This is a genomic window from Dokdonia sp. PRO95, from assembly GCF_000355805.1.
Classification (GTDB): Bacteria; Bacteroidota; Bacteroidia; order Flavobacteriales; family Flavobacteriaceae; genus Dokdonia.
In genome coordinates, this window is the sequence record NZ_CM001837.1 from 2,771,211 (window position 1) to 2,828,881 (window position 57,671).

At 35.2% G+C, this 57,671-nt stretch carries 50 protein-coding genes and 2 riboswitches (2 of these 52 cut by a window edge); of the genes, 33 read left to right on the plus strand and 17 right to left on the minus strand.

Going from position 1 to position 57,671, the window contains the following annotated elements; translation table 11 throughout:
* Nucleotides 1-631, minus strand: partial view of a hypothetical protein gene (locus D017_RS12545; RefSeq protein WP_035336885.1) — the 5' end (the start) only. The gene continues 650 nt to the left of window position 1, outside the view; only the first 631 of its 1,281 coding nucleotides appear in the window; the start codon lies at nucleotides 629-631; its stop codon lies off the left edge, out of view.
* Nucleotides 632-906: 275 nt separating this feature from the next.
* Here D017_RS12545 and D017_RS12550 point away from each other — a divergent pair, with 275 nt between their 5' ends.
* From D017_RS12550 to D017_RS12560, 4 genes are all read left to right on the plus strand, one after another.
* Nucleotides 907-1,626 (plus strand): DUF1223 domain-containing protein, encoded by a 720-nt coding sequence (locus D017_RS12550; protein WP_051583907.1) that lies wholly within the window; start codon nucleotides 907-909, stop codon nucleotides 1,624-1,626.
* Between the two features lie 72 nt (nucleotides 1,627-1,698).
* The gene (locus tag D017_RS15550) at nucleotides 1,699-1,833 is read left to right on the plus strand and encodes a hypothetical protein (RefSeq protein ID WP_262485445.1); all 135 of its coding nucleotides are present in this window, start codon (nucleotides 1,699-1,701) and stop codon (nucleotides 1,831-1,833) included.
* Nucleotides 1,834-2,040: 207 nt separating this feature from the next.
* A complete protein-coding gene (locus tag D017_RS12555) occupies nucleotides 2,041-3,438 on the plus strand; it encodes an NAD-dependent succinate-semialdehyde dehydrogenase (protein WP_035336886.1) in 1,398 nt (465 codons plus the stop codon).
* A 1-nt stretch (nucleotide 3,439) separates the two neighbouring features.
* Nucleotides 3,440-3,883, plus strand: coding sequence for a nucleoside deaminase (locus D017_RS12560; RefSeq protein ID WP_035336887.1), 444 nt, complete (start codon nucleotides 3,440-3,442; stop codon nucleotides 3,881-3,883).
* Between the two features lie 50 nt (nucleotides 3,884-3,933).
* Here the strand turns inward: D017_RS12560 and D017_RS12565 are convergent, their stop codons facing one another.
* Nucleotides 3,934-5,163: a multidrug effflux MFS transporter gene (locus D017_RS12565; RefSeq protein WP_225969305.1), complete on the minus strand. Its 1,230-nt coding sequence runs from the start codon at nucleotides 5,161-5,163 to the stop codon at nucleotides 3,934-3,936.
* A gap of 101 nt (nucleotides 5,164-5,264) precedes the next feature.
* On the opposite strand from D017_RS12565, the gene D017_RS12570 reads away from it, so the two are divergent.
* Nucleotides 5,265-5,813, plus strand: coding sequence for a DUF4251 domain-containing protein (locus D017_RS12570; RefSeq protein ID WP_035336889.1), 549 nt, complete (start codon nucleotides 5,265-5,267; stop codon nucleotides 5,811-5,813).
* Nucleotides 5,814-6,430: 617 nt separating this feature from the next.
* On the opposite strand, the gene D017_RS12575 is transcribed toward D017_RS12570, so the two are convergent.
* Together D017_RS12575 and D017_RS12580 are read right to left on the minus strand one after the other, a co-directional pair.
* Nucleotides 6,431-7,069 carry a hypothetical protein gene (locus D017_RS12575; RefSeq protein ID WP_152023897.1) on the minus strand — a complete coding sequence of 213 codons (639 nt, stop codon included), beginning with the start codon at nucleotides 7,067-7,069 and terminating at the stop codon, nucleotides 6,431-6,433.
* A 269-nt stretch (nucleotides 7,070-7,338) separates the two neighbouring features.
* A complete protein-coding gene (locus D017_RS12580) occupies nucleotides 7,339-10,272 on the minus strand; it encodes an ELWxxDGT repeat protein (protein WP_035336891.1) in 2,934 nt (977 codons plus the stop codon).
* Between the two features lie 395 nt (nucleotides 10,273-10,667).
* On the opposite strand from D017_RS12580, the gene D017_RS12585 reads away from it, so the two are divergent.
* Together D017_RS12585 and D017_RS12590 are read left to right on the plus strand one after the other, a co-directional pair.
* Nucleotides 10,668-12,392, plus strand: coding sequence for a membrane protein (locus D017_RS12585; protein ID WP_035336892.1), 1,725 nt, complete (start codon nucleotides 10,668-10,670; stop codon nucleotides 12,390-12,392).
* Nucleotides 12,392-13,876 carry a mannitol dehydrogenase family protein gene (locus D017_RS12590; RefSeq protein ID WP_035336893.1) on the plus strand — a complete coding sequence of 495 codons (1,485 nt, stop codon included), beginning with the start codon at nucleotides 12,392-12,394 and terminating at the stop codon, nucleotides 13,874-13,876. Before D017_RS12585 ends, D017_RS12590 begins: the two co-directional genes overlap by 1 nt.
* 125 nt (nucleotides 13,877-14,001) lie before the next feature.
* Here D017_RS12590 and D017_RS12595 read toward each other — a convergent pair whose 3' ends face one another.
* Nucleotides 14,002-16,104 carry a response regulator gene (locus D017_RS12595; RefSeq protein ID WP_035336894.1) on the minus strand — a complete coding sequence of 701 codons (2,103 nt, stop codon included), beginning with the start codon at nucleotides 16,102-16,104 and terminating at the stop codon, nucleotides 14,002-14,004.
* 487 nt (nucleotides 16,105-16,591) lie between these two features.
* On the opposite strand from D017_RS12595, the gene D017_RS12600 reads away from it, so the two are divergent.
* The 6 genes from D017_RS12600 to D017_RS12625 all read left to right on the plus strand — a co-directional run bounded on the left by D017_RS12600 (nucleotide 16,592) and on the right by D017_RS12625 (nucleotide 25,150).
* Nucleotides 16,592-16,846: a hypothetical protein gene (locus tag D017_RS12600; RefSeq protein WP_152023898.1), complete on the plus strand. Its 255-nt coding sequence runs from the start codon at nucleotides 16,592-16,594 to the stop codon at nucleotides 16,844-16,846.
* Nucleotides 16,847-17,097: 251 nt separating this feature from the next.
* Nucleotides 17,098-17,787 carry an ABC transporter ATP-binding protein gene (locus tag D017_RS12605; protein ID WP_035336896.1) on the plus strand — a complete coding sequence of 230 codons (690 nt, stop codon included), beginning with the start codon at nucleotides 17,098-17,100 and terminating at the stop codon, nucleotides 17,785-17,787.
* Between the two features lie 8 nt (nucleotides 17,788-17,795).
* A complete protein-coding gene (locus D017_RS12610; protein WP_035336898.1) occupies nucleotides 17,796-20,297 on the plus strand; it encodes a TonB-dependent receptor in 2,502 nt (833 codons plus the stop codon).
* Between the two features lie 2 nt (nucleotides 20,298-20,299).
* On the plus strand, nucleotides 20,300-21,739 hold the full coding sequence (locus D017_RS12615; protein ID WP_035336899.1) for a DUF3526 domain-containing protein: 1,440 nt from the start codon (nucleotides 20,300-20,302) through the stop codon (nucleotides 21,737-21,739).
* Nucleotides 21,740-23,080 (plus strand): DUF3526 domain-containing protein, encoded by a 1,341-nt coding sequence (locus D017_RS12620; RefSeq protein WP_035336901.1) that lies wholly within the window; start codon nucleotides 21,740-21,742, stop codon nucleotides 23,078-23,080.
* A gap of 612 nt (nucleotides 23,081-23,692) precedes the next feature.
* The gene (locus tag D017_RS12625; protein WP_035336902.1) at nucleotides 23,693-25,150 is read left to right on the plus strand and encodes a sensor histidine kinase; all 1,458 of its coding nucleotides are present in this window, start codon (nucleotides 23,693-23,695) and stop codon (nucleotides 25,148-25,150) included.
* A 223-nt stretch (nucleotides 25,151-25,373) separates the two neighbouring features.
* Here the strand turns inward: D017_RS12625 and D017_RS12630 are convergent, their stop codons facing one another.
* The 3 genes from D017_RS12630 to D017_RS12640 are packed head-to-tail and all read right to left on the minus strand — an operon-like array spanning nucleotide 25,374 to nucleotide 28,146.
* The gene (locus tag D017_RS12630) at nucleotides 25,374-25,760 is read right to left on the minus strand and encodes a response regulator (protein ID WP_035336903.1); all 387 of its coding nucleotides are present in this window, start codon (nucleotides 25,758-25,760) and stop codon (nucleotides 25,374-25,376) included.
* Nucleotides 25,761-25,763: 3 nt separating this feature from the next.
* Nucleotides 25,764-27,425 (minus strand): hypothetical protein, encoded by a 1,662-nt coding sequence (locus D017_RS12635; RefSeq protein ID WP_035336905.1) that lies wholly within the window; start codon nucleotides 27,423-27,425, stop codon nucleotides 25,764-25,766.
* Nucleotides 27,415-28,146, minus strand: a complete 732-nt coding sequence (locus D017_RS12640) for a hypothetical protein (protein ID WP_035336906.1) — start codon at nucleotides 28,144-28,146, stop codon at nucleotides 27,415-27,417. Before D017_RS12640 ends, D017_RS12635 begins: the two co-directional genes overlap by 11 nt.
* A gap of 274 nt (nucleotides 28,147-28,420) precedes the next feature.
* Nucleotides 28,421-28,515: riboswitch (TPP riboswitch) on the plus strand.
* A 93-nt stretch (nucleotides 28,516-28,608) separates the two neighbouring features.
* On the opposite strand from D017_RS12640, the gene thiS reads away from it, so the two are divergent.
* From thiS to D017_RS12680, 8 genes are all read left to right on the plus strand, one after another.
* On the plus strand, nucleotides 28,609-28,812 hold the full coding sequence (thiS, locus tag D017_RS12645) for a sulfur carrier protein ThiS (RefSeq protein ID WP_035336907.1): 204 nt from the start codon (nucleotides 28,609-28,611) through the stop codon (nucleotides 28,810-28,812).
* Between the two features lie 55 nt (nucleotides 28,813-28,867).
* Nucleotides 28,868-30,727 (plus strand): phosphomethylpyrimidine synthase ThiC, encoded by a 1,860-nt coding sequence (gene thiC, locus D017_RS12650; RefSeq protein WP_035336909.1) that lies wholly within the window; start codon nucleotides 28,868-28,870, stop codon nucleotides 30,725-30,727.
* 107 nt (nucleotides 30,728-30,834) lie between these two features.
* A complete protein-coding gene (locus tag D017_RS12655; RefSeq protein WP_035336910.1) occupies nucleotides 30,835-31,422 on the plus strand; it encodes a thiamine phosphate synthase in 588 nt (195 codons plus the stop codon).
* A gap of 140 nt (nucleotides 31,423-31,562) precedes the next feature.
* Nucleotides 31,563-32,336 carry a hydroxymethylpyrimidine/phosphomethylpyrimidine kinase gene (locus D017_RS12660; protein ID WP_035336911.1) on the plus strand — a complete coding sequence of 258 codons (774 nt, stop codon included), beginning with the start codon at nucleotides 31,563-31,565 and terminating at the stop codon, nucleotides 32,334-32,336.
* A complete protein-coding gene (gene thiE, locus D017_RS12665) occupies nucleotides 32,336-32,977 on the plus strand; it encodes a thiamine phosphate synthase (RefSeq protein ID WP_035336913.1) in 642 nt (213 codons plus the stop codon). Before D017_RS12660 ends, thiE (D017_RS12665) begins: the two co-directional genes overlap by 1 nt.
* Nucleotides 32,978-32,980: 3 nt before the next feature.
* Nucleotides 32,981-33,751 (plus strand): thiazole synthase, encoded by a 771-nt coding sequence (locus D017_RS12670; RefSeq protein ID WP_035336914.1) that lies wholly within the window; start codon nucleotides 32,981-32,983, stop codon nucleotides 33,749-33,751.
* Nucleotides 33,752-33,762: 11 nt separating this feature from the next.
* Nucleotides 33,763-34,881 (plus strand): 2-iminoacetate synthase ThiH, encoded by a 1,119-nt coding sequence (gene thiH / locus D017_RS12675; RefSeq protein ID WP_035336915.1) that lies wholly within the window; start codon nucleotides 33,763-33,765, stop codon nucleotides 34,879-34,881.
* A 1-nt stretch (nucleotide 34,882) separates the two neighbouring features.
* Nucleotides 34,883-35,938 carry a HesA/MoeB/ThiF family protein gene (locus D017_RS12680; protein WP_035336917.1) on the plus strand — a complete coding sequence of 352 codons (1,056 nt, stop codon included), beginning with the start codon at nucleotides 34,883-34,885 and terminating at the stop codon, nucleotides 35,936-35,938.
* Between the two features lie 86 nt (nucleotides 35,939-36,024).
* Here D017_RS12680 and D017_RS12685 read toward each other — a convergent pair whose 3' ends face one another.
* From D017_RS12685 to D017_RS12695, 3 genes are all read right to left on the minus strand, one after another.
* Nucleotides 36,025-36,453, minus strand: a complete 429-nt coding sequence (locus D017_RS12685) for a peptidylprolyl isomerase (protein ID WP_035336918.1) — start codon at nucleotides 36,451-36,453, stop codon at nucleotides 36,025-36,027.
* Between the two features lie 328 nt (nucleotides 36,454-36,781).
* Nucleotides 36,782-37,210: a hypothetical protein gene (locus D017_RS12690; RefSeq protein WP_035336919.1), complete on the minus strand. Its 429-nt coding sequence runs from the start codon at nucleotides 37,208-37,210 to the stop codon at nucleotides 36,782-36,784.
* Between the two features lie 231 nt (nucleotides 37,211-37,441).
* A complete protein-coding gene (locus D017_RS12695) occupies nucleotides 37,442-42,088 on the minus strand; it encodes a choice-of-anchor J domain-containing protein (protein WP_035336920.1) in 4,647 nt (1,548 codons plus the stop codon).
* A 427-nt stretch (nucleotides 42,089-42,515) separates the two neighbouring features.
* A riboswitch (SAM-I-IV-variant riboswitch) is annotated at nucleotides 42,516-42,612 on the plus strand.
* Nucleotides 42,613-42,647: 35 nt separating this feature from the next.
* Between D017_RS12695 and D017_RS12700 the strand changes: the two genes are divergently transcribed.
* Entirely contained in the window at nucleotides 42,648-43,982 is a 1,335-nt protein-coding gene (locus D017_RS12700) for a Na+/H+ antiporter NhaC family protein (RefSeq protein WP_152023899.1), read from the plus strand.
* Nucleotides 43,983-44,094: 112 nt separating this feature from the next.
* On the opposite strand, the gene D017_RS12705 is transcribed toward D017_RS12700, so the two are convergent.
* Genes D017_RS12705 through D017_RS12720 form a run of 4 tightly spaced genes read right to left on the minus strand, consistent with a single transcriptional unit; the run spans nucleotide 44,095 to nucleotide 46,787 of the window.
* Nucleotides 44,095-44,943 carry a YceI family protein gene (locus D017_RS12705; protein WP_035336922.1) on the minus strand — a complete coding sequence of 283 codons (849 nt, stop codon included), beginning with the start codon at nucleotides 44,941-44,943 and terminating at the stop codon, nucleotides 44,095-44,097.
* Nucleotides 44,925-45,323 carry a hypothetical protein gene (locus D017_RS12710; RefSeq protein ID WP_035336923.1) on the minus strand — a complete coding sequence of 133 codons (399 nt, stop codon included), beginning with the start codon at nucleotides 45,321-45,323 and terminating at the stop codon, nucleotides 44,925-44,927. Before D017_RS12710 ends, D017_RS12705 begins: the two co-directional genes overlap by 19 nt.
* A 1-nt stretch (nucleotide 45,324) precedes the next feature.
* On the minus strand, nucleotides 45,325-45,867 hold the full coding sequence (locus D017_RS12715) for a YceI family protein (protein WP_035336924.1): 543 nt from the start codon (nucleotides 45,865-45,867) through the stop codon (nucleotides 45,325-45,327).
* A 23-nt stretch (nucleotides 45,868-45,890) separates the two neighbouring features.
* The gene (locus D017_RS12720; protein ID WP_035336925.1) at nucleotides 45,891-46,787 is read right to left on the minus strand and encodes a DUF5777 family beta-barrel protein; all 897 of its coding nucleotides are present in this window, start codon (nucleotides 46,785-46,787) and stop codon (nucleotides 45,891-45,893) included.
* Nucleotides 46,788-47,308: 521 nt separating this feature from the next.
* On the opposite strand from D017_RS12720, the gene D017_RS12725 reads away from it, so the two are divergent.
* The 3 genes from D017_RS12725 to thiE (D017_RS12735) all read left to right on the plus strand — a co-directional run bounded on the left by D017_RS12725 (nucleotide 47,309) and on the right by thiE (D017_RS12735) (nucleotide 49,401).
* Nucleotides 47,309-47,839 (plus strand): fasciclin domain-containing protein, encoded by a 531-nt coding sequence (locus tag D017_RS12725; RefSeq protein ID WP_051583960.1) that lies wholly within the window; start codon nucleotides 47,309-47,311, stop codon nucleotides 47,837-47,839.
* Nucleotides 47,840-48,038: 199 nt separating this feature from the next.
* A complete protein-coding gene (locus tag D017_RS12730) occupies nucleotides 48,039-48,599 on the plus strand; it encodes a DUF4494 domain-containing protein (RefSeq protein WP_035336929.1) in 561 nt (186 codons plus the stop codon).
* Nucleotides 48,600-48,759: 160 nt separating this feature from the next.
* The gene (gene thiE / locus D017_RS12735; protein WP_035336930.1) at nucleotides 48,760-49,401 is read left to right on the plus strand and encodes a thiamine phosphate synthase; all 642 of its coding nucleotides are present in this window, start codon (nucleotides 48,760-48,762) and stop codon (nucleotides 49,399-49,401) included.
* Nucleotides 49,402-49,512: 111 nt separating this feature from the next.
* Here the strand turns inward: thiE (D017_RS12735) and D017_RS12740 are convergent, their stop codons facing one another.
* Both D017_RS12740 and D017_RS12745 read right to left on the minus strand, forming a co-directional pair.
* On the minus strand, nucleotides 49,513-49,704 hold the full coding sequence (locus D017_RS12740; RefSeq protein WP_013752123.1) for a cold-shock protein: 192 nt from the start codon (nucleotides 49,702-49,704) through the stop codon (nucleotides 49,513-49,515).
* Between the two features lie 60 nt (nucleotides 49,705-49,764).
* Nucleotides 49,765-51,327 (minus strand): SDR family oxidoreductase, encoded by a 1,563-nt coding sequence (locus tag D017_RS12745; protein ID WP_035336931.1) that lies wholly within the window; start codon nucleotides 51,325-51,327, stop codon nucleotides 49,765-49,767.
* A 417-nt stretch (nucleotides 51,328-51,744) separates the two neighbouring features.
* Here D017_RS12745 and D017_RS12750 point away from each other — a divergent pair, with 417 nt between their 5' ends.
* The 8 genes from D017_RS12750 to D017_RS12785 form a co-directional block, all read left to right on the plus strand.
* The gene (locus D017_RS12750) at nucleotides 51,745-52,362 is read left to right on the plus strand and encodes a hypothetical protein (protein ID WP_035336933.1); all 618 of its coding nucleotides are present in this window, start codon (nucleotides 51,745-51,747) and stop codon (nucleotides 52,360-52,362) included.
* A 2-nt stretch (nucleotides 52,363-52,364) separates the two neighbouring features.
* Nucleotides 52,365-52,991: a hypothetical protein gene (locus D017_RS12755; RefSeq protein ID WP_035336934.1), complete on the plus strand. Its 627-nt coding sequence runs from the start codon at nucleotides 52,365-52,367 to the stop codon at nucleotides 52,989-52,991.
* On the plus strand, nucleotides 52,988-53,668 hold the full coding sequence (locus D017_RS12760) for a hypothetical protein (RefSeq protein WP_035336935.1): 681 nt from the start codon (nucleotides 52,988-52,990) through the stop codon (nucleotides 53,666-53,668). The genes D017_RS12755 and D017_RS12760 overlap by 4 nt, the downstream gene beginning before the upstream one ends.
* Before the next feature lie 86 nt (nucleotides 53,669-53,754).
* Nucleotides 53,755-54,654 (plus strand): EamA family transporter, encoded by a 900-nt coding sequence (locus tag D017_RS12765; protein ID WP_035336937.1) that lies wholly within the window; start codon nucleotides 53,755-53,757, stop codon nucleotides 54,652-54,654.
* 244 nt (nucleotides 54,655-54,898) lie between these two features.
* The gene (locus D017_RS12770; protein WP_035336939.1) at nucleotides 54,899-55,483 is read left to right on the plus strand and encodes a TetR/AcrR family transcriptional regulator; all 585 of its coding nucleotides are present in this window, start codon (nucleotides 54,899-54,901) and stop codon (nucleotides 55,481-55,483) included.
* Between the two features lie 28 nt (nucleotides 55,484-55,511).
* Complete coding sequence (locus tag D017_RS12775) at nucleotides 55,512-56,144, plus strand: NAD(P)H-dependent oxidoreductase (protein WP_035336940.1); 633 nt, start codon at nucleotides 55,512-55,514, stop codon at nucleotides 56,142-56,144.
* A gap of 13 nt (nucleotides 56,145-56,157) precedes the next feature.
* A complete protein-coding gene (locus tag D017_RS12780) occupies nucleotides 56,158-57,156 on the plus strand; it encodes an NADP-dependent oxidoreductase (RefSeq protein ID WP_035336941.1) in 999 nt (332 codons plus the stop codon).
* Nucleotides 57,157-57,184: 28 nt separating this feature from the next.
* Nucleotides 57,185-57,671, plus strand: the 5' portion of a protein-coding gene (locus D017_RS12785; protein ID WP_035336943.1) for an iron-containing alcohol dehydrogenase. It continues 674 nt past the right edge of the window; only the first 487 of its 1,161 coding nucleotides appear in the window; it begins with the start codon at nucleotides 57,185-57,187; the stop codon falls past the right edge of the window.

Sequence of the window (57,671 nt, forward strand, 5' to 3'; positions counted from 1 at the left end):
CATTTGCATACCCACGGTTGTAACCTCTACTATAATTGTTTCTATGGAATGCATAGTTATAACGTACTGGTGAATAGAATCTTCTATAAGGAGTAGTAAATACTAGACATCTGTTAAAAACTGGTCTGTAATAAAAGTTGTGGTATGGGTGGAATACATAGTTTCTATTATACACGTTGATGAAGCCTGTATAGTGAGAAAATAATCCGCGGTTGTTGTAATAAATCTGTAGTCCTCCTACGCGAGATATTCTGTTGTTTCTATAGTTGATACGTACGTCACCTGCTTGTGCTAGGCGTCCATAGTGATCATAATATAGGGGAGTGTTTTCTATTTGTATCACAGCTCCATACTCATCATATTGTACGTATGGATCGTAGTCAAAACCTGTGTTAAAGCTTATTCCTACTGGGCCAGCATTTACAGAAAGACTTACGCCTTCTACATACTCTGGTATGTAAAAATCAAATTCTCCATCTGGAAATACTGAAAACTCGATACCGTTTTCTACAAAAATATACTTGCTACCGTCATATACGGTACCGCGTCGTATCGATGTATCTTCTACTGCTGCATAGGTACTTGCCGAGAAGGTAAGTAGTCCTATAAATAATAATGCAAGATGTTTCATAATGTTCGTTTTTAATTAATTGTGTGGATTGACATTCACGATTAGGTAATTACAAGTAGCGTGCCAAAGTCTAAAAAGTACATTATGCTAGGTAAGAGGGAAGTACCGCTTTCGCGAAAATTTTAAATCTACAAAACACTTAATCTGTTGAATAACAGTTTTGTAAATTGGCGAAAGCTGATTACATCAACGTTGTTGCTATTGTTTCGTTTTAATTCTAATAATGTCTATGTAATGGAAACTATCTACTCTCGACCCATTATAAAATGGTTCCTATGAAATCAATACTGCTCACTTCGTTTTTATTATTAAGCACAATATTTACAGCAATCGGTCAATCTCCTACGGTGATTGAATTATTTACATCACAAGGATGTAGTAGTTGTCCACCTGCAGATAGATTGATAGCTCATCTATCTAAAGAACTTAAGGAGGACGTTATTATTCTTTCTTATCATGTAGACTATTGGGATTATATAGGCTGGAAAGATCCTTACGCATCTGCTAGTAATACAAATCACCAGTATGAATATGGTCGTACTTTTAATATAAGGAGCGTTTATACTCCTCAAGCAGTTATTAATGGTCGTAATCATGTGGTAGGATCTAATGAAAGAGAGCTAAAGGGAGCAGTAGCTAGTGAAACTAGTCGTATTGATAAGTCAGCAGTTACTATTGCTTCAGTAGCGCGTATGGCGGAAGGTGTTACTATTCAAGCAAGTTTTAAAGAGCTTCCAGATGATGCTATAATTATGTATGCTCTCACTGTAAAGGAAAAAACGACCATTGTAAATAGAGGAGAAAACAGAAACAAAACCTTAAAAAATACGCACATCGTTGCAAATTTTAAAAAGGATCAAACTTCTTATAATCAGCAAGATGTTATTCTAAGTATTCCTTCGTGGGTAGCAAAGGATGACGACATTACAGTAGTTATTTATGTTTCAGAACCAGAGAACGGGATTGTAGCATCGGCAGCTCAAAACGTTAAATAACTCTGAATTAGCATTTTGATTAACAATAAGGTAGAAAGCTTTAAAATACCTTTACTCAAAAAAAATTGAGCTATGAATACTACACAGAACAAAAAGCATGCAGACTTTCAAGATGCACACAGAAGATCATCAAACTTTAATCGTACCATCCCAAAAGAAGAATTTGAGATTAAAGGAAACGGAGATGTTTTATTAGAAAACGAGTAAAATCCATACAATTACTTGTTTATTTAATTAAGCCAAACCAATTACAAAGAGCCACTACCATATATATGTTAGTGGCTCTATCTTTTTACAGCGAGAAGATACCGTACTCGTTAAACTTCTCTAAAGACAACTCTTAAATACTATTAAAGTACATCTTAAGCATATGATCTCCCTCTAATTTTACAACAACAAAAAAAATTATTACCAATGGAAAGAGAAATAAAAGGAGGATTTAGAACCATAAATCCTCATACCGAACAATCAATTAAGGAGTATACATATTTTACAGATGATCAGGTTACTGAAGCGATAGACAACTGTCACGAGGCTTTTAATGACTGGAAAATGCAATCGCTTGACGATAGAGCCACTGTAATAAAGAATATAGGAGAGCAACTAAAAAATTATAAAGATCAACTTGTACAACTCATGACCGATGAGATGGGTAAAACCATTGAGCAAGGTAAAAGTGAGATTGATCTTTGTATTGCTATCACAGAATACACTGCAAAAAATGGTGTAAAAGAATTACAACCCATAGAACGAACACTAATGGATGGCGGAAAAGGTATTATATCATATGCTCCAGAAGGAGTTATATATAGTATCCAGCCGTGGAATTTCCCTACATACCAACCACTTAGAGTTGCCATTGCCAACTTACTAGCGGGTAACGGGATATTACTAAAACACGCTCAGAATGTAACGGGAAGCGCATTATTAATAGAAGAGCTCTTACTTAAGGCCGGTGTGCCAGAAGGACTTTTTAAGGTGCTTGTGATAGATCACGCACAGTCAGATAAGGTGATAAGCAATGATAAAGTACGCGGAGTGACATTTACAGGAAGTTCTGCTGGAGGAAAAATCATAGCAAAAACTGCGGGAGCATCTATTAAGAAGACAGTGTTAGAGCTGGGAAGTAATGATGCATACATCGTACTTGATGATGCAGATGTAGAAGAAGCCGTAAAAGCTTGTGTACAAGGTAGAATCATAAACAATGGTGAGACTTGTATTGCTGCAAAACGTTTTATCGTAGTAGATAAAGTATATGATGCATTTAAGGAAGGCTTTGTACAAGGAATGAAAGATGTAGTCATGGGAGATCCTAATAAGGATGGAACACAACTAGGACCAATTGCTCGTAAAGATTTACAGGAGTTGCTAAGCGACCAAGTAAAAGAAAGTGTAGAAAAAGGAGCAAAGATTGAAACTGGTGGAGAGATACTAGATGGTAGCGGTTATTACTACCCATCTACGGTACTAAGTAACGTAGAGCCTGGACAACCAGCTTATGATGACGAACTCTTTGGCCCAGTGGCTTCTTTAATTAGGGCAAAGGATAATGAAGATGCAATGCGCATAGCAAATGATAGCCGTTTTGGACTAGGAGGTGGAATTTTCTCTAAGGATGAAGAAGGAGCTATCAAACTTGCACAAGAGCACTTTGATACGGGAATGATATTCATTAATTCGTACGGACTTGCACAACCTATGATGCCTTTTGGAGGAGTAAAAGACTCTGGATATGGTAGAGAGCACGGAGGATTCGGGATTAAGGAATTTGTAAATGCTAAGTCAGTACTTTTAGTAGAATCTGAATAATATGAGTTATCAGTCATCTTTCATGAAGCAGGCCATTGCGCTAGCTCGAGAAGGTAAAGATACAGACGGTGGCGGCGTTTTTGGCGCCGTCATTGTTCGTTCTGGGCAGGTCATTGCGGCTTGTCATAATCTCGTGGGAGGTTCGCAAGACCCTACGCAGCACGCAGAGTTACGTTGTATTCAGCTAGCATGTAAAGCGCTGGGTACAAAAGATTTTTCAGATTGCGATTTGTATACGAGTTGTGTGCCTTGCATAATGTGTTTAGGCGCAGCGAGATGGGCTCGATTTCAGCATATCTATTACGGAGCTTCTGCTGCCATGGCAAAAGATGCTGGCTTTATCTATAGCGATATGTTTTATGCTAGAGATATAGAGGCACGTAATCAAGAGTTTAACATGCAACAGTTTCTTGGAGAAGAGGCAGCTGCGGTGTGGAACGAGTGATTATGGAGTTACGATTTCGCGAAAGCGTACTAAAAACCACTACTATTATACTAAGGCTTCAAGACAACCGTTCTTGGAGCCTTTTTCTTTATCCAAAACAGAATGCAGAGTGATATTGCGGCACACGAAGAAAAACCAATGAAGAGTGGGAGCGTGGTCTCCTCAACAAACCGACCTATAAACGTACTGATGGGAACAGCCATAAGTGTAGAAATAAGACCTGTTATTGCCGCTCCTATACCAGCAATGTGACCTACAGGCTCCATCGCTAGCGCTCTAAGGTTACCAAACATAAAACCTATACAGAAAAACTGCATCGCAAAGAATCCTATGAGTACATACACCGAAGGATGCAGCACATCATTAAATAAAATCACATATAATATGGACACGATAAAGAAGCCTATGAGGGCACCGGTGACTATTTTTTCCATCCCAAAACGCACGACAAAGTTGGCATTGAGTAAGATGGCAGCGCCTATAGCCGAGGCAAGCCCAGCAAAAATGTAAGGAAACTCATCTACGAGTCCGTATTGATTTTGGAAAATTTGCTGACTAGCACTTATGTACACAATAAACGAACCAACAATAAAACCTTGTATAATCGTGAATCCCATGGTGCGCTTATATTTTATAGTCTCGCGGAAACCCCTCGTTATGCGCTCTATAGAAAAAGGAATTCTGTTTACTGGTTTGAGTGTTTCCTCTTGGCGCCTCCAGAACCATAGCATTACAAAGAGGCTTATTATTACCTGTACTAAGAAAATCGCTTGCCAGTTCCAGATGTCTAGAATCACTTTACCCATAGCGGGAGCGATAATAGGAACAAGTAAAAAAACTACTGTGACAAAAGACATAATGCGCGCCATATAATCACCTTCATAAAGGTCTCTTATGATGGCAACACAGATCGTACGCGGCGCCGAAAGTCCGATTCCCTGTAATATCCTACCTAATATCATTACTTCAAAACTACGTGTGTACATACATATAAATGAAGCGATTATAAAGACGGTAAACCCAAAGTAAACAGAAGATTTTCTACCTTTAGCATCGGCTAGTGGTCCAAAGACGAGTGGTCCCAGGCCTAGACCTAAGAAAATCATGCTTATAAGTAACTGATTATCGGCGGGAGTTTTGGTTTGTATCGCAACACCTATAATATCAAGTGCTGGAAGTAGGGCATCAATAGATAGTGCGGTGACAGACATTAAAGCCGCCATAAGTGCGATAAATTCTATTTGCGATCCTTTCGTTTTTTGCATTCGGCAAAAGTACAAGAATGCCTTACGAGCGATGGTCGTTTTATGTAAAATCTAACACCCTGTTAACACCCCACAAAGGAATAGTTTTTGCTACCTATCTAATAAAACTGCATCTTATGAAGAAATACATCATCATCATCCCGTTTCTTATCCTCGCAATTGCGTGTAAAACTAAGCAACCCATGACGCAGCAAGAGCTGGCAACAGCAAGCCGTGTGCAAGAATTAATAGACAATCGCAAGATTGATATTACAGCAACCTGGGCATACCCGCTGGCAAGTAATGTGCTCAACCAACTAGCAGTAAATAATGGGCTAGGGGCTGGTAATAGCGGTAGCCGCATCAATTTACTAGGTAACGGCAACTTTCTCAAAATACATAATGATAGCGTGAGCGCTTATTTACCGTATTATGGTGAGCGCAGGATGGGTGGTGGTTACAACTCATCAAATGGTGTGGAATTTGCTGGAATTCCTAAATCCTTTGAAATTACTAAAGACAAGAAAACAGATCCCACAGAAATGAAATTTTCTATATCTCAAGATGCTGAAACCTATGAGGTGTTTATAGAATTTTTTAATACCAAGAAAGTGCAGATCTCCGTAAATAGCGTCCAACGCACGAGCATTCGCTATGATGGATTTATGGATTTAGATGCAGAATAATGTTTTATAACGCTTTCGCCAAAATTTGAACAGATGATACTTAGTCTGTTTGATTTCAAATAAACGCACAGAGATTACATACGTAGCATTGCCATTACTCCAAAAACTTAAGAACCTTTGAGTATATGCTTTTATGATTTCGCTTTGTGAACTAGAAGTAGTACGAAGAGAGACTGTATAGATTGTTATTTGTTTTAGGAATTGTAAAGAGTTCAAACGGTTAATCAAATATTCTATTTGACATAATATAAATTATAGTACAAATTGATATATGAGTAAAATGGCGAATAGAACCTTTTGGGTTCTATTTTACATAAATGCAGATATAGCGCCTTTAGGTCTATATCGTCAGCATTTATGTAACAGCCGTTTTACGGTCTTATTGCTATAGTTGACTTTAAGAGATTCACGGAATCCTATATCTACAATATAAACCTGTGAGTATTTTTGTAAGAGCTCTTTACTGGATTCATTAATACTAGCAGCTGTAAAATGCTTCGTAATTCTTTTGGTTATAATTCGCTTATATGGGAAAATGTGCGGGATGATTTTGTTTGAGCGATTGTCAAGGGTTGTTGATTCTATTTGACATAACAATACCTAAGTATTCAATCCTTCTATTTTACTTTTTTAATAACTCCAAATATTAACTTATCACTTTTTGACGAAGACGAACGATATAAGTAAGAATTGTCATCTAAAATTTCTATAATTTCTACATCAATAACATTCCCTATTTTTTCCTTGTCTTTATGCAACGGCAGTTTGAGAGTTGTTAAAACATATTTATTTTCATCTGTCCAATCTATCTTGTATACTTGGCGTTCATCTTTGTAGCCACTCTTTTCAATTTGTCGTTTTCTTCTTCTGAGTATAATTGTCTGATTGTAAGCTGCGGCCATATATTTAAATTCACCTTTCTTAAATTGCCCACATTTTTGCAAATCTTCTTTTCTAAGGGAACTTGTTTTGTATTTAGGATTTACGAAATAATATACTGATCTCCATTCTTCATTAAGCATTCTCATTGGATATTTGAGCTCACCATTCGTAAAATGTTCTAGACAGCCTTTTTGCCAACCTACATTGTGATAAGTTGTTAAATCACTATCTATTTTGACATCATATCGTTTACCGATACTGTCAACTTTATAAGTGATAACAACATTTTCTACTTTTTCAACATCATCCACAAATGTTTGGCAAAATGAAAATTGGCAGAAAAAAAAGAATAAAATTAGGGTGTATTTAATCATATAAAAAATTTGATAAAGACGAATTTAATACCAAGAATAATTTAAGAATAACCATAACTCACCTATAAAACTTTGAGATTAATCTAGAGTATCTTAGTCTAAGAATATAAAGCGCTTAATATACTACTCCCCTATTGTTATACTAAAATTTTCTGAGGTCAAGTTTAAAATCGAGATTCTATATCGAGATTCTATTATGCTTAATAATTAATGGGCAACAAGATCGATTTCCATAGATAGAACTATACTGTATTTAAGCGAAACATATTTTAAATTACTATAAACTTACTAGTAATCTGTTCTTTATTGTTGATATTAATTTTAATCAAATAGATACCTGGAGGTAACATTTCTACATTTAAATTTATTTCTTTTTTGAACTCTTCATATATCTTATCTATAACTTTTTTTCCAGATAAATTATATATCTCAAAAGCGCTAATAAGATTATTATGGTTGGATACTTTAATATTTAACTCATCATTTGCTGGGTTTGGGTAAACTAAAGCAGTCAATTTGTCTTTTTCATTTAAAACTAAATTGTTTTCTATGCTCAGATTATTTTCAGATGGATAAGCAACATAAATTTCTGAGCCACTTTCTTCTGTTTGGCCATAAAAAAATAATTTATCTTCAGCTTGAGTAAAACTATAGATTGATTGAAGTGGTCCATTTGTAATATTTAAATTGAAACCTACTGCATCACTGGATTCACTATCGGTAATCCAAAAATCAAATTCACCAGAATATTGTTTGAAAAACAAAATATCTTGAAAACAACTTAATTCACTAATAATATTAAATGCACCATTAACTTCATTAACTATAGCAATTGTTCCAGATTCAGTGCCGTCAGTCCTATAAAGCTCACTAATTACCGATCCTGAAGACCTTTTCACCCCAAAATAAAGGTAATTACCGCAAGTAATTAAATTCTTACTCGTTGGATATGTTGTAACAGGCAAGTTACTGTTAGTAAAGACAGGAACCGTTCCTTCTATCGTACCGTCAGATTTATATAATGCTTTATTAGCACTATCGTCAATACGTGCTATAAAATAAAATTCATCATTAAAAATTGAAACATGATCGATCCTGTCATCTGCAAAATCTAAAAGATATGAAGTCCCTTCTGTAGTCCCGTCTGTAACCCACAACTCTCTTGCTGCATGAGGATAGTTTGTTTCTCCATTATCTTGAATAATGAAAAGTTTGTTGTTAGCAACATACATATGCTCTATTTGCACAAATGGATGTATAAATGTATTTTCTTCTGTATTCGTATCTATTTTATAAACGCCATAAACTCCATTGCTAAATCCAAAATAATAAATGCCATCACCAAAAATTGTAAAAGGTGTTGATCCATTATGACCAATTAAAACTTGAACCTCAGGGATTGATAATTTATATGTACCATCACCAGTTCCATCAGAAACCCACATCCCTAAGCCACTTCCATCATCTGCATGGAAATAAAGTTTGTCATTGGCTACCACAAAAGACCTAAATGTATCAGAATTCATCATACTGCTGGCATTACCAGGATTTATATCTTTAATCATAGACGTGCCTTCTTGAGTGCCATCACTGATCCATAATTCATAACCATGTACACCATCATCTGCACTAATAATAAGATTTCCATTAAAATCAATGAATTCGGATTCATCATCAATGCCTCCCGCATTTGAACCTATATTTAGATGTTTTGTACCCTCTAAATTTCCATCTGATGTATAAAGTCCATAATAACCATATTTATTTCCTCTGAAAAATAGTTTATCACTTACAGCAGTTAATAATGATGGAATAACTCCGTATTGATGATTTACATCAAAAAATATTTCAGTCCCTTCAGTGGTACCATCAGTTACCCAAAGTTCGTTACCATTGACTTCATTTTTCCCGTTAAAAAAAATCTGATTTCCATATGAAAGAAATCCCTGCTCAGATACAGATATATTTGTAACTTCAACATCTTCTGATAAAATGACTGTTCCGTTTGGAGTGCCATCACTTTTCCATAATACGGTCATGTTATTTTCATTTTGCGCAAAGTAAACTACATAATCTTGAGTACTACTACCCGCTAATAATTGAGGTGAAGAATTAGCCAAAAAAATAGTTCCAGAATTTGTACCATCACTTACCCAAAGACCTGATTGTTCTGCACCGTCAGAACCAATAAAATAAATTAAATCACCCTCTAATTGTAAGATTGCATCATAATTAATTCCTGATAAATTACCAGGATTGAGATCTAAAAATAAAGTTGTACCAACGGTACTCCCATCTGTCTCCCATAGTTCATTACCGCTTATTCCATTATTGGCTAAAAATATCAACTTATCGTTTAAAACTACACCAAGCATACTATTGCTACTACTGGAATTTCCTGAGCGAATATCTTTCAACAATTCTGTACCTTCAGGTGTTCCATCACTTTTCCAAAGTTCTGTTCCGTTGCTACCATCATTAGCAAAAAAATAGAAACTTCCATTAAAGACAATAGCTCCTTGGGCAACTGCGCCCGATTGGTTGCCACTTCGAATATCCTTTAATAGAACGGTCCCCTCTTCCGTTCCATCTGTAGTCCATAATTCAGTACCATATTGATTCACTGAAGCCTTAAAAATTAGCTGATCATTAAAAACAAAAAAATCGTTAGGAAAACTATCACCACTTTCTTCAATATCTTTTAAAACAAATGTGCCCTCAACAGTACCATCACTTACCCAAAGCTCATTTCCATATATTTCACTATATGCTCCAAAGTATACTTTTCCATTATACTCTATAATTTGATAAATTGATTGTGTGCTATAACTTACATTTCTATCTGTCAATTGAATTGTGCTTTCTTCTGTTCCTTCAGACACCCATAGTTCTCTATTGTCTGAGCCGTTTTCAGCAACAAAAAAGACTTTGTTACCTATAGGAGTTAAAGACGTAATATCATCATATAAACCAGAAGCAAAATCTTTTACCATGAATGTATTAGTACTCAAACCATCAGAAAACCATAATTGATCATCTTCTGAACTGAAGAAAAAACCATTATCTACCCTCGTAAGTCTTTCAGGATATCCATCATTGGAAAATTCTAGTTCTAAGAGTGTGGCATCTAAAGTCTGACTTAATGCTAAATTAGATGATATTAAGAATATAGAAACCAAGAGGAATACGTATTTTTCTTTCATAACTATTTGTCGATTATTGATAGTGGATGAATATAGAAAATACCGTAAGAATTTACATAAGTAAGCCATAAAAATTTTTGAAATTTAATTAGTTCAAGTCCATTCCACACACATTACACTTCACTCCTACGTCGTCGCATAAAAGTGTTCTAGACACACTCTAAAAGTAACCTATTGATTTGAAATACAATTACGAGAAACCGTAAACACCCAATATTTTCTCCTAATGCCAAGCAAATCTCTTAAAACAAGGATCATCCATAACCCAGCGATTCTCTTTCTGTAATGTACCCACCACAAATGCGATTAACTACCCACATAAAAGTCTAAGGCTTATTACTCCTCACTTACAGTTTTTATTTACCTTAGAAGTTCCAGAAAAATCATCGCAACATATGACTAAACAAACCAAAGAGTTCGACCACTTAAAATCGGTAGATGAAGAACAGCTACCCGTAGGAAAAAACAAATTAAAAGATTGGACGCATTTTGCTGGGCTCTACGCTGCAGAGCATGTAGCAGCAACGGAGTTTGTTATTGGGGCAACCTTTGTTGCACTGGGCGCCAAAACTTCAGATATTATTCTAGGTTTGTTAATCGGTAATATTCTGGCTGTATTAAGTTGGAGATTCATCACCTCCCCTATCGCTGTAGAAACGCGTTTAAGCCTCTATACCTATCTCAATAAGATAGCAGGTGACTCGATGACCAAGTTATATAATTGGGCAAATGTGATCATCTTTTCGGTTATTTCGGCAGCGATGATTACGGTATCGTCTACGGCGGTACGTTTTGCATTTGATATTCCTGCGCAACTTAATTGGTACCCCACAAATGCTTGGTTTGTACTGATTGTTTTGGCGGTGGGTATTGTTGTGGTTTCCATCGCACTCTATGGTTTTAATGCCGTTTCTGAGTTTTCTGGGCTCTGTGCGCCCTGGCTTTTTGTAATGTTTACGGGAGGTGCAATGGTGCTGCTGCCTGCATTGTCACTAGATGTGTTAGATAAAACCATACCATCAAATTGGGCAGATTTTATGACGCTAGGTAATCAGTCCATCTGGACAGGTATTAATAGCGATGGAGAAGCTGGAATTGGACTTGTAGAAGTTATCGGTTTTGGATGGGCGGCAAATACAATTACCCATTTTGGACTGGTAGATATGGCATTATTACGTTTTGCCAAAAAGAAAAACTATGCCTACGCTTCTAGTACGGGTATGATGTTTGGTCACTACGTAGCGTGGATTGCTGCAGGAATTATGGGAGCTGGTGCTGCCGTTATTTTAGGGAAGTCTATTGTAGAACTTGATCCAGGTGATGTTGCTTATTACGCTTTAGGTTGGTCTGGTTTTGTCATTGTGATTGTTGCAGGATGGACTACAGCAATAACAAATTTATATAGAGCAGGTCTCGCTGCTCAGGCCATTTTTTCAAACCATTCTAGAAAGAAAACAACCATCGTCGTAGGTTTAGTCACCGTGACCATCGCTTGTTTTCCTTTTGTATTCTCACAGATTTTACCACTCCTCACCTATGCAGGATTGCTCGTAGTACCAGTAGGTGCGATTGTATTTACAGAGCATCAAATCTTCCCTAGAATAGGTTTTACAAGATACTGGTCATCATACCGCAAGCTTAAATTTAGTATGCCGGCTGTTGCCTCTTGGGGATTAGGCTTGGTTTTTGGCTTCGGACTGCAAGCGCTAGATGTGATATCCTTTTACTACCTCTTTATCCCTACTTGGTTTTTTACCATCGCTATGTACACCTTCCTTGCATCTAGATATGGGGCAAAAGATAGCTATACAGAAGAGGTAAAAGAAGAAGCCCTTAGAGAGGAAACTATAAAACGTTTTCAAGAGCAACAAGCCGCTCAAGAAGATGTGCAGGTTAAGGATACTTCTATGTTTTCAAAGGCATTGAAATTCCTAGCAATTTCAGCACTTATAGCTAGTCTAGCACTGGCTTGCAATGTGATGTTTGGCAGTACTTCAGAGGCAGAATATATTGATAACAGACAACTATTTTACACGTACACTTTTATCTGTACTATCCTTTATTTTGTATTAGCATATTGGGCATTACGCAGAGGAAAATTAAATAACGCAACTATCTAATGGGAGAATTGACACCACTTAATCAAGAAAATCTAGCCGAAATAGGCAATAAAATATCAGTACCTACCTATGACCGTTCACCACATAAGGCGAGCATTGTACACATAGGCGTAGGTGGTTTTCATCGCGCTCACCTTGCATACTACGTGCATCAACTAAGACAACTGGGTGAAGCATCAGAATGGGAAATTTGCGGGATAGGCTTGCGCCAAAATGATAAAAAACTTCACGATATTTTCAAGAAACAAGACCATCTATACACCTTGATGGTACAGCATCCAGACGGAAAAAAGGAGGCAGAAGTCATTGGCGCTATTGTCGATTTTAAAATGGGTACAGACAGTCCAGAAGCTGTCATCACCCGTATGGCAGCGCCTGAAACAAAGATTGTATCATTGACCATCACTGAAGGTGGATACAATTTTAATCCTAATACAGGTGAATTCAATTTTGAAAATCCGCAGATTCAGCATGAGCTCGCACATCCTGACGATCCAAAAACGGTATATGGTTTTCTTACAGCATCCTTAAAAAGACGTCGTGACGAAGGCTTACCTGCTTTTACGGTACTGTCTTGTGACAATATTGAGCATAATGGCAATATGATACAGAAAATGTTGCTCGCTTTCGCGAAAGCGCAAGACCCTACACTAGCACAGTGGATAGAAAAAGAGGTGAGTTTTCCTAACAGTATGGTAGATCGTATCACGCCAATAACCACGCAAGAAGACATCAAATTACTAGCAGAAACTTATGGCGTGGAAGATGAATGGCCTGTTACCTGCGAACCTTTTATACAATGGGTGGTAGAAGATAATTTTTCTAATGGAAGACCCGCTTTTGAAAAAGTTGGCGTCCAGTTTGTACCCGATGTAGTTCCTTATGAGAAAATGAAATTACGCCTGCTTAACGCTGGACATTCTGTGTTAGGACTTTTAGGAGTGCTACACGGCCACTCTACTATAGATGTATGTGTACAAGATGAGCTATTTGCACAGTATTTAAGAGCCTTTTTTGACGAAGAAGCAACACCAGTTTTAGGTGAGATTAAAGGCATTAATCTAGCAGATTATAAAGAGAGCTTGCTGGAGCGATTTGGGAATCCAAATATTAAGGATAGTGTAGATCGTATCTGTTCAGAGAGCTCGGCAAAGCTTCCAAAGTTTTTAATAGCAACTATTCAAGAGAATTTAGCTACTGGTGGAAGTATCAAATATGCGACACTTGTTTTAGTAGCTTGGTGTTATTATAGTGACAAACAAGAAAACCAAAACGGGCAAAAACTAGTCATTCAAGACGAAATGAAAGAGGAGTTGCATCAAGCAGCAAAGAAGACTACAGAAGATGCTTTAAGCTTTATAAAGCTGGAATCTATTTTTGGAAACCTTATTGATAACAAGAGATTTACAGATCTATACACGGAGATGGTTAATCGTTTTTACAATGACGTTGCTATTAAAAAGTATATGCAAGAATTGTTATAAATAGCTGTTTTGAGTTGCTTGATACTCATTTTAGTCATTAAAAAGATAAAAGCAGCTCAAGGTGTGGGTTTTAGCTAAGGTAAAGTATAAAATATGTTATAAGAGGAATTGTACACTTTAAAAATCTAGGTAATAGTTATAGGGTGTACATTCTCCTGTATGATATCCTCAAGCGCTTCTTTGTTTATAGGCTTATTGATTATATCACGTATGCCCACATTGCGGCATCGCTCTTTTACCTCGCTTATTTCTAGTGCTGTTAATGCTATTATAGGTATATGTTTGTTTTCTGCTGAAATCACTTCTGAGGCTTCAAATCCGTTCATCACGGGCATATTGAGATCCATTAAGATGAGATCAAAATGGGTGTTGCGATATTCTTTTATAGCTTCTTCTCCATTTACAGCAATGGTACACTTGTGACCTAGGGTGCTTATTAGTTTTTGAGTTACTAGTTGGTTGATTTTATTGTCCTCAACGACTAGTATTTCTAGACTCTTAGATGCAGAAACCATCGGTTGCTCATCATGATTTTTTGCAACCTCGCATGCCAATATAAACGAGAATTCTGACCCCACACCTACATCACTTTTTACAAATAATTTACTCCCCATAATCTTCATTAAGGACTTGACGATAGGCAGTCCAAGACCAATGCCGTATGAGGTGTTTTCTTCTGTATTAGCTTGTTTAAAACTATCAAAAATGACTGCTAGATTTTCTTTAGAGATACCTGTTCCTGTGTCTGAGACTTTAAAAGTGATGTGATCCATGCCTTTTTCTTTTTCAGCTAAACTTACACTGAGCGTTACAGTACCATTTTTTGTGTTTTTAAGCGCATTATCAATGAGTTTTAAAAGAACCTCTGTAAGATTAGTTTCATCTAAGATGTAGTAGCTGGAAATCTCATCTGCAATAGCTAGTTTTAGTTCCGTTTTTTGCTCGTTTGCTAGATAATGTAAGGAGGTGGTAATATTCTCTAAGAGGTTACGTAAATGAACCTTTGTACACTTAATCGTAAGGTTGTTAGACTCTACCTCATTAATCTTCAATATGTTATTTACCACCGATTTTAAATGATCTCCAGAGAATTTTAAAGCATTCAAAAGACCTTTATTTGTCTTAATAATGGAAGGGTTTTCTATAAGCATCTCTGTGATTCCTACCACTCCGTACAAGGGTGTTCTCAAGTCGTGACTAATGTTAACTAATAGCTCAGATTTTAATTTGTGGGCGTGTTCTGCTTCATTTTTTGCTTGTAATAGTGCTTTATTATTTTTTTCAAGTGCTAAGAATGACAACCGCCTTTTGTGATTATAAAAGATTAAAAAGGCGGTACTTAAAAATAGCAGCGCACTAATACCTCCTATAAAGATAGCGTTAGATTTTAATTGAGACGATTCGGCTTTTTGTTGGAACTCTTTTACTTTAAAATCTGCTTCAACTTGTTCTATTTGGAGATTTTTTACCTCATTAAAATCTAAGTCCTTATAATAGAAATGTTTTCTAAGGCTTTCCAGAGCCGCATCATATTCTCCTAGCTCTTGATGTATCTCACTTTTAAAATCATAAATATCTATGAGTTCTCTGGTGAGGCTATGCTCCTCTCCTATCTCTAGTGCGTTATTGATAAAGCTGAGCGCAAGTCTATGATCTTCTTTTTGGTTGTGATAAATAGCAAAGTTCAACTGCTGTAAAAGCCCGTAGATGGGGTCTTCTTTGTCAATGAGAGGCAACAACGTATCGGCTTCTAGAATGTAAGGATATGCTTTATCTGGATCTTTAAAATTTAGGTACATACCCGATATATTGTAATAGGTATAAAAGGAATGCTCATTTTTGCCTGCCTCTAGTGTGTATACGATAGACTTTTCAAAGTAAGCAGCAGCCTCGTCTGCCGTGGTTATATCCATTGAGTATATATTACCGAGACCGTTGAGTGAAGCTACGTTTACAAAGTAATCATCTGTCTTTTTGCTGAGTGCGAGGTTGTAGTACTTTTTCGCGGAAGAGAAATCTTTTATGGCTTGATAGGTATTTGCCAGACTCACATAAGCCTTTGCCTGTAAGGTTTTATCCTTACCTTTATTTGCATATTGCACGGCTGATGTTGCAAATTTTAATCCATCCTTATAATTCCCGTTTATGTTTTCCTCCTTAGAAGAGGAAATTAAAATACCCACGCTATCTATATCGCCACTTGCGCTATTTTGAGATAAAATAGGCACGCAATAGCAGTATACAAATAGGACTAAAAGTAGCTTGTTTTTCAACTTAAATAACTTTTGGGGCAGTAGTAAGATAGCAAAGAATAATTTAAAAGTCACTGGAAAAGAAATTATTACGATAAAATGCCACTTATTTGATGTTCAAAGATTGTAGAAGTACAATTCAAATAATCATAAGTTTTAAGGATTATAAATGTGATTAATGGATTCTGTGTGTACAATAAAAACTAAGTTACTATCAATAACAGTACTATGATCTCTTCTTTTAGCTTAGTATATTTATTGATTAGATTCATCTTAATTAAAGTATTATCGTAAAATAAAAATATAATTATACATATAAATACTTGATTTACAGGTTTTTGTATGTATTTTTTTAAAATACAGCGAATTTTCTTGTTTGCTATGATATTCTATATATACTTTTAACAATCGATAAATGCAGCAGTTTAAAACTTATATAGCACTTTTCTATATTACCTTGATTATGGTTTTCAAGGTGGCTGGTTTGCATGCGTTTTCACATGATGTTGATGAAGGCGGTATTGAGCATTGTGAAGTCTGTGAGATTACAACAATAACGAACTTTACTCCTATAGTTGAGACAGTATTTACACCGGTTCTAGTGCCAGAACCTGTCTATGTAGCTACTACCCTAACAAGCGCAACAGGCTTTATCGATTTTGAGAATAGGTATTTCTTAGATACTTCTCACACTCGGCCACCGCCAGTTTTATCTTAAATTATATTGCATAGTAGCCCTTATCTCCTTGAAGGAATGAGGCAAGGTTGACACTTGATCAATTTAACGCAATACGTTTTATACATATTTATAATGTATTGATAATCAGCTTTATAATGTTGTAATGCGCTAGGCCATATAATTACTTCTTACGGGATACTCCCTCTATTACATTTCGCTTTTATGGGCCGCCACAGGCTATATTAAAAGCGTTCATACAATTATTTTATATTATATAATTTTTTGATTTTATGCTACGAGCATTAAATATTACTAAGTCCTACAATGGAAATGTAGCACTTAAGGACGTGACATTTGAGGTGTCAAAAGGCGAAATCTTTTGTTTACTTGGCCAAAACGGAGCTGGTAAAACAACAACAATCAATATATTTTTAGGTTTTATAAATAAAGATGGAGGCCAAGCATTTATAGCCGATAAGGAAGTAGGTGTAGATGACGTAAATCACCTCACGGCTTATATTCCTGAAACGGTACAGCTATATGGGAATCTTACTGGGTTAGAAAATTTAGACTTTTTTAGTAGGCTAGCAGGTTTTAAATATTCGAATTTAGAGCTTAGTGAATTTCTAGATAAAACTGGGCTGCAACAAGAAGCTCAATCAAATAGACTCTCCTCCTATTCTAAGGGAATGCGTCAAAAGGTAGGTATTGCTATCGCCCTTGCTAAAAATGCTGAAGTCATTTTTATGGATGAACCTACTTCTGGTCTAGATCCAAAAGCTACATCAGAGTTTACAACAATCTGCAAGGAACTTGCAGCGATGGGTAAAATTATTTTTATGGCTACACACGATATTTTTAATGCTGTAGAACTCGGCACTACTATAGGCATTATGAAAAAAGGTGTACTTGCCCAAAAGCTTAATGCTAATAGCATTAATGCCGAACAACTTAACCAACTTTATTTACAAACTATTTAATCAAATTCATGAAATATTTATTATCAATCATACTCACTATTGCTTCATATGCTTTGGCCACGAGCCAAGTTTCGGTAGAAGGACTTGTTACAGATTCAGAAAATGAGCCCATATTAGGCGCTACAATTATATATACAAATATTGATACAGGGCTACGTGATGGCACTATCTCTGATAGCGAGGGAACTTTTCGCTTTAAGCTAAAAGAAATAGGAAGCTATTTAATATCAATAAGCTACGTAGGAATGTATCCTCAAGAATTTAAAAAAGAGTTCACAGAAAATAAGGCGTATGACCTAGGTAATATCAAGCTACTAGATAATGTAGATGAGTTGCAAACGGTAGAGATATTAGGACGTGTAAGAAAGGATTATAATAGTGACTACTCTTTTTCTGCAACTAAAATTGCTATTAAAAATAAGGAACTACCGCAGGCAGTAGCAACGGTTACAAAAGAACTTATAGATGATAGACTAGCGTTTCAATTACCAGACGCCGTAAAAACTGTAAGTGGAGTATCTGCTACTGGATTATATAATCACTACAACATAAGAGGTATCACACAAGCAGATGATGGACAAGTACTCAATGGAATGCGTACTCGTCAATATTATTTTTTACAACCTATTACTTCTCATCTAGAACGAGTAGAGGTAATTAAAGGACCATCATCAGTTACATTTTCTAGTGCAGATCCTGGGGGAACGGTAAATATGGTGACAAAAAAACCACTTACGGAACAAAGGAATTCTGTAAGTTTTACAACAGGAAGTTTTGGAACATTGAGAGCTACTGCTGATTTTACAGGTCCATTAAATAATTCTAAGACACTGCTATATCGTTTTAATGCAGCTTTTCAAGAAGCCGACTCTTTTAGAGATGTAGTTAATAACAATGCTATTTTAATTGCACCGTCTCTAAGTTTTATACCTAATGAAAATACATCACTTAATGTCGAAATGATATACAATGATGCACAAGGAAACTTAGATAGAGGTCAACCAATTTTTGGTGCTATTAATGGAGAGTTTGACTTGAATAGCACGCCTATTTCTAGAAATGTGGGTGCTTCAAACGATCATTATAAAAATAAGGAAGTTATCCTAATGGCTAGCTTTAGACAGCAACTCACAGAAAATCTAGGATTTAATGCACAATATATGAAACAAACCTGGGATGAAGATCTAGCTGAGCACAGAGTAGATGGAACAGCTGTTGATATTGATGGTAATGTAATCCCTACACTTGCAAGAATGCGCTATGACAGAAGACAGCAATTCTGGGAGACAGATAACTTTAGTGCTTATTTTAATTATGATATTAAAAAAGGGAACATTACAAACAAGTTTCTTGTAGGTTATGATGCTACACGATGGGAGCGCCAGATAGGTGCAGGATTTCTCCGTGCAAGAAGATACTTAACTGTAAGTGGTGGACAGGCAAATTTTGATCCAGAAAATCCTGATAATTTCCAGCAAACTGTAGTAGATGGAGTAACAATACCAGTGCCTGCAGTTCCTCATTTTAACCTAGATAGCCCATTTAATGGAGCACGGAATACAGATAACTATAACCTTGCAGAATTATCTATTCCTGCAAATTTGAATACCTCTGATGGGATTTATATTCAGAATCAATTTAAAGTTGGGAAATTATCTGCTTTAGTTAATTTGAGATATGAGTGGTTTACAGATATTTTTAATTACAAAGGCGATGAAGAGGAATTTAAAACAAATGCTTTTGTACCTAGACTAGGTCTAACTTATGAAGTTACAGATGCAATTAGTGCATATGGTACTTATCTAGAAGGTTTTCAACCACATACAAATACGGTTTCCTTGTCCCCCACCTCTGAAGGTTTTTTTTGGGCCGCTTCACCTAGTAGATTTGATCCTCTAGAGAGTACCTTATTTGAAGTAGGTGCAAAAGGTGAATTTCTTAAAGGAAGAATATTTGCAAACCTTTCTATTTTTGATATTACTCAAAAAAATATCTTATTAGGAGACACCTATGATTTAGATAGTCTAACTGCTAGAGGAGAGCAACGAAGCAGAGGATTTGAAACGGATATTTCCGGTTATATATTACCTAATTTTCAACTTACGGCTTCTTATGCATTTACAGATGCTACCATAGAAGAGGATGCAATTGAAGAATTTATAGGAGAACGAATAGGCGGTGCACCAAAACACAATGCAAATTTTTGGGCACGATATGATTTAAGGTCTACTTCCGCTTTAAAAGGAATAGGTTTTGGATTAGGAGCACAATATGTTGATGAGCGTTTTACGTGGTATAATCCTACATATGATACAAATAGAGTATTACTGCCATCGTATACCGTTTTTGATGCGGCAGTTTATTATAAACCAAACATTGCAGGTATCCAGTTAACGCTCAAATTAAACAATTTATTTGATGAGACCTACTGGCTTGGTGGACTCAATCCTTCGAGATTAGGACCTGGAGCACCTAGAAATGTATTGTTCAATGCTACATATAAATTTTAAGGATGCGTAGAGAAGTAATTTACCTACTAGCACGCCAGTTATGGAAAGATGCTTTTAGATCCAAAGTAATGATTATCGCTTTGGGCCTTATGGTATTTTTAATGTTTTTTTCTGTGCAAACTGGCTGGTCTAGCTACCACGATCAGAATTATACAAGAGGTTTAGTACAAGATGAAGTACAAGCGAGCTGGGAGAATAATCCAGATAAACATCCACATCGCATGTCACATTATGGCTCTTTTGCACTGAGGATGAAGCACATCCTCAGTGTTTTTGACCTAGGTATGGAAAATTTTGTAGGTAATGCTGTATTTCTAGAGGCGCATAAACAAAATACTGTAAACTTTTCTGAAGCAAGTATGTCTACAGGGCTATTGCGTTTTGGAGAAGTAAGTCTTGCAATGCTCCTGAAAATCATTGTACCCTTGCTGCTTTTTTATCTAGGTTATGCTACCATTGCTAGGGAGCGTGAGCATGGAACATTAAAATTACTTATAGGTCAGGGAATAACTAGAAAGGAAATTGTTTTTGGTAAATGGTTAGGTATATATTATTTATCACTTATTTTTTTGATTCCTGTATTTACAATCGTACTGGTGATGATTTTACTTGAGTCACATGACACAATGCATTCTAGGAGCCTAATACGTTATCTCATATTGTTTATATCGTATTCATTGTTTTTTGCTATTCTCAGTGCGATAACAATTTTAGTTACTGGGTATAGTGCAACAGCTAAAGGAGCTCTAGTAAAACTTTTAGGGATATGGCTGCTATTTGTAATTGTACTTCCAAAATCTTTACAAGCCGCTGGCTATTATCTCTATCCCACTCCATCAAAGATTGAGATGGAGATGCTAGTAGAACATGATTTAAAGAAACTAGGAGATAGTCATAATCCAGATGACGTTCATTTTAATGCTTTACGTGATTCTGTACTTCTCGTGCATGCTGTAAAAAATGTAGAAGATCTTCCTTTTAATTATAGTGGTTTTGTGATGTCTGAGGGTGAAAAACTGAGTACCTCGGTGTATTTAAAACATCAGAATGATTTATATAACGTTTACACGAAACAAAATAATGTAGAGCGTTACTCAGCTTTTATTAATCCATATACTGCAGTAAATAATATTTCGATGGCGTTTTCTGGTACTGATTTTCAATCTTTTTTACATTTTAAAGATGAAGCAGAAGCATATCGCTATCACCTTGCACAAGAAATGAACCAATTACAAATGGATTATATTCCAAACAAAGGTAAAGAAGGGCCTTCTGTCATATCTAATGAGTTTTGGAAAAATTTTCCACCTTTTGAATATCATTTTTTAAGTATATCTAGACTTTTTCAAAACGAACTTATTTCTATCCTAGCAGTATTGATGTGGATAATCGTATCCCTGTTTGGGCTTTTTAAATTATCTAAAAACTTAAAAGCACTATAAATGTATTCACTTTTATTAAAATCATTTTTCAGGACAAGAATCTTCCTGATTAGCCTAGTTTTACTATTGGGAGTTGGTATTATAAGTATTTTAATAGGAAAACAATACTTGATAAAGCAGCAAAAAGTAATTAATGCTGCCAAACAATATCAAACAGAAAGTATTAACCAAAATATACAATACCATAGTGATGATCTGGGGCTATTATTATATTATCAACGGTTTGCCTTTATAAAGGAACCAGCTGCTATAAGTGCTATTTCTATTGGTCAAAGCGATGTAAATCCTTTACTTCAAGCAGTCACCATACGTGGTCTTGAAGGACAAAAATATGATACAGATTTTGAAAATCCATCACTCTTAATGTCTGGAAATTTAGATTTGGGATTTGTAATTATATATTTATTTCCTTTGGTTCTAATTGCGATGACCTTTAATTTATATTCTGAAGAAAAAGAATTAGGTACTTGGCGTATTCTTTCTGCTCAAACTTCTAGTAAGACGGTATACTTACTTAAAAAATTAATGGTACGTGGGCTTTTTGTAATTACACTATTTAGTATTCTTATGATAGTGGCAAGCATAATACTCAATATACCCTTAGATGTTAATTTTGCAGGTGTATTTGTTCAAGGTTTGTTATATCTCATTTTTTGGCTCTCTCTTTGTTTATGCGCCATTTCATTCTTAAAAAGTTCAAGTTTTAATGCACTTATATTAACTTCAGTATGGGTGATTCTAACCATTCTAATTCCTGCCATAGTTAATAATTATGTGACTAATAAATATCCCGTTCCAGAAGCTCTCAATGCAATGGTAGAACAACGTGATGGATATCATGAAAAATGGGATTTAAAGAAGGATATTACCATGGATGGTTTCTTGGAAGCTTACCCTCAATATGTGGGTTATGATGTTCCTGAAGATGTCTTTAGCTGGATTTGGTATTACGGAATGCAGCACATGGGTGACCTCACAGCACAAGAAACAAGTGAGGAAATGACAGAAAAATTAACGATGCGAAATAATGTAAGTAGGAAAATAGCAAATTTTGTTCCTACAATGCACGCACAGCTTAGCTTCAATAAATTGGCTGGAACTGATATGAATAGTCATTTAGACTTTCTAAAAGAACTAACACGTTTTCACGAAAATTTGCGTTTGGGATTTTATACGAAGATTTTTGATAAAGAGTCTGTAGATGCCGTACAGTGGGATAATCACCAAGCAAAGTTCTATAAACAAAGTCACACTTTTAATTGGCTTTATTTAATATTTCCAACAGTATTAATAAGCTTTATTATAAGCACGATTAGCATATATAATTTTAGGAAAATTTAAGTAATGGGGAGATGGATTGTTAATGTACTTCGGTACACAAAGGGTTAATGTAATTTCCACTCCCCTATACTTAATTTATAAACGACTATCAACATAGTGATAAATCTATAAAATAAATTACTATGATAGCACTTTAAGAATAGCGTTGGTTACATTCAGTAAATTTTCAACCTTCTCAACATTACAAGCATCACATTTTGTATTTAATAAGTCTAAATTTCATATACTAGAATTCCAAATAATTATTTGAATCTTAGAAGATGTTATTCTCATTACATAGTTTGATTCATTGATAAGCTCTAAATTCCTAATAATTATGCTATCAACAATAAAATTTCCTATCACAATAACTCTAGTATTTGTTTAAATCTCAGTAACAAATTTTGTTTTATTTTATTTTTCCTATCTTAGATACGCATAGATATAAATCCCTAGTATCTAAATAATTATGCGCTACATTTAAAATAGTCGTTAGTTTGTAATCTAACGGTTTTGGTAAATGTTATCATATTTCTGAAAACAGCCTAATGCTTCTTCAGTAGCATTAATCTTAAGATTTATGAATAAGCTTTGTTTTACTGCTGAAGTATTCTTAACTAACCACCGCCCCATATGAATAGTTTTGATATTAATTTTTTAATAGTTTCCTCATTTACCGCCATCTTTGGTGTTTTCGGAGTTTATCACTTTGTTTCTTATTTAATTTTAAGGCACAAAATTCTGTGTCACTATTGTATCATACTTTTTGGACTTACACTACATTGGAGTTGGTCACTTTTTCCAGACGGATTTCTTCCTGAGGTAATTCAAAAAAATGGATCGCTTATCTCTGCAATGACTACCACCTTTGGATTTTTATTGTTTACAACCAATTATTTAAATATTCATCGCGGCAATCATCCTAAAATATCACGTAGTTATACTTTTTTAAAATATAGCACAGTTTTAATCCCAATTCTTTTTGTTCTCAATATTCTAACTATCCATATTCCTTGGTTACATAGTTCGCTCGTAATGTCTGCAGCCATTACTGCTTTGCTATCTGTACTTTTGAATATTTTCTCTGGGATTCGCTTATTTAATGAAGAGCGTTTTAATAAATACTATTTGTATGCGTATTCCCCAATGCTCCTCTCCTCAGTTATCTATATAAGTGCATGGTTTTTAAAGGAAAACTATAATGTTGATAGGGAGTTTATCGTATTCATTACGTCATTACTTATTACACTCCAACTTATTTTATTTTCTATTCTCGTTAGTTATAAGTTTAAGTTTATAGAAAAGTCTAACATGAGGACGCAGGTAGAAACTAATAAAATGCTTGCTTTAGAAGTAGACAAGCAGACGAAAGATCTACAAATTGCAAAACAAGATGTAGAGAGTAAAAATCGCGAACTTGAGTCTGTCAATTCTCTTAAAAACAAGCTGTTTTCTTTGCTTACACATGACGTTAGAGGACCTCTGCATAATATTTCTTTACTGGTCAATCTACTTGAAAACCAAATAGAGGACAATGAACTAAAAGAAATCTCACAAAGTCTCAAAAATGAGTTGGATGAGAGAATTGCCATGGTAAGCGCCTTACTAGACTGGTCATATAATCAGCTAGAAGGAATTAAACTCAATAAAAAGCACTGCGATATTGAAGAAATATTTAATACTATGGCTAAGCAATTTCAACGCCCAGCAAAAGAAAAGGACGTAAAGCTATTATTCGAAATTGAAACCCCTACCCTATTTATTGATGAAAATATGTTTAAAGTAGTCTTACGTAATTTGATTTCAAACGCCATAAAATTTAGTACAAAGAATCAAAATGTCATATTATCCAGCAAGAAAGGGCCAGATGGCATTGAAATAGGCGTACAGGATTTTGGTGTGGGAATGACAACTAGCTGGCATAAAAATCTAGTTAAAGATTGCATACCAAAAACAACATTAGGCACTAAGGGAGAACAAGGGACTGGCTTTGGGCTACTCATTACAAAAGACTTCGTAGAAATGAATGGAGGCGAACTCTTCTGTACAAGTACACCAAATGAAGGCACCCATTTTGTAATGCGGTTTTGAGGTGAGGCTTTATCTAAAGTGTATCAGCTCGAATCAATCACTTTTCAATAAATAATGTTGTTTTTTAATTTTAATACTTTCATTAAAGAAGTACTATTCTATTAATTTTGATTCGAGTATCAGAACAGTATGAGCTATCCATTTTGTTTAAACATAAATAAACATAGTTCCCGCTTAATATTTAGAATAAATTCAAGTACATCCTAGACACTTTATGATATCCTCAATTTATTTTTTTTCTTTTTAAAAGAAATTCTTTTAAAGCAATTATTTCAATAGGTTTAGTAAGAATGTCGTATCCATTACTTAATCCTTTTTCATTTAAACTTTCTTCAATTTTATGATTTCCCGTCATAACAATTATTTTCTCTGATGAATAATTTATAGACTGAAGTTTTTTAAGTATTCCAAAACCATCTAAATCACTTTTTACTGATAAAGATATATCTACTATAACAGCATCGTATTTATTAACTTTTTCGAATGATTTGAAATCTTGTGATTTTGTATAAACAGAAAAATTTATTGCCTTATTGAAGAATAAATCGTTTACATAATTAAAAGCTGTTTCTAAAAAGACAAACTCATTCTCAAAAATTAGAACTTCCATAACTTAAAACTTTTTAAATTCTATACTAAAAAATAATATATGATTTTTTGACCATAACCTACCATTTAATCCCATTTGATCAAGGAAATCCTTAATTTCTATTAAACCGTGTGTATTTCTTTTTAATATTGCCATTCTATCATCAGAATTAAAATCCCTCACAAAACTTGGTTCAGTTTCTTGAGAACTGTGAATAAAATTATTATGAAAAGTCATAATATATTTGGAATCAAGCTGTTCTATTTGCACACCATAATTATTATCCAACTTATATTTACTAATGTTACTAAGCCAATTTGAAAAAACCAAATCGATACCAGTTTCATTCATCTTTACTTTATTATTCAATTCTTTATCTTTTCCAATAAATTCATACTCGAAATGAATGCTATTTAAATGAAATGATACAGATTCTCTTAATCTTACTAAGATATTAATAAATGGATAATAATTACTTTCAAGAACGTTAAATGGATTATTAGACTTTTCTAATATCGTATCTGCTCTATCGAGTATCAATTTTAAGGAAGTTCGCAACTTGTTTCTTTCGTGCCTCAAGTACGGCTCAATTTTCAATCTTCGATCGTTAGATTGTTCCATATCATAATCATTTGAAATATCTAAATATGTTTTTAAAGGGCCAATTTTATTTCTTGTAAAATGCATTGAATTAATTGCGTTATTAACGTAAGTTACTTTTTTAGCAATATTGTCAAAATTCTTCCTACTCTCTAAATCTTGTCTTCTCTTGAAATTAAAAATATGCGATAATCTCACGAAAAATGGAGATATGAGTTTATAAAATAAATCTTTGCTTTTAAATATATTACTTCCATCTTCCTCTGATAAAGTTAGTAAGTAATACATTTCTATTGTATTACTTTTCGTTTTAAACAATAGGTTATTATGACTTATTTTATCATTTACGGTTATATTCAAATCATACAAAATAGTTTTTTCTAATTCAGTGAAAATTTTTAAAGATTCAAATTCTAGCTCATAAGTAAAAAGAGAACCGTTAATAATATTAAGTCTTGAGTCAACAATTTCAAAGCAAATTATTTGATTTATAGGTTTTAAAAATATGTTATGCTTGTTCAAAACGGGTAATATTTCATCGTATACCTCGTGCATATTATCTAAGGCATTTTCTTGCAGTAAAAAAGTATCTAATGAATTATTTAGTTCATCATAAAATCCTTTAAAGGATTTTCTAAACTTGCTCAATGAATTAATTCCAAATAAAACAACTAAAATTATTAAAAATTCTAAAATGATTTTTTTATCAATAAACAATATAAGGGCTAATGGCGCAAAATAAAGAATGAGTGCCATACTCTTATCTATATAATTTTTAGAGTTGATTATAGGTAGAATTAGTAATGTAAATAGAGAGATATTTAATTCTTTGAAATTGACAAGTATAAATCCAATGAAGGCATAATCAACCAATAATTTAATATGCTGAAAACCATCGTTTTTTGAATGAAATAATAAATGAAATACTGTATACGACAGAAATGCAATAAGTAACTGCCACATAATAAATTTATCATTAAACTTGATAACAATAAAAACACTAAAAATCAATATAATAAGTCTATATACAATAGAAACTATACTATCTTTTGCATATTCCGCGTCTTTAAAAACTTTAAAATCCATAGATTATTTTTAATATTTTCTGATATAAAAAATTCACTACAAAAGTTATGTAGCACAACTTAAATAAAGCAAGGACTATTATTCCAGTATTTGTTTTGGGTTCTACCTGTATATTTTCACTAGTTTCGAAAATTAGACTTATTATATTAAAAAAATGATTTAAGATATAATTATCATGTAATTCCTTAAATTGAATTTCAAATATTTGATTTTTTTCAATTGAGGTTGGTAATAAAACGAAAAACATTCCCAAAAAGACTATTAACAATATTGATATTATAGCTTTTATATTATAGGATGTCATATGGGATACCAAAGCGATAAATTTTCTGAAAGTAATATTTTCAATAAGCATTGATGTTTTGAGAGTGTTTCGACATTTTTTTATTATTACTAATTCATCATCAAATCCATGATTAGCCAGTTTTCTACAGCAATAATCAGCCAAGGAAAATTTCTCTTTAAAGCTCTGAACCGAGTTAATGGCATAAATTAGTTTATTAGTATTTAAATAATCATAACCATAATCTTTCTCTTCTATACTTTTGCCATATAGTGCTATGAATTTTTTGACATCTGTGTAAAGAGGTCTTGTGAAATTCTGATTGTGAGTACTTTCTTTCTTAATTTGAATAATTAAATATAAAATTTGAAATTTATCATTTACCTCACTTTTTTCTAAATCATTATATAATTTAATAAGAAAATTTCTGCTCAACATTATTATAAATTCTAGAGTTTGCTGTTATTAATCTAATAATATATACTTCTTTAATTTTTAGGTATTCGCACAGTCAGATGGTACTTTTTTAATTTTCTATTTGCGCTATTTCATTAAATTAAAAAAAAAGAAAATTGCCAAACCTATTCCAACGCAACTTACGGTAAACCGCAAGCTACTCTAAATCCCCATAAAAACCTACCAACCAAAACATAACATTTTAAATTTTTTACATTTTCTCTCATCTAGTTGAGAATAATTATTACTTTTAAAGTCTAAACTTTAGGAGTAGCTATTAAATTAGTTTGAGAAAAATCCTTAGAACCTGATTTGGTTAATACCAACGTAGGGAAAAGTTAGAGGTAGTGCATTCCTGCATATTTCCTCTATTTTTAATTCTATCCTTCTCATTCCTTTATCGTTTATATAACCGAGGCATTATGCTTCATAATTGTATTAAACATGATAAACATAAAGGTCAATCAAACCTCGTATCAATTTCCAGCACAGGTCACACTAGACCAGATTCTCTCGCAACTCGACATTTCGGTCAGTGGGATTGCTGTGGCTATTAATGAGCGCATTATTACTAGATCACAATGGGTTTCCACCATTCCTGATGATGGCGATGCTGTGCTTATTATTAAAGCCACACAAGGTGGATAATAGCGACTTCTAGGTACTTCAAGAGTAGAAAAACATCATTAATTAATCCAAAAAGATGAAAAATAGAGACACTGCGCCTAAGCAAGGCGGCATTACCAGAAATCCATTTCCTAATTCAAAAAAAATCTACGTAAACGGTAAGATTCACCCACAGATTAAAGTGGCTATGCGTGAGATTGCGCTTAGTGATACTGTGGACTCAATGACCAAAAGGAAAACGCCAAACGAGCCAGTAACGGTGTATGACACCTCTGGTCCATACACAGATCCAAACAAAGAAATCGACATACACAGTGGTTTAGAGCGCATCCGTGAGTCGTGGATTCTGGAGCGCAATAATGTAGAACTATTAGATAGCTACTCCTCTACCTATTGCAACGAGCGTCTCAATGATAAGAGTCTAGACCACATGCGTTTCAAGCTTTTAAAGAAACCTATGCGTGCAAAAAAAGGTGAAAATGTCACGCAGCTGCACTATGCAAAACAAGGGATTATCACTCCAGAAATGGAGTATATCGCTATTCGCGAAAATCAGCGTATCGATGAGATGACGGAGATTAGAAAGCAACATAAAGGAGAACATTTTGGTGCGTCTATTCCTGATAAAATCACGCCAGAATTTGTACGCTCAGAAGTTGCAAGAGGTCGTGCCGTAATCCCTTCAAACATCAACCACCCAGAAGCAGAGCCTATGATTTTAGGACGTAATTTCTTGGTGAAGATTAATGCAAATATTGGAAACTCGGCAGTTACCTCGTCCATCGAGGAAGAAGTAGAAAAAGCCGTTTGGGCATGCCGCTGGGGTGCAGATAATATCATGGATTTATCTACGGGTGAAAACATACATGAGACCCGCGAGTGGATCATACGCAACTCCCCTGTTCCCGTGGGAACGGTTCCTATTTACCAAGCGTTAGAAAAAGTAAATGGCGTTGCCGAAGATCTAACGTGGGAGATTTTTAAAGACACGTTGATTGAGCAAGCAGAGCAAGGTGTAGACTATTTTACCATACACGCTGGTGTGTTATTACGTTATGTGCCTATGACCGCAAACCGTGTGACGGGTATCGTCTCTCGTGGCGGATCTATCATGGCAAAGTGGTGTCTTGCACATCATAAAGAGAGCTTTTTGTACACACATTTTGAAGATATCTGTGAGATTTTAAAGCAATATGACGTTGCCTTTTCTTTGGGTGACGGTTTACGCCCTGGCTCTGTAGCAGATGCAAATGATGAGGCACAATTTGCTGAGTTAGAAACGCTGGGCGAACTCACAAAAATCGCTCGTAAGCATGATGTGCAGTGCTTTATAGAAGGTCCTGGTCACGTCCCGATGCACATGATAAAGGAAAATATGGAGAAGCAGATTGAAGTATGCGATGAGGCTCCATTTTACACTCTAGGTCCTCTTACTACAGATATTGCGCCTGGTTATGACCATATTACCTCTGGAATTGGTGCTGCCATGATAGGCTGGTACGGGTGTGCGATGTTGTGCTACGTTACTCCAAAAGAACACCTTGGATTACCCAATAAAGAAGACGTGCGCGTTGGTGTGGTTACTTACAAACTAGCGGCTCACGCTGCAGATCTGGCCAAAGGTCACCCAGGTTCGCAACATCGAGATAATGCGCTGAGTATGGCGCGTTTTGAATTTCGCTGGGAAGACCAGTTCAATCTTGGTCTCGATCCAGAACGAGCTCGCGAGTATCACGATGAAACGCTACCAGCAGCAGGTGCAAAAGTGGCGCACTTCTGCTCCATGTGCGGACCAAAATTTTGCTCCATGAAAATTTCTCAGGAAGTAAGAGATTTTGCTGCTGTAAATGACATAGTCGACAACGAAGTCATCCAAAAAGGAATGGAAGAAAAGTCAAAAGAATTTAAAGCCAAAGGTTCCGAAGTATATCTGTAAAAAGATGTGGGAGTTCCCACGCTGCAAAAGCGTGGGCAGGCTTTCCACTACAATCTTTTGCCAGAAAAAGGCAAAAGGATTTTCATTACAATCCTTAACTCAAAAAGATGATCATCGTACTATCACCAGAATATGATATCCCTAATGAAGTAGAAACACTCAACCAGTTATTTAAACAAGGATTAGCATGCTATCATGTAAGAAAACCACATAAAAGTTATGAGGAATATTGCGCCTACATACAGCAGATAGATACTGCATTTCATGACAAGATTGTAGTGCACGATTACCATAAAGTCATCAACGAATTTAATTTAAAAGGAATCCATTTTAAGGAACAACATCGCATAGATCACATAGATAATCCTGGTAAGTATTTTAAAGGTTTAAATATGTTCGGAAAAACGATAAGCTCCTCTTTTCATGATTTGCAAGCTCTAGAAGACTGCTATTTTGAATTTGACTATCACTTTTTGAGTCCTGTGTTTAATTCCATTTCAAAAGAAGGCTATAGTGGCCGTGGCTTTGATGTAACTGATAGCAATAAAACAATCATTGCCTTGGGCGGGATCTGCCCAGAAAATGTAGCACAAGTCAAACAACTAGGCTATAACGGAATTGCAGTTTTAGGAAGTATATGGAAAGCAGTGAATCCGTTGCAGAGTTTTAAAAAAATAAAATCAGCATTTGGATAGTCTATCTCAAAACAATAAACAGTTCGCGTTAAGGATTGAGTGGCATGTCTGAGCTCTTTTATGAATTTTTCATTCATAAAAAGCGAGTAGCGAAAGCCTGACCTGCAAGGGAACGCCCTAATAGAAAGTAGAATATAGTATTGAAAACAAACAATTACATATTAACCATTGCAGGCTTAGACCCATCAAGTGGCGCAGGAATCACTTCAGATATTAAAACATTTGAAGCGCACCGGCTATACGGTTTATCAGTGTGTACCGCAGTCACGGTTCAAAATGATGTCGATTTTAAAGAATGTGTGTGGATAGACAAAGCTGTGATTATTTCGCAAATAGAAACGCTTTTTGAACGGTTTGAAATCTCCGTAGTGAAGATTGGTATTATTCAATCATGGGAAGTGCTGTCGCTTGTTTTGGATAGCTTACATATGCTTAATCCTGAGATAAAAATCATTGTAGATCCCATCATAAAGGCGAGCGCTGGCTTTGATTTTCATAGCCTCGAGCATCAAGATATTTTGGATAAAATATGGTCACAATGTTATGTGATTACTCCTAATTATGATGAGATCCAACTACTGTATCCAGACCTCAGTATTGAAGAAACGATAGAACACATAAGCAACTTGACAAATATTCACTTAAAAGGCGGACATAGAAAGGATAAAACGGGCTGGGACCTGCTTTACCACAGTAAAACCGTTGTAAAAAATATTACTCCTAAGGCAGAAAAGGTGTTACAAAAACATGGAAGCGGTTGTGTGCTTTCGGCCGCGCTGGCGAGTAATATTTTGTTGCAGCAAGGTATAGAAGAAGCCGCGATAAACGCAAAATACTATACCGAAGCCTTTTTAAACTCAACCGATAGCTTACTGGGACAACACAGTTATCCAACAATAAAAATTAAATCGTAATGATACCAAAACTACATTATATCTCTCAGGGTAAAACGCCAGAAGTGCATCTTGATAACATAGAGAATGCTTGTACGCATGGAGCAACACTGGTGCAACTTCGCTTAAAAAATGTCTCTTTAGACCAGGTACTAATTACAGCAAAAGAAGCGCGAGCAATAACCGCACAATACCGTACAAAACTCATCATCAATGATCACTATGAGATAGCAAAAGAAGCAAAAGCAGATGGTGTGCACTTAGGAAAAACCGACTCCTGCCCTACTATCGCTAGAACGCATTTATACTCTTGGCAAATTATAGGAGGTACTGCAAATACGCTAGAAGACTGTGTATCATTGATAAACAAAGGAGTAGATTACATAGGTCTTGGGCCGTTACGTTTTACATCTACCAAGAAGAATTTAAGCCCAATTTTAGGTTTTAACGGTTATCGTCTCATTACAGATGAATTAAAAACTAAAACTCCCATTATCGCAATTGGAGGAATCACCACAGACGACGTAACAGATCTACTAGAAACAGGTATTTATGGAATCGCTATATCTGGAGAAATTACCAATGACTTTACAAAAATAGAAGCCTTCCAGCAATCCCTAGGAGCATCATTAATAGAAGAACAACGCCATACATTTAAATAATATATGAACGATATTTTAAGAATAGCTGATAAGGAATTCAGCTCACGATTATTTACTGGAACGGGAAAATTTAGCTCAAATCAATTGATGACAGAGGCTTTGATAGCCTCTGAAAGCGAACTAATAACCGTTGCTCTAAAGCGTGTAGATGTTGCAAATGAAGAGGATACTATGCTGCAAAGTATTATGCGTCCTCATGTGCATATACTACCTAACACCTCTGGAGTAAGAACTGCAACAGAAGCCGTTTTTGCAGCGCAGCTAGCACGTGAAGCACTAGAGACTAATTGGATTAAACTAGAAATTCACCCCGATCCCAAATACCTTTTACCAGACCCTATAGAAACCCTCAATGCCGCCGAAGAACTAGTAAAATTAGGTTTTGTAGTGATGCCATACATACACGCAGATCCCGTGTTATGTAAAAGGCTGGAAGATGTGGGTGTACAATGTGTAATGCCCCTAGGAGCTCCAATAGGCACTAATAAAGGAATAAAAACGGTAGACTTTCTAGAAATTATTATTGAGCAAAGTAACGTGCCAGTAATTGTAGATGCTGGAATTGGTAGTCCGTCGCATGCGGCTTACGCCATGGAGTTAGGAGCTGATGCTGTTTTAGTGAACACAGCCATCGCAGTTTCTAAAAATCCTGTAGCTATGGCAAAAGCATTTAAAATGGCAGTACATGCAGGTCGCACGGCTTACAATGCAAAATTAGCTCCCGTAAAAACATATGCAGAAGCTAGCAGCCCGCTCACTTCATTTCTTAATTAAAACAACTGCCTATGTCTTTTAAAAACACCTTTGACACCTATGACTGGGGTACCGTAGAGAATGAAATCTATAGCTACACAGCACAAGATGTGCGGCATGCTCTTGATAAGGAAAAAATAGATTTGGAAGATTTTAAAGCACTCATTTCTCCTGCTGCCAAAGACTTTCTTGAGGAAATGGCACAGCGTAGCCATGCGCTTACTAAAAAGCGATTTGGTAATACCATTCAGATGTATATTCCGATGTATCTGTCTAATGAATGTCAAAACATATGTACGTACTGCGGTTTTAGTATGACTAACAAAATTCCTCGTAGAACACTCAATGATGAAGAGATCCTAAAAGAGGTTGCATTTCTAAAATCTAAAGGATATGATCACATTTTACTGGTTACCGGAGAAGCAAACAAAACTGTTGGTGTTTCTTATCTAAAGCACGCAATTGAAATCATCAGAGATCATTTTTCAAATATAAGTATCGAAGTACAGCCACTGGATCAAGAGGAATATGAACAACTCGTTAGTGCTGGTTTGTATGCTGTATTGGTATACCAAGAGACCTATCATAGGGCAACGTACAAAAACCATCACCCTAAAGGAAGAAAATCAAACTTTGACTATCGCTTAGATACTCCTGATAGACTGGGTAAAGCTGGCATTCACAAGATAGGTATTGGTGCTTTATTTGGTCTAGAAGATTGGCGCGTAGATAGTTTTTATACAGCATTACATCTAAAATATTTACAAAAAACCTATTGGCAAACAAAGTACTCTATCTCCTTCCCCAGATTAAGACCGCATCAAGGAGAAGTACAACCTAAGGTTGAAATGACAGACTCAGATCTGGTGCAGCTTATTTGTGCTTATCGTTTACTAGATGAAGATGTAGAGTTATCTATGTCTACAAGAGAAAGTGAATGCTTCAGAAATAACATAATAAGTCTAGGGATAACGTCAATAAGTGCACAATCTAAGACAAACCCTGGAGGCTACGTCGTGGATCCACAATCATTAGAACAATTTGAAATTTCAGACGAAAGAGATACTGATGAAATCAAACAAATGATTGAATCTAAAGGATACCAAGCGGTTTGGAAAGATTGGGATAAAAGTTATTTTAAAACTGTGTAAAATGGATCTAACCACTTCAGAAAAACAACAATATAGCAGACACCTTATTCTAGACGAAATAGGACTAGAGGGCCAATTAAAAATAAAAAATGCAAGCGTTTTAGTGATAGGTGCTGGTGGTTTGGGATGTCCCGTGTTGCAATATCTCACAGCAGCAGGTGTAGGCAGAATAGGAGTTATAGATAATGATGTTGTTGAGCAATCTAATTTACAACGTCAAATTTTATATACTCATGATGATATTGGAAGTAACAAAGCGATAACAGCTGCAAGCCGCTTAGAAAAGCTCAATCCTTATATTACATTGGATACGTACCCAGTGCGTCTTACTAAAGATAATGCACTAGAGCTCTTTGGAAGCTATGATATTATTGTGGATGGCTCTGATAATTTTGCTACGCGATATTTAGTAAATGATGCTGCTGTATTAAAAGATAAACCTGTTGTGCTAGGCTCTATTTATAAATTTGAAGGTCAGCTGGCTGTATATAATTATAAAAGTGGTCCTACCTACCGATGTTTATACCCAACACCTCCTAAGCAAAATGAAATGCCTAATTGCTCTGAAGCAGGCGTTCTAGGCGCACTAGCAGGAATTATAGGTGCATTACAAGCCAATGAAGTATTAAAAATAATCTGTGATATAGGTGAAGTTCTTTCTGGCAAACTACTCACCTATAATATATTAAGCATGAGTCAAATGGTCTTAAGATTTGATAAGGATGCTTATACTGATGTTAGTTGTCTAGAAGATAAGTATGACTTACAATGTGAGCTTCCTATTGATAATGTGGGTATCACAATAGAGGAGCTTAATAAACATCCAGAAAAATACAATTTGCTAGACGTTAGAGAATATCATGAGCGAGCATTACATCACATAGGAGGACAACATATTCCTTTAGGCGAACTGCAGAATAGAGCACACGAAGTATTACAAACTAAAGACCTTGTGGTGTATTGTAAAGCTGGTGTACGTAGTAAAAAAGCTATCGAATTATTGCAAAAAGAAGACTTTGAGTGCAGGCTTTTGTATCTGACGGGGACTGTTTTGTAGACTTTTTGTTCAACAATTTTAATTCTATGTAAAAGAAAACGCCTTAGCTATGCTAAGGCGTTTTATAAACTTAATATTAGTTTGTCTTATGCAATCTCTAGGAGCTCAAGTTCGAACTCTAAGGTTTGTCCTGCTAGTGGGTGGTTTGCATCTACAATGATGTGATCTTCATTTACTTCAGAAACACGTAATTGTTGCTCAGAACCATCAGGTCTTGAAGCTACTAAAATAACACCTACTTCTGGCTTTATTTCCTCTGGTAACTGTGTTTTAGGTACTTTTTGAAATAGCTCCTGTTGTACATCACCGTATGCTTCTTCCTTAGTTATTGTAACCGTTTTCTTCTCGTTAACCACCATATCTATAAGCGCATTCTCAAATCCTGGAATAAGTTGGCCTTTGCCAAGTTCTACCTGTAAAGGTTCTCTTTGTAAAGAGCTATCAAACACCTGTCCATCTGCTAATTTTCCTGTGTAGTGTACTTTTACTACATCACTTCCTTTTACTTTACTCATAATTACTTGTTTTTAATCCAATTATAATTTGCAAAGCTACAAGAAGTAAATAGGCTTACGAAAGATTCTATCAATGAATCTAGGCAGATCAAAAACTTCCACTGCGATATGTAATCATATGATGATTTAAAACACCAAGTATTACATCAAAAATAAAGGTCTGACACCCCTGCCAGACCTCTATAAGCTCAAAAATCGTGAGCCCCTCTCACGATTTTGATTCATTTGAATTATGTGCAAAACTACTTTGAATCTAAGAGAAGCATGAACGCTATTCAATAAGAAGCTAGTGCTATTGATAATCTTTTGACTTGTTGTAAATAGGTTATTATACTTTGTAAAAATTACTTATTTCATATTGAGCCAGCTTAGGAACAGCTGCTGTATATACTTTAATCTCCCAGTGACTCAAATGTGGCATCATTTCCATAGGATGATTAAAGAAGACCTCATTATCTGCTGTTGTAAAAGTAGCAGAAGGTATAATATAAAAAGCTCTTGGAGTGTTATTTATTATAGTCACGAGACCTAGAAAACGATGCGGTGCAACTTGACCGTAATCAAGCTTTTGTATTTTTATACTTTCTTCTTCGTGAAGATTAATAGAACGCAGCTGTAACTCGCTTGTTCTGCCTGTAGGCGCTGTGATAAGAAAGTCTAACCCTTCTACCCTATCAATATCAGCAGTAATTGTAAATCCTGCTTTTGAGAGTTCATTTGTTACAAAATCTAATAATAGGGATGTTTCGTTTATCATAATGGGGTGCAAAAGTAATTATTTCTTTAAAAAAGATGATTACTTTATCACTATAACAAGACTCCAATTTTGCAATAAATATACTTTGAGTTGGATGTTTTACGCTTTCGCGAAAGCGTACTTCAAGGACTAAAGGCTTGGAATATTATTATACAAAACCTTAATGTGGTAAATACACATTTCTATGGAGTATTTTGTCTAAGAGCACCTCTAACAAAACCTTGGATTAGATTATTTAACGATAACTTTTACTGTAGAATGCTTTGTACCAGTGTAAACTTTCATAAAGTATATAGAAGAAGATAGGTCTGATATATCAAGTGTAACCCTCTGCTGCGCATCTACTTTGTGCTCCATGATAACTTGTCCTAACATATTAATTAACTCAATGCTATCAATTAGTTGTTGACTATCAATGAATAATTTATTCTTTGCTGGATTAGGATAATAGGTGAAATTTCTAGAATTTAACACTTCAGTATCAAGTGTGGAATCTGCCGTTTTAAGGAGGATATCATCTATAAGGACGCTATTTTGATTGTTATGGTTATCAGGTGATTTTGCTAGGTGTTGAATTGAAATTCTTATTTTTTGATTTATAAAAGCCGAAAGGTCTATCTCATAATCATCATAATTATTTGTGCCAGAACTATAAATATAATCTTGTACAACTCCATTGACTACTACTCTTAAAGACGAATCTGAAGATGTCTCGCTAATAGTTTGCTTTGCTTTAAACTTCATTAAGAGCTCAGAAGCTTGGCTTGGATTAATTTCAAAATTTACCTTAGAGATTCGATCTTGATTTAATATCCAACTTTCTTGCTGACTATCACTATTTTTCCATGGATTTGCTCCTTCTTTAGAAAACATTTTTACAGCACTATTGCTGTCATTTTCAATAATTAAGCTACTATTAGAGAACTCCGTGCTTTCTAAGATAATTCCAAAAGGTAAACCATCTTCAAAATCAAACAGTGTTGTAGTACCATCTTCAACTGGTATAGCCGTTTCATAAGCAGTGTCTAAGTTAAAAGAATCAAGCGCTATACTGTTTACTATAGATGAATGGCCTACATACAAACCGAAAGAATATTCTCCACTTAATACGGGTGTGAACGTTGTTTCTACTGGAAAGTATTCATAAAACCCAAAATCAAATCCTGAAAAATAATTAATATTATTATCTAGTAACCAATGTTCTGAGCCCATCCCTATTTTGACACGTACACTATGGGAACTGTAGTCACCTATTTCCCTTTTCATTTTAACTATAAACTTGTAAGTAACTCCAGCCTCTAAGTAAAACATGGGAGTTATTAATGAGGTACGTAGACCATATTCATCAAAAGTTACGTAGATAAAATTCGTATCACCATCACCAACAAGATGTTCGGATAAATTTTGATTGCTCGATATCCAGTTATCTTCACCTTTTAAACAATTAGGTAGAGTTCCCTCTCCGTAGGTATCCATTTCTGTAAAATTTTCTACCCAAGGTAAACTTTCAATACTACAGGCAGTTGTAAAATGAAGAGCTGTGGTAGGTGAACTAGCTACATTTGAATTACACAGAGATCTTAGGTAGTAGTCATATTCAGTATCTGGCTGTAGATTGGTAATGTCAATACTTAAATTTGTAGTAGTTTCAATAATACCATCTCCTTGCGCAAAGCCTGATGGTCCATACTCTATCTCGTAGGTACTATTATCATTAAGCATTTCCCATTTAATGGTTGCACTACTTGTGCCAATACTTTTGGTATTTATATTTAAGGGAATATTACAAGATGATTGTGAGTCATATAAAAAATCATCTATCATCACCAGAGAGTACTCATAAGATTGATCATGAATGATTGCGATATGCTTATCTGTTCCAGTATACTCTGAAAAATCAATAAAAAATTCACGACCAAAAGTCTGAATTTCATCTGCTTCGATAGTAGTATAACTGTGAAAAGTATTTCTATCTAGTGGATTAGACATTGTACCTACAATAATACCACTGCCTACAGTATTGAGACCTGTTGTTTCATTTCTTAACCATAATCTAAGTGTTTTAGTATTATCAAAATCTATTAGAAATGGAGATACAAGCATCCCTGGCATCAAATTTTCAGAGGTAGGGAAATCATTTACAAAAGCAGTATTTGGTGCAGACTTTATTGGAGCATATAAATTTTGTCGATCAATTATTCCTGCAAGATCATGGTTAGACCTCTCCCAGCAAAAGTCTGTTATTCCATCCGTTTGATGTTGTTCCTGTGCATCGTAACTATCAAAATTCTCAAAAAAAGGAGCTTGTAAAGTGCATGTTATAGTAAATGAATAACTATTACTCCAGTTGCTATAACCTAAGTTATCATTGCAAACGGCTCGTACATAATAATCATATTTGCCATTACTTAACTCATCAATTTGAAATGGGTTTGTTGTACTTGTAGTTATAGTGCCTTCTCCTAAAACGAAATCCTTTGGGCCATATTCTATCTCCCAACTTTCTGGACTCTCTTGATTATTATTGTCTTGCCACTCTAGAGTTACAGAACCTTCTTCTGATTGATAAGCCGTTAGGCTTGTAGGAGTAACACAAGTAACCTCAGAATAATGAAAGTCATCAAAAAGGATCACTTGTCTTCTATTGCTTGGCCCTTGTTTAAAACCGATATACTTATCTGTAAGGGCATAATCTGAAAATGTCACTTCATATTTTGTGTAAGTATCTTCATTATCGGCAGCATTAGTTATAGTATGATACGGTGTGAAAGTAGTGTAATCATCCGGATCTGAAAGTGTACCTATGATCACCTCGTTTGGGGAAGCATACGCACTAGATATTGGTTGAAGCCAAAATGATATTTTTTTGTAATTATCAAGATCAGCTAGCCTAGGAGATACTAATACTATTCTATCAGATGGAGTATCACCAGTAGGATAGGCAATTTCATTAAAAATCCGCACACAATTAGACCCAGTATTTGCAGGGTATCCATTAGGCCCTACATCATCTACTAAGCTAATATTATTAAGACTATCATCCCAATAAGGACTTCCGCTGCCGGTAGGGCGTATTGCTGTCCAACAATTTTCAAAACGTCCTTCTCCTTGTGTCTCAAAACTCTCAGAATAGCCTGCGAGATATCCTTCACATTTTGTCGTAAAATTATTGACAAAAGACCAATCACTCCAATCATTATTACACTTTGCGCGAACGTAAAAATCATAACTAGTATTTGATTGTAAGTCTTGTAAAGTCACATTCTCTGTAGATGATTGTACACGCTGACCAGTATCTAAGGAAAAGCCAACAGGACCATAAACAATTTCCCATAAGTTAGATGTAGAATTACTGTAACTATCCCAACTTATATCAACCTCATTAAACCGTTCGTGTAGAACTTTTGAGTAAAGTGGCTCCGTACACGAGGGAATATTTTCATATTTAAAATCATCAAGATAAAATTCAGTATCATAAAATTCATCACCATGCTGTATAGCAATATATGTGGCTTCAAAGTTTTCACTTAACTCATTTAAATATACTGTATGTTCTCTCCAAGGTGCTAAGGGTAAACCATTGCGTTTTACCTCACTCATTTGTTCTGGTGTAATAGTTTCAATGAGATCAAAAGTATCTGGATTATTAGGATCTGTCATGGTACCGATATGAAGACTAGATTCGTTAAAACCTGATGAATATCTTCTTTTTACAATCAATTTAAATCTAATTCGCTTACTATTATCTAAATCTAAAATAGGCTTAGATATTAAGTAAAAATCTGATGACGGGGCCGAAGAAGAGTCACTACCATTATAGAAGTGTACAAACTGAGTTCCAGAAGAAGGCAGTATGGTCTCATTAAAAGACTCTCCCCATGACTGTTGATAGTTAAATTCAATACTTTCAGTTGTACGTATATCAGCAAAAGCATTATGATTGTTAACGATTGTAGTCCAGCATGGGTTTATACCCGTTGCATGTTCAAAAGATTCAGTGTAGTTTGCTTCTATAGGGATGCATGCTGTCATGAAATGAATGGGATCAGACCACTCAGAAAAAAGTGCTTCTGTATCACATTTTGAGCGGATCTTAATCGAGTATTCTGTGCCTTCTATAAGATTATCCAAGACAATTGAGGGTGAATACGTTAATAGCCGTTGCGTACTATTAGAAACATTAAGAATTTCGTATTCAAATTCCCATAATAATTCAGTGCCTGAACCAGACCAATTAATCTGAGCGCTATCGTCTGTAATATTTGATGCAGTAATATCAAAGGGGTTTACACAATCTACAGATTGGACATATTTAAAATCATCTATAAATACCTGTTCACCACGACTTCTATAAGTTTGTTGCAATTTAAAAGCAATGTATTTATCTGTTCCACTATAATTATTGAGATAAACGCTTCTTCTTTCCCATTCCCCGTAAGGAACATCTTCGTAAATCGTACTGAGTTCTGTAAAAGATTCAGGCGTTTCTGGGTCAGATACAGTCCCTACGATTAAGTCACCTTCGTAGGCACTTATGTAAAATTCTAGTTTTTTGTCAGTTGACAGATCAGGTAATTCAGGTGATATTAAAATAATAGCATTAGCTGTTGGAGATGTATCAGCTAAGTGAATAGAATATCCTGTTGTACCTCTAAAAACTTCATCAGATAAAGAATAATATGTAGAAGAAGAATTACTAGGGAATTCTTTAACAGTCCAACAATCACTTATCTCAGAAGTATCAAAATTATGTTCATAACCAACTGTAAATGTATCTGTACAATCGTTTACCGAACAGTCATCATTATCTAGTGAGTTAGAAAAAAATGTAATTGCTGAAAATAAAATGTAAAATTTACTTAGTAAATAAGAATTCATAAATGCTTGATAATAGATACGCTGCTATAGATGTAAAAGACTTAATTTCAAATATAACTAAAAGTATATTTTAAGCTCTGTATTATCAATCAATTACATATTTTAATGAAAAATTACGCTTTCGCGAAAGCGTAAAAAGAAAACCTTAAATCATAGTGTAAATAACATGACCCACCTTTTAATGATTAAATCTATAATTTAATGTACAAAATGATAAACTGTTAACTGAGTCAATAAAAAAACTACTCTTCATGTAATGTAATGAGGATAATGCCGTCAGATTACAAATCGTTTAAACTGATATCCTTATTATAGATGACGATTCACAAGAAATATGTTGTCATCTATTTGATTATGTAAGCATTAAAAAAATTAACTTTTTTTAAGCTAAAAGGTATCGTTTGTACACTAGTTTTACATCTTTAAAATTAATTATCAAGAATCTCACAAAGGAGATAGCAACCTGCAATAACGAGCAAGGTGCTAAATAGATAAGCCAATTAATTGGAAACAATGTTAACGCATACTTCTATCTAATTGCTATTATCTCCTTGCAAGAATGAAGAAGAACATGACACAGACTACACAAATTACCCCAAAATTTACAGCCCTAATTCCGCTTTTCGTATTTGTAATTACATTTTTAGGCGTTGGTATTTATCAAGATGATTTTTATGCTCTACCTGCACCTATGGCTGTTATTGCTGGAATTATCGTTGCTTTTATAATGTTTAGACAGACTATAAATGCTAAGATTGACATCCTCCTCAAAGGATGTGGTGACGATAAAATTTTAACCATGTGCCTCATTTATCTACTAGCTGGTGCATTTGCCGCAATAACTAATGCTACAGGTAGTGTAGATGCGATTGTAAACCTAGGTCTAGATTATATTGCGATACAATATATTTACGTAGGTATTTTTGTGATTGCTGGGTTTTTATCGGTTTCTACGGGAACATCTGTGGGAGCAATTGTAGCTTTAGCACCCATTGTTGTTGGTTTTGCAGATAAAAGTAGTGCAGACCTTGCCATACTTTGTGGAGCCTTACTAGGAGGTAGTATGTTTGGAGATAACCTCTCAGTAATTTCAGATACCACGATTGCTGCCACTCAATCTTTGGGAACAAAAATGAGTGATAAATTCAAGCAAAATATAAAGATTGCGGTTCCTGCTGCACTTATAACAATCGCTATCTTAATTTTTCAAGGAGTAGATCTAACAACAGATATTACAGAAACAGTTGTTTATGAATATGATGTAATAAAAATTGCTCCTTATGTCCTCGTCATTATACTTTCTATTGTAGGCCTCAACGTTTTTGTTACGTTACTTGTAGGTGTACTTGCTGCAGCCTTACTAGGGATCGTTTATGGTGATTTTACCATCATAGAATCTACTAAAATTGCTTACACAGGTTTTACAAATATGACTGAGATTTTCTTGTTATCTCTGCTCACTGGAGGTCTTGCTGCGCTTGTGGCTAGTAATGGCGGTATTGAATTTATTTTAGTGAATATTAAAAAACTAATTAAGAGTAAAAAAACTGCGCAACTTGGTATTGCAGCGCTGGTAAGTACCATCAATATGGCAATTGCAAATAACACCGTTTCCATAATCGTCGCTGGACCTATCGCAAAGACCATTAATGATGAATATGAGTTAGATAATAAGAAAACGGCTTCTATTCTGGATATTTTCGCTTGTATCTTTCAGGGGTTATTACCTTATGGAGCCCAGGTTTTGATGATCTTGAGCTTCTCAGAAGGTAATATCAATTACTTACATCTTGTAGCAAATACTTGGTATTTACTATTGCTGTTTGTAGTCACAATCTTATACATCATCTTTAAGAGTGATACAAATAATCACGCTTTCGCGAAAGCGAACTAAGCAATATTAAAGCAAGAGGTAATTTTTAAAAGAAGATGGTGTTTAAATAAAATTCCAGCGAAAGCGAATAAAGGCAAGTTAGATAATAGCATCATCTAGCTTGCCATATTTTTTATTGATTTGTCAATATTACAATTGTTACGTCAATATCTTCCCAAACTTTATTCTCATGATAATCACCACATACATTATCTAGCGCATCATAACCTAACTGCCAGTCAAAAATATTCATATCTGGAATACTTCCAGAAAGCACAAGACTATCCTCATTTACAACAATATCAAAAGTCTCTGTTGCTGTGATTCCATTCATTTCAAAAAGTATGGTGACCTCATTGTTATCATAACTAATTACATCTCCTATGATATCTGGTGTAAAGGCACTGAAAAATGTTCCTACATTAGTGGTTCTCTCTGACTCATTGCCCACATTAACAGAGCTTGTGTTTACAGTTACCTTAGCATTATCGAGTAAATCAATAGGTGCAATTGCGTTCTCGTTCAGTTCGTAGCTTATTTCATCAAAGGTACCACTCACTCCTGCCCTATTGTCGTAGTCTGGGTATTTATATGCTGTCCATTCTATTTGTATTCTAGCTGCAGGAACTTCTTCTTCATTTGCACTTAATAACGCTAAGAAAGTCTGGAAACTCTCACTCTCTTCTTGAGTAAGTTGGACAGCATCGGCTGGCGGCATTACAGTATTTGAAGTAGAAGATATACGACTCACCATCTGTACGATATTTGATTTAGTTTTTTCATACGTATCGTAGCGGTTGTTACCTTCAATATGATATATATGGCAGGAAATACACTTATTATCAATGACTTGTTTCAGTGTAGTTGTGTAATACTCTTGAGCCGCAGCATCATTTACAGGGTACTCAACATCTGCTTGCTCTGAGGTACAGCCGGTCATTACGAGTAGACCTAGTACAATTATTAATTTATAAGCTGACATTTTGATAATATAATTTCATTAAACATCTCATCTAATCCACTGTAAACCCCCTTCACAGTTATTTCATTTCCTATGGTTAAGGACCCTTCCAGTTGAGCGTTTTCTATTTCACACTTTATTTGCTCATTAAGAATAACAATGGTTGTTTGTTCTCCTTTTTCTAATAATGAGACCTTACCGGTAACCTCGATAACTTGATTTAATAAGGTACGAGCAGCCTCTGTATCAGATTCCATCTTGTCAATTAAGGTGGTTGCCGTAACTTTCAAATCTGCATTTGAGGTAGTAACACTTTCTGCGGGCTTATTAAATGAATAGATCCCGTAAACAATAGCCCCTACAATGACTAAAAGCGCAACAATACTTATCTTTTTACCCATATTACTTATAATTTGCTACAAGATTAACATCAATGTCTGCTGCAATTTTGTCTTTTACAAGAGATGGTATTTCAATGTCATATGTTTCTAAAACAAGTTTAAAGTCGCTAGTTACCTTTAAGGTTTTGTCTTTCATCACTTCAATAGTCGCTTTAACAGACGTAGGTTGTTTTTTACCATGAAAAAGCATAGTGCCATTAATATTTACATCTTCATAAACTTGAGGAGAATTTAAATCAATATCCGTTTCAAAAGTTCCTTGAAATTTTGCAGATGGGTACTTATCTGAGTGCACATATTTTTCATTAAAGTGCTCCTCCATCAAGGCTTTTTCAAATTTGAAAGATTTGAGTAAAACATTAAAAGCTATTAACTTCTTCTCTATATTAAGAATGCTAGCTGCTTGATTACTTGTAGCCTCAATATTTTCTATAGGGGTTTTTGAGGAGAAAGAGATAGTGCCCGTTCTAGTAACTAGCTTTTCTTGTGCTTGAGTAAGGCTTGAAGCAAAGACTAGAAATAAAATTGCGATTGATTTGTACATGGTATAAGAGTTAAATTGATTTGTTATAATGAGAATTCTCGCAGTATGCTGAAACCGAAGTTAATATCACGATTGAAGAAATTACCGCTTTGATTGATAGCAAATTTCCCTGGGTGTAAAGCAAATGCATTTGTAAAAAACAATTGGAAAACATGGCCGCCTGTCTCTATATCAAGTCCTAAAGCGAGCGTATTCTTGCGAGCACTGTGCGCATCAAAGGTAGGTAGCGTGTAATAATACTCCCCATTAATCGAAATAGATCTCGATATGAGATAACGACCACCTACAGCTACAGAATATATAGCGTTAGGATCTTCCTGAGTTTCAGTTAAGTTTCTGTAAACTAGTGTAGGAGAAAGTTGAAGGGATAGTTTTTCTGAAAACTTGCGACTTATCAGTAATTGATTTACATATTCTAGTCTTCCTGAGAAGTTATTATTACGTGCCTCTGGAAAATACTCTCTAGTCTTAATATCTAAGCTCCCAAAATAGCTTAATGCAAAAGGGAATGACTTTGTTCCAGATCTTTGTCTAAGAGCACTTACCTTAATACTATTTGAATAGGTTTTGTCTGGCTTATTTGATCTCGCCACACCCAGTTGAATATAGTCTGTAAGGCCATATTCTAGACTAAAGTGCATATTATTAATTTGATCAAGACCAAAGAAATTGTCAATACCTTTTATTTTTCCAAAAACGTGTGAGATTCTAAAGTGTAATTGACTTTTCTTTACACGTTCAGTAGATTGCCCGATAAGTAATCTAGTAGATTTAAATGAAGCGATAACTTCGTTATCTCCTTCTATAGTAAGGTCATCAAGTTCTGAGAATAAATCATCGATTTCTGTTTCTTGTGGTTCTTGAGATTGAATGCTTAGCGAGAATACTACACTGAATAGTATTGACAAGAAAAATTTCATTAATAAGGTATAAGTTGGTTAGCTTAAGTTTGTTAAGTCCTTTTTTAAGAGGTTTTACAAATTCAGCTCAAATTTAGAGTATAATCACAAATAATCTTAACAAATTTTAACTTTTAATCAGAGTAACAGAAAGTTACCCAATAATTACTCGCATTACTATATATGTCACAAAGGCACTTATAACGTGCCATGCTATGATGAGTTCTTAAATTTGTAAATCACATTAAGCTTAAAGTCTTATCACAAACGTTTTATTTAGAATTTCACTTTCTAACGTATACTGTTAAACCTATCCCAAAATCAAACCCTACCGAGAACCGAATGAGAAGCTGCTGCGTTATATATGTAAATCTATATAACACAAACACTAAACAATTATGAAAACAGTAAACGTATTATCAATGGCACTTTGTGCAGGACTTTTATCACTTGCATCATGTGAAGGTTCAAAAAACATGGGAAAAGAAGAAGCAGCAGATCAAAAAGAGATGATGGATGATAAGTTGTCTCAAGTAGAAGATATGATGGACGATAAAATGACTGAGGGAGAAGACATGATGGATGAAATTACAGTAACGGTAGGTGGAGCAGCAATGTATCCTTCTAAAAATATTGTAGAGAATGCTGTAAACTCAAAAGACCACACAACCCTAGTTGCTGCGGTAAAAGCTGCAGGACTTGTAGAAACTTTACAAGGAGAAGGACCATTTACAGTTTTTGCCCCTACAAACGCTGCTTTTGAAAAACTTCCAGAAGGAACGGTTGCAACATTACTTAAGCCAGAAAATAAAACGGCTTTACAAGATGTACTTACGTACCATGTAGTTGCAGGAAAATTTGATGCAGCTGCTATTATGAGTGAGATTAAAAACAATAATGGTACAGCTACTTTTACAACTGTAAACGGAGCAAAACTAATGGCTTCTTTAAATGGATCATCAGTAATTCTTATGGACCAAAATGGAAATAAGTCTACAGTAACTATTGCAGATGTAAATCAATCTAACGGTGTAATACACGTAGTTGATACCGTGGTTTTACCAGCTAAATAATTATAAGAATACCCAACTTGAAAAGCGTCGACTGTAATAAACAGTTGGCGCTTTTTTTATTCCAGCTTTTTCCTGTGGTAAATCCCTTGTATTAAAAGAACTAGCTCAATGATTTTGAGATTGTGAATATCTATTGTGGTTTTTTAATTTTTCGCCTTGAGCTAACCGCTATTTTTGGCAACCTTAAAATAAAAGAGATATGAGTGCAACTTGGTATGAGTGCAAAGTAAAGTATAGAAAATTTGATGAAGCATCAGGAACACAAAAGGTAAAAACGGAGCCTTTTTTAGTGGATGCCATATCATATACAGAAGCAGAAAGTAGGATAACCCAAGAAATGGCAGCCTATTTAAGTGATAGCGAAGAAATCAAAATCACAAATATAAAAGTAGCAAACTACGCAGAGATTCATCCATTTGAAAATTCTGATAGGTGGTTTAAATCTCGAGTATCTCTTATCGCCTTTGACGAAGAGAGTGGTAAAGAGCGCAAGACTAACCAGTATTTACTAGTACAAGCAAATGATGTAAAGGAAGCTTATGAAAATACGGTAACGACCATGAAAGATACCATGGGAGAATATACTATCCCGGCAGTTTCTGAGTCACCTATTATGGACGTATTTCCATACTTTTCTGGAGAAGAAGAAGATCTTGAGCGTCTAGAAGAATTTACACGAATCAAAGATTCTGTACCCGTAGATCATAGTGAAAATGAAAAACTAGCGATGGAAGACGCTCTTACTACCGAAGAGGAATAAATCTTTTGTTAGTTACGATACTAAAAGAGGCTGTTTGTATAATTACAATCAGCCTCTTTATTTTATAAGAACCTGTACGTGTGACCATGCTGTTTACGTTGTGTGATAAGTATCTTTGTCTAACTTAGTATATATTACATAGGTCCTAAATATCAAGAATATGATCCCAAAACTTCATTACATCTCTCAAGGTAACTCGCTTAAAGAGCATATAGAGCACATACAGAAAGCATGTAATGCTGGAGCAGAGCTCGTACAGCTACGTGTAAAAAAATGTTCTCAAAAAAAGCTGCTAGCCATTGCTCAAGAAGCTAGAGAGATTACCGCTCATTTCCAGACGAGACTAATTATTAATGATGATTATAAAATTGCCAAAGAAGTCAAAGCAGATGGCGTACATCTAGGAAGCTCTGATGCCTGCCCTACTATTGCTAGAAAACACTTATATACTTGGCAAATTATAGGAGGTACTGCACATACTTTACAAGATTGTGAGACGCTTATTACAAAGCAAGTAGATTATATAAGTCTAGGGCCTTACAGCACTACTACCACAAAAGAAACTACAGCAAGCACGCTGGGTGTTTCTGGTTACAAAGCGATTATAAAAGAGCTGGGAACCACTACTCCTATTCTTGCCGTGGGAGGCATTACTCTTAATGATGTTAAGGATATATTAGAAGTAGGTATCGATGGTATTGCCGTTTCAAAAGCGATAACGACAGATTTTAATAGCATTCGCTTGTTTAATGAACTTCTGGGTGCATCATCTACACATGAACAGCGACATAGCTTTAAATAATGCTTCTCGGTAATTCATAATAGTTACGCTTTCGCGAAAGCGTAAAAAGTTTACAAAGAAAAAGCCCATCTAAATTAATAGATGGGCTTTTTTTAAAACTTGAAGTATATGTTAGATAACTCTTACGTTTACTGCGTTTAATCCTTTGTTACCTTCTTTAAGTTCAAATTCAACTTGATCACCTTCGCGAATCTCGTCGATTAACCCAGAAATGTGTACAAAGTGGTCTTTTTCAACACCTTCTTCTGTAATAAAACCAAATCCTTTAGTGTCGTTGAAAAATTTTACTGTTCCGTTATTCATAATATAATGTATTTAAAAATGTGATTATTTTTTATCACAATGCAAAACTACAATTAAAAATTACCAATCTATAGGGAAATAGTCTTTTAAAAATTTTCCAGACCAATGTTTTCCCGTATTGATACCATCAATAAGTGGATCCATTACCCTAGCAGCGCCATCTACAATGTCTAACGGTGGTTGAAAGTCATGTACTTCTACTTTCTTTTTTGATAATTCTGCAGGGTCCTCATCTGTTACCCATCCCGTATCTACGGCATTCATATAAATTCCAGACTTAGCAAAAGTGGCAGAAGATGTGTGTGTAAGCATGTTTAATGCCGCCTTGGCCATATTAGTATGTGGATGCCTATCCTCCTTTTTAAAACGGTGAAATTTACCTTCCATAGCAGATACATTTATGATATGCTTTTGTCCAGTATTTTCCTTCATCATAAGGTTAGACAAGCGATTACATAAAACAAAAGGCGCCACAGCATTTACTAGCTGTACTTCTACCATCTCCGTAGTTTCTATCTCGCCTAGCTTTAATCGCCAGCTATTAGTCTTACGTAAGTCTACTTGTTGTAAATCTGCATCCAGTTTTCCTTCTGGAAAGACTTCGCTAGTTTGTAAGGAATTATCAAAACTGTAAGGAATCTGAGAAAGCTCTGCCGAACTGCGTAGGCCAATACCTGGTTCAGGTCCATGCCAAGTAACTGGAAGCACATTATTCTTACTAGTTTTTGCGGTGCTTACACTTAAGTCTGATAACTCCTGAAGGCAAGTAATGTGATCTTCTAAGAGTGGCTGCGCCAGTTTAGGAAGCTGGTCTACCGGCAGCTTTTCATTTTCCATTAAGTGGAAATAAAAACCAGATGGTCTGCGCACCGTTTGTGCCGCGTTATTAATTAAAATATCGAGTCTATCGTACTTTTGCTCTATATAATTACAGAAAATCTCTACACTAGGAATATGTCGTAAGTCAAGGCCATGAATGTGCAGGCGGTCACTCCAGTCACCATAATCTTCTTCCTTTGCATATCGTATTGCGCTATCTGCAGGAAAACGTGTGGTTGCTACCACCGTCGCACCAGAACGTAGGAGCATGAGAGTTATATGATAACCTATTTTTAATCTTGAGCCTGTTATTACAGCTACTTGCCCTTTTAAATCGGCTGTTTGAAAACGTTTTGCATAATTAAGATCACCACATGAGGTACACATTGCATCATAAAAGTGATGTAGCTTAGTATACACTGTTTTACACACATAGCAATTTCTTGGAGACTCGAGTTCAGGTGTATCTTCTGGAATTGCAGCTGCGCCTAGCAACTTGGGAGCAACAAAGAGCGCAGCTTCTCTAGCAGAACGTATACCTGTTGATTTACGAGCGTGTTTATCTCTCGCAATCATTTTACGTTTGGCTGCTTTCTTTGCGTCTTTCCTCCTACGCTGGAACTCATCTCTATTAGGTCGAGATAACATTCCTGAGGCTTTGAGAAGCGCTGTGCGCTGTTCTTCTGGAAGCTCAAAAAGCTGATTGGTATCGGCTACTAGTTGTTCTAAAGTGGTTATACATTCATTTATTTCTTCTGGTGACAGAATACGTTTATCGTCATGGGTGCTCTTATCTTCCGGCATATTGCTCTGCAAACTAAATTTTGGTAAAGGTAATTATACTGCGTTTTACCGTGGTGATAATAACTCGTATTATTATGGTGATATGTATGAATAACGCTTTCGCGAAAGCGTAACGCACTAGAACAAAAAGTTTTAAGACTATAAACCATTAATTTATCATTAAGTAGGTAGTTTTAGTGTTCAATATGCGAAATATCTATACTTAAATTTTCTAAAAGCTGTGATTGAATAAATTTTATGTCTGTTGTTATTGATTTATTATCAGTTTAATAGCTCAATTTTTACGATGAAAATAAATATTGTTCTAAAAATTATAATTATTTGTTAAAAGTTCATTTTTCACATTGAGAATACCTTGCTTATCTGTGGTTATTTGTCTGATTTATGCATATTTGCGTCACAATTAAGCAAATCTGAATGATTAAAAACTACACTGTTTACTTTCTCTTTCTATTACTTAGCACTTCGGTTTTTGGTCAGAAGGTTGGAATTAATACTCAAACTCCTCGTAAAACATTAGAAGTTGCAGGTGATATGGTAGTTACTCAACAAACTGTAATTTCAGAATTGCCACCAATTGCAGATGGTGATGAAGCGAGTTTTCTAATTCAAAATGACAGTGACTTTATTATTAAGCTTGATCCCAAAAATCCTTCTGGTGCGGCATTAGGTTATATACAGACATATATTATCGAAAATCCAAACTTAGACTGGGTAAGAGATTTTGACACAGGCATTTCGGCCACAGATTACGAACTTATTGTGGCTTCTGCACATTTTAACAATCAACTCGTACTTGTCGGAATAGAACAAGATAAATTCTCTTTACCCTATACTTCTACTTTTATCGAAAATGGAACTTGGCACATCATTGCAGATTACCCTGGTGTGGCAAACGACTTTGATACAGTAGATTCTAAGTGGGAAATACAGACATTGATTTTTTCTAAGGATTTAACTAAGCAATTTGGTGTCATTTCAGTCCCAATGGGCGGCGGAACTACAAACGCGGCTGCAACACCATTTATAGATTAATTATGCGAACGTTTCTATTATTGTTAATCTTATTCTCATCACTTGCGCATGCTCAAGTAGGCATAGGAACAACAAATCCTCAAGCAGATTTACATATTGCAGGTGATTTACTGGTACAAGACGCTTTTAAAACAGCAGAGCTCGGAACGGTTTCTGCCGCAGAAGAAGATTTTGAATTAGTGACTCATATTACTACTAGTAATCCTCCTGGACTTGTCACAAAGCTTGATGTTTCAGAAGTTTCTGCGGCTCCTATCAATGTTGTAAATTATACATTCTCAAACCTAGAAGGTGATAACCTTACAGATGTCGATTTACAATTTAAGACTGATAAGTATATCGTCGCTGTTGCAAATTTTCAATATATAGGGGATGGAGTTAGTAAGACTACTGTAAACCCTACGGTGCGATCTATGGGTACTTTTGTAATAAGAACCTTTGAAAGTGGAGATTCTTGGCATCTTGAAATTGGAAACAGAGAGCTAGATCCAGTTGCAGGTGGTACGGTTACTTACAAAGTCACGCTAGTTGTTTATGATAAATCTTACTATAGAGAACTACCACAAATCATTACTAACTTAGGCTCCTCAAATAGCGGTACAGCTTCATCAATACCTGATTTAAATTGAGAACTTCTTTACTTTCATATTCTTTATTGCTAGTTACAGTGGTATGTAGCATATCTGCAATGCGCGCTCAGGTAGGAATAAATAAACCTAATCCCTCAGCAATACTTGACGTAGATGGTGATATAATTGTAGATCAAACATTAACACTAGAAAACCCAGGAAACTCTTTAGAAATAAGGGGTTTAAATCTACTTGTTGTTTCTACTGCTAATGATATGTTACAGTATGACATTGATATTGCAAAATATGGACCTATTAACAATGTGCAATTTGAATTTACAGATTTATCTTATGATGGCTTACAAGATTATAATACTCAGGTCCCTGTAGATGAATATGAAATGGTTGTACACAGTTTTTTCTTTAAGCGAGTGGGAAGCGATAACTATAACGTATTATTGGGAAGTAATTCATCTGTTTTAAATGTAGAGGGTTATCAAGTCTATGCTTATAAACACGCCACACACAATACGTGGTTTTTGAGAGCTATTGTAAACGACTCATCATTTCAGATTGATACTGGCTTGGGTTCTATTATAGAAAATAATATTGATATGATTCTCAATGTAGCTTTATACCGCAAAGGATTACTTACTAAAACACTTAACGAGGTTAATGTAGATATGGGAACGTCAAGTACTGGTACAGCTCCTCTTCCTGCTGGATTTACAAATTAATGAAGGACTATATTATATGAGGTTATTAAAGCCAACTAATTAAATTGTACGCACTTTAAAATCTTACAAAAAAGTATATTCGCGCCATGTGGATGTATTTAGGCTTACTCGCCGCACTATTTCTTGGATTACACAACTTAGCAAAGAAACATGCAGTGCAAGGTAACGAGGTGTTACCAGTATTGTTAGGTACGCTTAGTGCAGGCTTTGTATTAATACTTCCATTTTTTATAGGTTCAAGATTTTTTCCAGAATACACTAAGGAAATAGGGTTTCACATCACTTCTATTCCTTGGAAAACGCATGGATTTATCATTATCAAGTCCATGATTATGACTGCTTCATGGATTCTAGCTTATCAAGCCTTAAAGCACCTCCCTATCACCATAGTTACTCCTATACGATCTGCGGGGCCATTTTTTACATTTATAGGTGCTATTTTCATTTACAAAGAACAGCCAAATGCGCTGCAGTGGGTAGGTTTCTTTGTGATTATTCTATCAGTAATTCTTTATGCAAATATTGGTAAGAAAGAAGGGATTCACTTTAGAAAGAATAAGTGGATTTTTGCCATAATAGGTGCTACTTTTTTAGGAGCCTCTAGCGGATTGTACGACAAGTTCCTAATTCAGAGCCTAGCTCTTAACCCGCAAACATTGCAATTCTGGTTCTGTTGGTATACCATCTTAATGTTACTAGTGATACTCTCAATTACGTGGTTTCCAAAAGCAGAAAAAAGAAAAGCATTTACCTTTAGATGGACAATTATAGCAGTAGGTGTGCTATTGCAAACCGCCGATTATTTTTATTTTAAAGCGCTACAGGATCCTGATGCGCTTATCATGTTACTTTCTGCAATAAAACGTAGCCAACTTATCATTGCGGTAGTTATAGGTGGTCTTGTATTTAAGGAAAAAAATAAACGTAAGAAATTGATTCCACTCGCAGGTATTTTACTTGGTGTCTTCCTCATTTTGTATTCGTAGTAAGGTAAGGTTCGGTTGTCTTTCATTTGTATGAGTCTATATTAGATTTTTTAGCATACATGAAAATGTTCTTTTTACGCTTTCGCGAAAGCGTAACATCTTACCTATCCCCTTTCGTGTCTATTAAACCAGCTCTATTTAAAAAGGATTATTACTATATCTATTTCTGCCTTAAATTAAATGTTTGTTAAAAAAGAATGAACGTTCATTTTTGAAGCTATCTTTGCATCGTTAATTGGATAACATGGCAAAACTTCAAAAAAGTATAGATAAACGTAATGCGCTTGTAAAAGCAACCATAGAGCTTGTAAACAATAATGGTTTTCATGCTACACCTATGAGTAAAATAGCCAAAATGGCAAACGTTTCTCCGGCTACTATCTATTTATATTTTGAGAATAAGCAAGACCTCGTTAATAAAACCTATATAGAAGTCAAGGCTTCTTATACCGAGTATGCATTTGCATCTTATGATCCTTCCCTCTCTGTTGAATCTGGTTTTGAATACATCTGGAAACGTATTGCAGATTTCAAGTTAAAAGAATGTGAGAAAGCAATGTTTCTCGCACAGTGTGATAATACCCCAATGATTGATGAAGAAAGTAGACAAGAAGGAATAAAGCACTTACAGCCCCTACTCGACTTGTGGGAACGCGGTAAAAAGGAAGGAATTATTAAGCCATTATCAGATTTTATATTATACGCATATGCAATTAATCCGCTTTCATTTTTAATGATGACCCAAAAGCGAGGAGCATTTCAATTAGATAAAACACACATGGAAGAGGCTTATCAATCTGCATGGAGTAGTATTAAAGTATGTCAATAAAAACAACAAGAACGCAAATAATAAGAATATGGATTTATTAGATAAGTTAAACTGGAGATATGCCGCAAAGGCAATGAATGGTGAAAAAGTAGCCGAAGATAAAATTGAGAGAATTTTAGAAGCTACAAGACTTGCCCCTACTTCAAGCGGACTACAGCCTTTTGAGGTTATGGTGATTAAGAACCAAGATATTAAAGAACAAATAAGACCTGTGGCCTGGAACCAGTCTGTAATCACTGATTGTTCACACTTATTAGTTTTTGCAGCTTGGGACACATATACTCCTGAGAGAATCAACTACATGTTTGATCTTACTAATGATATAAGAGGATTTAAAAATGAAGGTTGGGAAAATTACCGCCAGATGTTATTAGACTCTTACCCTCAAAAAGACGAGCAAGAAAACTTTGAGCACGCTGCTAGACAAGCATATATTGCTTTTTCGCATGCAATTATTGCCGCAGCTTATGAAAATGTAGATGCAACACCACTAGAAGGTTTTGACGCTACAGAAGTAGATAAAATATTAGGCTTACGCGAAAAAGGTTTACGTAGTGCAGTATTACTTCCTTTAGGTTACAGAAAAGAAGATGAAGACTGGCTAGTAAATCTTGTAAAGGTGAGGAAACCTATGGAAGATATGGTAACTGTAATAGAGTAAAAGATATATAGCGATGACTAAAAGTATATTATTAAAAAGTAGACCAGAAGGAACACCATCTGTATCAAATTTTGAATTTGTTACAGACGAAAAAAGCTTATCTGCTGGTTCTGGTGAAATCTTAGTAGAAGCAGCATATGTTTCTGTAGATCCTTATTTAAGAGGTAGAATGAGTGATGCTAAGTCATACATTGAACCTTTTGAAATAGGTAAACCTATTCATTCTGGTGTAGTTGCAAAAGTAATAGCATCTAATAATGATGCTTTTAAGGAAGGTGATTATGTTTCTGGAATGCTAGATTGGGCAACTGCTCAAGTGCATACTGGAGAAGGACTGCTTAAAGTAGATCCGTCAAAAGCATCATTAAGTGCATACTTAGGTATTTTAGGAATGACTGGACTTACAGCCTTTCTAGGTTTACACGAGATAGGAAAACCCGTAGCTGGAGAAACGCTCGTAGTTTCTGGTGCGGCTGGTGCTGTAGGTAGCGTTGTAGGACAGATTGGAAAAATCTTAGGACTACGCGTAGTAGGAATTGCTGGAACTGATGAGAAGGTAGCAATGCTTAAAGACAAATTTGGCTTTGATGCAGCTATCAACTACAACACTACAGATGATATGGCGGCGGCAATAAAAACTGCAGCGCCAGATGGTGTAGATGTTTACTTTGATAATGTAGGTGGTCCTATATCTGACGCAGTGCTCGTAAATATAAATCGTTTTGCAAGAATGATTATTTGTGGAGCAATCTCTGTGTATAATAATACAGAAATACCAATGAGTATGAGTGTACAGCCGTTTTTAGTTAAAAATAGCGCACTAATGCAAGGCTTTATTGTTTCAAATTATGCAGAGAAATTTCCCGAGGCTATGAAGCAACTGGCTACTTGGTTATCTGAAGGTAAACTGACTTACACGGAAACTGTAGTAGAAGGTTTTGAAAATATCCCAACAGCTTTTCTTGATTTATTTGAAGGTAAAAACAAAGGGAAAATGGTCGTAAAGATCTAAGGATTATTGAAAGAAAAAGAAAAGTACGATGAACAATTTTGAATTTAAGAATCCGACTAAAGTCATCTTTGGAAAGGATACGATTGAAAAGCTAAGTGAAGAGATTCCTGCAGATGCTAAGGTGCTATTATTATATGGTGGTGGAAGTATCAAGAAGAATGGAATTTACGACCAAGTAAAAACAGCGCTATCAGATGTAGATGTTACTGAGTTTGGAGGTATTCCTGCAAATCCTGAGTATGCAATACTTATGGAAGCGTTAGAGGTAATTAAAGACAAAGAAATTACATATTTACTTGCTGTGGGTGGTGGTTCTGTAATTGACGGAACAAAGTTTTTATCTGCAGCAGCTCTTTATGATGGAGATACGCCATGGGATATTCTTACACAGAATATTAAAACTGAGAAAGGAATGCCTTTTGGAACGGTATTAACACTACCAGCTACAGGATCTGAGATGAACTCAGGATCTGTAATTACGAGAAAGGAAACGCAAGAAAAGCTTGCTATGGGAG

Excerpts from the sequence above, each read along its gene's own strand:
- D017_RS12550 (WP_051583907.1), top strand. The coding sequence starts at position 907 with ATGAAATCAATACTGCTCACTTCGTTTTTATTATTAAGCACAATATTT.
- D017_RS15550 (WP_262485445.1), top strand. The coding sequence starts at position 1,699 with ATGAATACTACACAGAACAAAAAGCATGCAGACTTTCAAGATGCACAC.
- D017_RS12555 (WP_035336886.1), top strand. The coding sequence starts at position 2,041 with ATGGAAAGAGAAATAAAAGGAGGATTTAGAACCATAAATCCTCATACC.
- D017_RS12560 (WP_035336887.1), top strand. The coding sequence starts at position 3,440 with ATGAGTTATCAGTCATCTTTCATGAAGCAGGCCATTGCGCTAGCTCGA.
- D017_RS12570 (WP_035336889.1), top strand. The coding sequence starts at position 5,265 with ATGAAGAAATACATCATCATCATCCCGTTTCTTATCCTCGCAATTGCG.
- D017_RS12575 (WP_152023897.1), bottom strand. The coding sequence starts at position 7,069 with ATGATTAAATACACCCTAATTTTATTCTTTTTTTTCTGCCAATTTTCA.
- D017_RS12580 (WP_035336891.1), bottom strand. The coding sequence starts at position 10,272 with ATGAAAGAAAAATACGTATTCCTCTTGGTTTCTATATTCTTAATATCA.
- D017_RS12585 (WP_035336892.1), top strand. The coding sequence starts at position 10,668 with ATGACTAAACAAACCAAAGAGTTCGACCACTTAAAATCGGTAGATGAA.
- D017_RS12590 (WP_035336893.1), top strand. The coding sequence starts at position 12,392 with ATGGGAGAATTGACACCACTTAATCAAGAAAATCTAGCCGAAATAGGC.
- D017_RS12600 (WP_152023898.1), top strand. The coding sequence starts at position 16,592 with ATGGTTTTCAAGGTGGCTGGTTTGCATGCGTTTTCACATGATGTTGAT.
- D017_RS12605 (WP_035336896.1), top strand. The coding sequence starts at position 17,098 with ATGCTACGAGCATTAAATATTACTAAGTCCTACAATGGAAATGTAGCA.
- D017_RS12610 (WP_035336898.1), top strand. The coding sequence starts at position 17,796 with ATGAAATATTTATTATCAATCATACTCACTATTGCTTCATATGCTTTG.
- D017_RS12615 (WP_035336899.1), top strand. The coding sequence starts at position 20,300 with ATGCGTAGAGAAGTAATTTACCTACTAGCACGCCAGTTATGGAAAGAT.
- D017_RS12620 (WP_035336901.1), top strand. The coding sequence starts at position 21,740 with ATGTATTCACTTTTATTAAAATCATTTTTCAGGACAAGAATCTTCCTG.
- D017_RS12625 (WP_035336902.1), top strand. The coding sequence starts at position 23,693 with ATGAATAGTTTTGATATTAATTTTTTAATAGTTTCCTCATTTACCGCC.
- D017_RS12630 (WP_035336903.1), bottom strand. The coding sequence starts at position 25,760 with ATGGAAGTTCTAATTTTTGAGAATGAGTTTGTCTTTTTAGAAACAGCT.
- D017_RS12635 (WP_035336905.1), bottom strand. The coding sequence starts at position 27,425 with ATGGATTTTAAAGTTTTTAAAGACGCGGAATATGCAAAAGATAGTATA.
- D017_RS12640 (WP_035336906.1), bottom strand. The coding sequence starts at position 28,146 with ATGTTGAGCAGAAATTTTCTTATTAAATTATATAATGATTTAGAAAAA.
- thiS (WP_035336907.1), top strand. The coding sequence starts at position 28,609 with ATGATAAACATAAAGGTCAATCAAACCTCGTATCAATTTCCAGCACAG.
- thiC (WP_035336909.1), top strand. The coding sequence starts at position 28,868 with ATGAAAAATAGAGACACTGCGCCTAAGCAAGGCGGCATTACCAGAAAT.
- D017_RS12655 (WP_035336910.1), top strand. The coding sequence starts at position 30,835 with ATGATCATCGTACTATCACCAGAATATGATATCCCTAATGAAGTAGAA.
- thiE (WP_035336913.1), top strand. The coding sequence starts at position 32,336 with ATGATACCAAAACTACATTATATCTCTCAGGGTAAAACGCCAGAAGTG.
- D017_RS12670 (WP_035336914.1), top strand. The coding sequence starts at position 32,981 with ATGAACGATATTTTAAGAATAGCTGATAAGGAATTCAGCTCACGATTA.
- thiH (WP_035336915.1), top strand. The coding sequence starts at position 33,763 with ATGTCTTTTAAAAACACCTTTGACACCTATGACTGGGGTACCGTAGAG.
- D017_RS12680 (WP_035336917.1), top strand. The coding sequence starts at position 34,883 with ATGGATCTAACCACTTCAGAAAAACAACAATATAGCAGACACCTTATT.
- D017_RS12685 (WP_035336918.1), bottom strand. The coding sequence starts at position 36,453 with ATGAGTAAAGTAAAAGGAAGTGATGTAGTAAAAGTACACTACACAGGA.
- D017_RS12690 (WP_035336919.1), bottom strand. The coding sequence starts at position 37,210 with ATGATAAACGAAACATCCCTATTATTAGATTTTGTAACAAATGAACTC.
- D017_RS12695 (WP_035336920.1), bottom strand. The coding sequence starts at position 42,088 with ATGAATTCTTATTTACTAAGTAAATTTTACATTTTATTTTCAGCAATT.
- D017_RS12700 (WP_152023899.1), top strand. The coding sequence starts at position 42,648 with ATGAAGAAGAACATGACACAGACTACACAAATTACCCCAAAATTTACA.
- D017_RS12705 (WP_035336922.1), bottom strand. The coding sequence starts at position 44,943 with ATGTCAGCTTATAAATTAATAATTGTACTAGGTCTACTCGTAATGACC.
- D017_RS12710 (WP_035336923.1), bottom strand. The coding sequence starts at position 45,323 with ATGGGTAAAAAGATAAGTATTGTTGCGCTTTTAGTCATTGTAGGGGCT.
- D017_RS12715 (WP_035336924.1), bottom strand. The coding sequence starts at position 45,867 with ATGTACAAATCAATCGCAATTTTATTTCTAGTCTTTGCTTCAAGCCTT.
- D017_RS12720 (WP_035336925.1), bottom strand. The coding sequence starts at position 46,787 with ATGAAATTTTTCTTGTCAATACTATTCAGTGTAGTATTCTCGCTAAGC.
- D017_RS12725 (WP_051583960.1), top strand. The coding sequence starts at position 47,309 with ATGATGGACGATAAAATGACTGAGGGAGAAGACATGATGGATGAAATT.
- D017_RS12730 (WP_035336929.1), top strand. The coding sequence starts at position 48,039 with ATGAGTGCAACTTGGTATGAGTGCAAAGTAAAGTATAGAAAATTTGAT.
- thiE (WP_035336930.1), top strand. The coding sequence starts at position 48,760 with ATGATCCCAAAACTTCATTACATCTCTCAAGGTAACTCGCTTAAAGAG.
- D017_RS12740 (WP_013752123.1), bottom strand. The coding sequence starts at position 49,704 with ATGAATAACGGAACAGTAAAATTTTTCAACGACACTAAAGGATTTGGT.
- D017_RS12745 (WP_035336931.1), bottom strand. The coding sequence starts at position 51,327 with ATGCCGGAAGATAAGAGCACCCATGACGATAAACGTATTCTGTCACCA.
- D017_RS12750 (WP_035336933.1), top strand. The coding sequence starts at position 51,745 with ATGATTAAAAACTACACTGTTTACTTTCTCTTTCTATTACTTAGCACT.
- D017_RS12755 (WP_035336934.1), top strand. The coding sequence starts at position 52,365 with ATGCGAACGTTTCTATTATTGTTAATCTTATTCTCATCACTTGCGCAT.
- D017_RS12765 (WP_035336937.1), top strand. The coding sequence starts at position 53,755 with ATGTGGATGTATTTAGGCTTACTCGCCGCACTATTTCTTGGATTACAC.
- D017_RS12770 (WP_035336939.1), top strand. The coding sequence starts at position 54,899 with ATGGCAAAACTTCAAAAAAGTATAGATAAACGTAATGCGCTTGTAAAA.
- D017_RS12775 (WP_035336940.1), top strand. The coding sequence starts at position 55,512 with ATGGATTTATTAGATAAGTTAAACTGGAGATATGCCGCAAAGGCAATG.
- D017_RS12780 (WP_035336941.1), top strand. The coding sequence starts at position 56,158 with ATGACTAAAAGTATATTATTAAAAAGTAGACCAGAAGGAACACCATCT.